Source organism: Lysinibacillus sp. G4S2, assembly GCF_030348505.1.
In the GTDB taxonomy this organism is placed as follows: Bacteria; Bacillota; Bacilli; order Bacillales_A; family Planococcaceae; genus Lysinibacillus.
Genome location: NZ_JAUCFJ010000002.1, coordinates 5,247,865 through 5,305,535 on the forward strand (window position 1 = coordinate 5,247,865; position 57,671 = coordinate 5,305,535).

At 38.6% G+C, this 57,671-nt stretch carries 62 protein-coding genes, 6 tRNA genes, 3 rRNA genes and 1 pseudogene (2 of these 72 only partly in view); 4 read left to right on the forward strand and 68 right to left on the reverse strand.

Translation table 11 applies throughout. The annotated features are described in order from the left end of the window. The 6 genes from QUF91_RS26750 to QUF91_RS26775 all read right to left on the reverse strand — a co-directional run. Positions 1-163: the start of a hypothetical protein gene (locus QUF91_RS26750; protein WP_289419915.1), read on the reverse strand. Its footprint begins 1,319 nt before the window's first position; only the first 163 of its 1,482 coding nucleotides appear in the window; the start codon lies at positions 161-163; its stop codon lies off the left edge, out of view. A gap of 13 nt (positions 164-176) precedes the next feature. Next, complete coding sequence (locus QUF91_RS26755; protein ID WP_289419916.1) at positions 177-1,805, reverse strand: hypothetical protein; 1,629 nt, start codon at positions 1,803-1,805, stop codon at positions 177-179. A 6-nt stretch (positions 1,806-1,811) separates the two neighbouring features. Then, positions 1,812-2,579: a hypothetical protein gene (locus QUF91_RS26760; RefSeq protein WP_289419917.1), complete on the reverse strand. Its 768-nt coding sequence runs from the start codon at positions 2,577-2,579 to the stop codon at positions 1,812-1,814. A gap of 208 nt (positions 2,580-2,787) precedes the next feature. Next, positions 2,788-4,320 (reverse strand): Tn7-like element transposition protein TnsE, encoded by a 1,533-nt coding sequence (locus QUF91_RS26765; RefSeq protein ID WP_289419918.1) that lies wholly within the window; start codon positions 4,318-4,320, stop codon positions 2,788-2,790. After that, a complete protein-coding gene (locus QUF91_RS26770) occupies positions 4,301-6,145 on the reverse strand; it encodes a TnsD family Tn7-like transposition protein (RefSeq protein ID WP_289419919.1) in 1,845 nt (614 codons plus the stop codon). The genes QUF91_RS26765 and QUF91_RS26770 overlap by 20 nt, the downstream gene beginning before the upstream one ends. 19 nt (positions 6,146-6,164) lie before the next feature. Then, positions 6,165-6,758, reverse strand: coding sequence for a helix-turn-helix domain-containing protein (locus QUF91_RS26775; RefSeq protein WP_289419920.1), 594 nt, complete (start codon positions 6,756-6,758; stop codon positions 6,165-6,167). Positions 6,759-6,919: 161 nt separating this feature from the next. Between QUF91_RS26775 and QUF91_RS26780 the strand changes: the two genes are divergently transcribed. Beyond that, on the forward strand, positions 6,920-8,212 hold the full coding sequence (locus QUF91_RS26780; RefSeq protein ID WP_289419921.1) for a putative sensor domain DACNV-containing protein: 1,293 nt from the start codon (positions 6,920-6,922) through the stop codon (positions 8,210-8,212). Positions 8,213-8,267: 55 nt separating this feature from the next. Here the strand turns inward: QUF91_RS26780 and QUF91_RS26785 are convergent, their stop codons facing one another. From QUF91_RS26785 to QUF91_RS26865, 17 genes are all read right to left on the reverse strand, one after another. Then, on the reverse strand, positions 8,268-9,956 hold the full coding sequence (locus QUF91_RS26785; RefSeq protein WP_483308100.1) for an ATP-binding protein: 1,689 nt from the start codon (positions 9,954-9,956) through the stop codon (positions 8,268-8,270). Beyond that, positions 9,931-12,093 carry a Mu transposase C-terminal domain-containing protein gene (locus QUF91_RS26790; protein ID WP_289419923.1) on the reverse strand — a complete coding sequence of 721 codons (2,163 nt, stop codon included), beginning with the start codon at positions 12,091-12,093 and terminating at the stop codon, positions 9,931-9,933. The genes QUF91_RS26785 and QUF91_RS26790 overlap by 26 nt, the downstream gene beginning before the upstream one ends. Beyond that, the gene (locus tag QUF91_RS26795) at positions 12,090-12,929 is read right to left on the reverse strand and encodes a TnsA endonuclease N-terminal domain-containing protein (protein ID WP_289419924.1); all 840 of its coding nucleotides are present in this window, start codon (positions 12,927-12,929) and stop codon (positions 12,090-12,092) included. The genes QUF91_RS26790 and QUF91_RS26795 overlap by 4 nt, the downstream gene beginning before the upstream one ends. Before the next feature lie 152 nt (positions 12,930-13,081). Next, complete coding sequence (glmS, locus tag QUF91_RS26800; RefSeq protein ID WP_285395800.1) at positions 13,082-14,884, reverse strand: glutamine--fructose-6-phosphate transaminase (isomerizing); 1,803 nt, start codon at positions 14,882-14,884, stop codon at positions 13,082-13,084. Between the two features lie 912 nt (positions 14,885-15,796). After that, positions 15,797-16,318 carry a type 1 glutamine amidotransferase domain-containing protein gene (locus QUF91_RS26805; protein ID WP_289419925.1) on the reverse strand — a complete coding sequence of 174 codons (522 nt, stop codon included), beginning with the start codon at positions 16,316-16,318 and terminating at the stop codon, positions 15,797-15,799. A gap of 353 nt (positions 16,319-16,671) precedes the next feature. Next, complete coding sequence (gene glmM, locus QUF91_RS26810) at positions 16,672-18,024, reverse strand: phosphoglucosamine mutase (protein ID WP_289419926.1); 1,353 nt, start codon at positions 18,022-18,024, stop codon at positions 16,672-16,674. A 322-nt stretch (positions 18,025-18,346) separates the two neighbouring features. Then, positions 18,347-19,480, reverse strand: coding sequence for a CdaR family protein (locus QUF91_RS26815; protein ID WP_289419927.1), 1,134 nt, complete (start codon positions 19,478-19,480; stop codon positions 18,347-18,349). After that, positions 19,473-20,309 (reverse strand): diadenylate cyclase CdaA, encoded by an 837-nt coding sequence (gene cdaA, locus QUF91_RS26820; RefSeq protein ID WP_285395796.1) that lies wholly within the window; start codon positions 20,307-20,309, stop codon positions 19,473-19,475. Before cdaA ends, QUF91_RS26815 begins: the two co-directional genes overlap by 8 nt. Before the next feature lie 149 nt (positions 20,310-20,458). Then, a complete protein-coding gene (locus QUF91_RS26825) occupies positions 20,459-21,085 on the reverse strand; it encodes an anti-sigma factor family protein (protein WP_289419928.1) in 627 nt (208 codons plus the stop codon). 13 nt (positions 21,086-21,098) lie between these two features. Next, complete coding sequence (gene sigW / locus QUF91_RS26830; protein WP_285395794.1) at positions 21,099-21,662, reverse strand: RNA polymerase sigma factor SigW; 564 nt, start codon at positions 21,660-21,662, stop codon at positions 21,099-21,101. A gap of 133 nt (positions 21,663-21,795) precedes the next feature. Further along, positions 21,796-22,701: an arginase gene (gene rocF, locus QUF91_RS26835; RefSeq protein ID WP_289419929.1), complete on the reverse strand. Its 906-nt coding sequence runs from the start codon at positions 22,699-22,701 to the stop codon at positions 21,796-21,798. 294 nt (positions 22,702-22,995) lie between these two features. Further along, positions 22,996-23,068: transfer RNA gene (locus QUF91_RS26840), tRNA-Lys, on the reverse strand. A 12-nt stretch (positions 23,069-23,080) separates the two neighbouring features. Further along, positions 23,081-23,155, reverse strand: a tRNA-Gln gene (locus QUF91_RS26845). A gap of 15 nt (positions 23,156-23,170) precedes the next feature. After that, a tRNA-Tyr gene (locus QUF91_RS26850) sits at positions 23,171-23,254 on the reverse strand. A gap of 14 nt (positions 23,255-23,268) precedes the next feature. Continuing rightward, positions 23,269-23,344: transfer RNA gene (locus QUF91_RS26855), tRNA-Val, on the reverse strand. A gap of 73 nt (positions 23,345-23,417) precedes the next feature. Beyond that, positions 23,418-23,492: transfer RNA gene (locus tag QUF91_RS26860), tRNA-Glu, on the reverse strand. Positions 23,493-23,607: 115 nt separating this feature from the next. After that, positions 23,608-23,684 (reverse strand) — tRNA-Asn (locus QUF91_RS26865). A 268-nt stretch (positions 23,685-23,952) separates the two neighbouring features. Here QUF91_RS26865 and mbcS point away from each other — a divergent pair. Then, complete coding sequence (gene mbcS, locus QUF91_RS26870) at positions 23,953-25,530, forward strand: acyl-CoA synthetase MbcS (RefSeq protein ID WP_289419930.1); 1,578 nt, start codon at positions 23,953-23,955, stop codon at positions 25,528-25,530. Between the two features lie 213 nt (positions 25,531-25,743). Here mbcS and rrf read toward each other — a convergent pair. The 3 genes from rrf to QUF91_RS26885 form a co-directional block, all read right to left on the reverse strand. Continuing rightward, positions 25,744-25,859, reverse strand: a 5S ribosomal RNA gene (rrf, locus tag QUF91_RS26875). Between the two features lie 188 nt (positions 25,860-26,047). Beyond that, a 23S ribosomal RNA gene (locus tag QUF91_RS26880) occupies positions 26,048-28,975 on the reverse strand. A gap of 181 nt (positions 28,976-29,156) precedes the next feature. Beyond that, positions 29,157-30,708 (reverse strand): 16S ribosomal RNA (locus QUF91_RS26885). Together the 16S, 23S and 5S rRNA genes form the textbook arrangement of a ribosomal RNA operon. Positions 30,709-30,990: 282 nt before the next feature. Here QUF91_RS26885 and QUF91_RS26890 point away from each other — a divergent pair. Then, entirely contained in the window at positions 30,991-31,647 is a 657-nt protein-coding gene (locus QUF91_RS26890; protein ID WP_289419931.1) for a hypothetical protein, read from the forward strand. Here the strand turns inward: QUF91_RS26890 and QUF91_RS26895 are convergent. Further along, positions 31,639-31,848 carry a hypothetical protein gene (locus QUF91_RS26895; RefSeq protein ID WP_289419932.1) on the reverse strand — a complete coding sequence of 70 codons (210 nt, stop codon included), beginning with the start codon at positions 31,846-31,848 and terminating at the stop codon, positions 31,639-31,641. The two genes, QUF91_RS26890 and QUF91_RS26895, sit on opposite strands and share 9 nt — an antisense overlap. Positions 31,849-32,065: 217 nt before the next feature. Then, positions 32,066-32,740, reverse strand: a complete 675-nt coding sequence (locus QUF91_RS26900) for a KinB-signaling pathway activation protein (protein WP_289419933.1) — start codon at positions 32,738-32,740, stop codon at positions 32,066-32,068. A gap of 153 nt (positions 32,741-32,893) precedes the next feature. Between QUF91_RS26900 and gerD the strand changes: the two genes are divergently transcribed. Then, the gene (gene gerD / locus QUF91_RS26905; RefSeq protein ID WP_285396378.1) at positions 32,894-33,502 is read left to right on the forward strand and encodes a spore germination lipoprotein GerD; all 609 of its coding nucleotides are present in this window, start codon (positions 32,894-32,896) and stop codon (positions 33,500-33,502) included. Between the two features lie 57 nt (positions 33,503-33,559). On the opposite strand, the gene QUF91_RS26910 is transcribed toward gerD, so the two are convergent. From QUF91_RS26910 to rplC, 40 genes and pseudogenes are all read right to left on the reverse strand, one after another. Further along, positions 33,560-34,615 carry a P-loop NTPase gene (locus QUF91_RS26910; protein WP_289419934.1) on the reverse strand — a complete coding sequence of 352 codons (1,056 nt, stop codon included), beginning with the start codon at positions 34,613-34,615 and terminating at the stop codon, positions 33,560-33,562. A gap of 72 nt (positions 34,616-34,687) precedes the next feature. Further along, entirely contained in the window at positions 34,688-35,401 is a 714-nt protein-coding gene (locus QUF91_RS26915; protein WP_285396380.1) for an N-acetylmuramoyl-L-alanine amidase, read from the reverse strand. Positions 35,402-35,579: 178 nt separating this feature from the next. Next, on the reverse strand, positions 35,580-36,497 hold the full coding sequence (locus QUF91_RS26920) for a DUF4822 domain-containing protein (protein ID WP_481817442.1): 918 nt from the start codon (positions 36,495-36,497) through the stop codon (positions 35,580-35,582). 292 nt (positions 36,498-36,789) lie between these two features. Beyond that, positions 36,790-37,557 (reverse strand): DUF6630 family protein, encoded by a 768-nt coding sequence (locus QUF91_RS26925; protein WP_289419935.1) that lies wholly within the window; start codon positions 37,555-37,557, stop codon positions 36,790-36,792. Positions 37,558-37,584: 27 nt separating this feature from the next. Beyond that, positions 37,585-38,202 (reverse strand): hypothetical protein, encoded by a 618-nt coding sequence (locus tag QUF91_RS26930; RefSeq protein WP_289419936.1) that lies wholly within the window; start codon positions 38,200-38,202, stop codon positions 37,585-37,587. A gap of 416 nt (positions 38,203-38,618) precedes the next feature. Further along, positions 38,619-39,011, reverse strand: a complete 393-nt coding sequence (rpsI, locus tag QUF91_RS26935) for a 30S ribosomal protein S9 (protein WP_004233744.1) — start codon at positions 39,009-39,011, stop codon at positions 38,619-38,621. A gap of 25 nt (positions 39,012-39,036) precedes the next feature. After that, the gene (gene rplM, locus QUF91_RS26940) at positions 39,037-39,474 is read right to left on the reverse strand and encodes a 50S ribosomal protein L13 (RefSeq protein WP_004233742.1); all 438 of its coding nucleotides are present in this window, start codon (positions 39,472-39,474) and stop codon (positions 39,037-39,039) included. 452 nt (positions 39,475-39,926) lie between these two features. Then, complete coding sequence (gene truA, locus QUF91_RS26945) at positions 39,927-40,667, reverse strand: tRNA pseudouridine(38-40) synthase TruA (RefSeq protein ID WP_289419937.1); 741 nt, start codon at positions 40,665-40,667, stop codon at positions 39,927-39,929. Between the two features lie 12 nt (positions 40,668-40,679). Then, positions 40,680-41,477 carry an energy-coupling factor transporter transmembrane component T family protein gene (locus tag QUF91_RS26950; protein ID WP_285396390.1) on the reverse strand — a complete coding sequence of 266 codons (798 nt, stop codon included), beginning with the start codon at positions 41,475-41,477 and terminating at the stop codon, positions 40,680-40,682. Continuing rightward, the gene (locus QUF91_RS26955) at positions 41,474-42,346 is read right to left on the reverse strand and encodes an energy-coupling factor ABC transporter ATP-binding protein (protein ID WP_285396392.1); all 873 of its coding nucleotides are present in this window, start codon (positions 42,344-42,346) and stop codon (positions 41,474-41,476) included. Before QUF91_RS26955 ends, QUF91_RS26950 begins: the two co-directional genes overlap by 4 nt. Further along, complete coding sequence (locus QUF91_RS26960; protein WP_285396394.1) at positions 42,322-43,167, reverse strand: energy-coupling factor ABC transporter ATP-binding protein; 846 nt, start codon at positions 43,165-43,167, stop codon at positions 42,322-42,324. Before QUF91_RS26960 ends, QUF91_RS26955 begins: the two co-directional genes overlap by 25 nt. A gap of 577 nt (positions 43,168-43,744) precedes the next feature. Beyond that, positions 43,745-44,125 (reverse strand): 50S ribosomal protein L17, encoded by a 381-nt coding sequence (rplQ, locus tag QUF91_RS26965; RefSeq protein ID WP_012296051.1) that lies wholly within the window; start codon positions 44,123-44,125, stop codon positions 43,745-43,747. 57 nt (positions 44,126-44,182) lie between these two features. Further along, entirely contained in the window at positions 44,183-45,127 is a 945-nt protein-coding gene (locus QUF91_RS26970) for a DNA-directed RNA polymerase subunit alpha (protein WP_004233733.1), read from the reverse strand. 139 nt (positions 45,128-45,266) lie between these two features. Continuing rightward, a complete protein-coding gene (gene rpsK / locus QUF91_RS26975; RefSeq protein ID WP_036151912.1) occupies positions 45,267-45,656 on the reverse strand; it encodes a 30S ribosomal protein S11 in 390 nt (129 codons plus the stop codon). A 25-nt stretch (positions 45,657-45,681) separates the two neighbouring features. Continuing rightward, on the reverse strand, positions 45,682-46,047 hold the full coding sequence (gene rpsM / locus QUF91_RS26980; protein ID WP_285396401.1) for a 30S ribosomal protein S13: 366 nt from the start codon (positions 46,045-46,047) through the stop codon (positions 45,682-45,684). 24 nt (positions 46,048-46,071) lie between these two features. Then, complete coding sequence (gene rpmJ, locus QUF91_RS26985; RefSeq protein ID WP_000868344.1) at positions 46,072-46,185, reverse strand: 50S ribosomal protein L36; 114 nt, start codon at positions 46,183-46,185, stop codon at positions 46,072-46,074. Positions 46,186-46,222: 37 nt separating this feature from the next. After that, the gene (gene infA, locus QUF91_RS26990; RefSeq protein ID WP_004233690.1) at positions 46,223-46,441 is read right to left on the reverse strand and encodes a translation initiation factor IF-1; all 219 of its coding nucleotides are present in this window, start codon (positions 46,439-46,441) and stop codon (positions 46,223-46,225) included. A gap of 86 nt (positions 46,442-46,527) precedes the next feature. Next, positions 46,528-46,605 (reverse strand): annotated as a pseudogene (locus QUF91_RS26995) (type I methionyl aminopeptidase); the annotation flags it as partial. Positions 46,606-46,854: 249 nt separating this feature from the next. Continuing rightward, a complete protein-coding gene (locus QUF91_RS27000) occupies positions 46,855-47,508 on the reverse strand; it encodes an adenylate kinase (RefSeq protein WP_285396406.1) in 654 nt (217 codons plus the stop codon). Positions 47,509-47,578: 70 nt separating this feature from the next. Further along, a complete protein-coding gene (secY, locus tag QUF91_RS27005; RefSeq protein WP_289419938.1) occupies positions 47,579-48,874 on the reverse strand; it encodes a preprotein translocase subunit SecY in 1,296 nt (431 codons plus the stop codon). Next, a complete protein-coding gene (gene rplO / locus QUF91_RS27010; protein ID WP_079562360.1) occupies positions 48,874-49,314 on the reverse strand; it encodes a 50S ribosomal protein L15 in 441 nt (146 codons plus the stop codon). Before rplO ends, secY begins: the two co-directional genes overlap by 1 nt. 34 nt (positions 49,315-49,348) lie before the next feature. Beyond that, positions 49,349-49,531: a 50S ribosomal protein L30 gene (rpmD, locus tag QUF91_RS27015; RefSeq protein WP_049662869.1), complete on the reverse strand. Its 183-nt coding sequence runs from the start codon at positions 49,529-49,531 to the stop codon at positions 49,349-49,351. A 13-nt stretch (positions 49,532-49,544) separates the two neighbouring features. Beyond that, positions 49,545-50,048 carry a 30S ribosomal protein S5 gene (gene rpsE / locus QUF91_RS27020; RefSeq protein WP_068986538.1) on the reverse strand — a complete coding sequence of 168 codons (504 nt, stop codon included), beginning with the start codon at positions 50,046-50,048 and terminating at the stop codon, positions 49,545-49,547. A 21-nt stretch (positions 50,049-50,069) separates the two neighbouring features. Next, a complete protein-coding gene (rplR, locus tag QUF91_RS27025) occupies positions 50,070-50,429 on the reverse strand; it encodes a 50S ribosomal protein L18 (protein ID WP_083227117.1) in 360 nt (119 codons plus the stop codon). A gap of 32 nt (positions 50,430-50,461) precedes the next feature. After that, positions 50,462-51,001: a 50S ribosomal protein L6 gene (rplF, locus tag QUF91_RS27030; RefSeq protein WP_249075421.1), complete on the reverse strand. Its 540-nt coding sequence runs from the start codon at positions 50,999-51,001 to the stop codon at positions 50,462-50,464. A 30-nt stretch (positions 51,002-51,031) separates the two neighbouring features. Continuing rightward, complete coding sequence (gene rpsH / locus QUF91_RS27035; RefSeq protein WP_008181717.1) at positions 51,032-51,430, reverse strand: 30S ribosomal protein S8; 399 nt, start codon at positions 51,428-51,430, stop codon at positions 51,032-51,034. A 29-nt stretch (positions 51,431-51,459) separates the two neighbouring features. Continuing rightward, positions 51,460-51,645 (reverse strand): type Z 30S ribosomal protein S14, encoded by a 186-nt coding sequence (locus tag QUF91_RS27040; RefSeq protein ID WP_004233656.1) that lies wholly within the window; start codon positions 51,643-51,645, stop codon positions 51,460-51,462. 21 nt (positions 51,646-51,666) lie between these two features. Then, positions 51,667-52,206: a 50S ribosomal protein L5 gene (gene rplE / locus QUF91_RS27045; protein WP_079562362.1), complete on the reverse strand. Its 540-nt coding sequence runs from the start codon at positions 52,204-52,206 to the stop codon at positions 51,667-51,669. Positions 52,207-52,234: 28 nt separating this feature from the next. Further along, a complete protein-coding gene (rplX, locus tag QUF91_RS27050; protein ID WP_053482809.1) occupies positions 52,235-52,543 on the reverse strand; it encodes a 50S ribosomal protein L24 in 309 nt (102 codons plus the stop codon). A gap of 35 nt (positions 52,544-52,578) precedes the next feature. Further along, positions 52,579-52,947, reverse strand: a complete 369-nt coding sequence (gene rplN, locus QUF91_RS27055) for a 50S ribosomal protein L14 (protein ID WP_004233650.1) — start codon at positions 52,945-52,947, stop codon at positions 52,579-52,581. A 43-nt stretch (positions 52,948-52,990) separates the two neighbouring features. Next, positions 52,991-53,254, reverse strand: coding sequence for a 30S ribosomal protein S17 (gene rpsQ / locus QUF91_RS27060; RefSeq protein ID WP_285396414.1), 264 nt, complete (start codon positions 53,252-53,254; stop codon positions 52,991-52,993). Between the two features lie 18 nt (positions 53,255-53,272). Continuing rightward, the gene (gene rpmC, locus QUF91_RS27065; protein ID WP_004233646.1) at positions 53,273-53,473 is read right to left on the reverse strand and encodes a 50S ribosomal protein L29; all 201 of its coding nucleotides are present in this window, start codon (positions 53,471-53,473) and stop codon (positions 53,273-53,275) included. Further along, entirely contained in the window at positions 53,463-53,897 is a 435-nt protein-coding gene (rplP, locus tag QUF91_RS27070; protein ID WP_054767906.1) for a 50S ribosomal protein L16, read from the reverse strand. The genes rpmC and rplP overlap by 11 nt, the downstream gene beginning before the upstream one ends. Before the next feature lies 1 nt (position 53,898). Then, positions 53,899-54,552 (reverse strand): 30S ribosomal protein S3, encoded by a 654-nt coding sequence (gene rpsC, locus QUF91_RS27075; RefSeq protein WP_025116438.1) that lies wholly within the window; start codon positions 54,550-54,552, stop codon positions 53,899-53,901. A 3-nt stretch (positions 54,553-54,555) separates the two neighbouring features. Continuing rightward, complete coding sequence (gene rplV / locus QUF91_RS27080) at positions 54,556-54,900, reverse strand: 50S ribosomal protein L22 (RefSeq protein WP_004233639.1); 345 nt, start codon at positions 54,898-54,900, stop codon at positions 54,556-54,558. Between the two features lie 22 nt (positions 54,901-54,922). After that, entirely contained in the window at positions 54,923-55,201 is a 279-nt protein-coding gene (rpsS, locus tag QUF91_RS27085; RefSeq protein WP_008181911.1) for a 30S ribosomal protein S19, read from the reverse strand. Between the two features lie 60 nt (positions 55,202-55,261). Next, a complete protein-coding gene (gene rplB, locus QUF91_RS27090) occupies positions 55,262-56,092 on the reverse strand; it encodes a 50S ribosomal protein L2 (protein WP_068986542.1) in 831 nt (276 codons plus the stop codon). Between the two features lie 48 nt (positions 56,093-56,140). Beyond that, positions 56,141-56,425: a 50S ribosomal protein L23 gene (gene rplW / locus QUF91_RS27095; protein ID WP_285396417.1), complete on the reverse strand. Its 285-nt coding sequence runs from the start codon at positions 56,423-56,425 to the stop codon at positions 56,141-56,143. Next, complete coding sequence (gene rplD, locus QUF91_RS27100; protein ID WP_012296062.1) at positions 56,425-57,048, reverse strand: 50S ribosomal protein L4; 624 nt, start codon at positions 57,046-57,048, stop codon at positions 56,425-56,427. The genes rplW and rplD overlap by 1 nt, the downstream gene beginning before the upstream one ends. Positions 57,049-57,074: 26 nt before the next feature. Then, positions 57,075-57,671 carry the 3' portion of a 50S ribosomal protein L3 gene (rplC, locus tag QUF91_RS27105; protein ID WP_068986544.1) on the reverse strand. Its footprint extends 33 nt past the window's final position, so the window shows 597 of its 630 coding nt (coding positions 34-630); the start codon falls outside the window, past its right edge; it ends in the stop codon at positions 57,075-57,077.

Consider the following 57,671-nt stretch of genomic DNA (forward strand, 5'->3'; position numbering starts at 1 on the left):
GTTCTGAGATGTTATTAGTACTATCTAAAATTATTATATTTTTGATGATATACTTATAGCTTATCTCCACTTTATTAAGAATTTTTTTTAACTCATTGAGTGGAATTTCAATATCTTCTAAAAAACTAAGTTTAATTTGAAGCCACTGAGTTTTTCTATCCATCACTACCACTCCTCTAAACTTCTAACTTATTTATAACACTATCTAAATTTATCATTAATTCCTCTGTTAAATTATGCTCTTTTGCACTTTTATAGGATAGTAGAGTGTATAATTCCATCTCAGTGATAGGTAACATATAAATATCTCTATTTAGATTTCCCATTTGAATAACAGATTCCGACTCTATTTTTTTCTCGTAAATAAAAATAGTTTTCAAATTCTCTCTCTCACTTAAAATATCCTTATATTTGATACATTTACTTAAATTATTCAACAATGCTTTACCATTCGTAGCAGTTGATATATACAATAGTCTTTTTTCTTTTTCTTTCTCTACATATAAAGTAGCACCAATTTCATTATCTATATTCACTCTCTCAAAATTAAACTCTAATAATAGCTCTTCAAAACCACTTTTCAAAAGGCCAGGCTTAGCATTGTGATGAGCGCTTTCCCATTGCTTTTTTGAATTCTGAATAAATTGTTCAAATTCCAATCTATCATCTTTGGAAACCCCTAAAGTCTGTTTATTCATCCTTAAATCATCCATAATCAAAAGCATAGTTTGAATGGCCTCTCTATAACTCATAGATTGAGAGGTTACTCCTCCTAATCTTTCAAAAAAACGTTTTCTCATTTCAGATTCATTATTAGTATTTATATTATAACTATATGCAACATTATACCTTTCAGCCAATTCTGTGAATAATTCACTGAATTCCTCTTGATTAGCTGGATTAAATTCACTAAGCGTATTAATATGATGTTTGATTCTTGTCCAAATAGCAGATTCTTCGCCATCCATTTTCTCCCGTAATAAGCCTTCTGATTGTTCTGTTACTGCCGTTAATAGAGCGACTTCGCCAGGATCAAACTGAACCGCTTTATCAATATATGCTTTATAACTAGTAAAGAAATTTCTTCTTGCTGCCGGCGTTAATGCTAAGTATGAATGTTCAAATTCATCTAATAAAATCAACAGAAAACCTTCTCTAGTCTTGTATTTAAGAAAGAACTCAATAACATTAATATAATCGCGGTCTGCTAAATTTCTAATCCCTAATTTTACAATTTCTGTTCGACCATGAGAAGCGCCTAAAATTCTAATTGCCGCATTTTTCTTTTTTGTGTTTTGCTGAATTTCAAATAATAATTTTGCCAAATCATTTGAAATGCTGTATTTAGTACATAACTTTCCTATCACTTCATCCTGTTCGCCAATAATTCCCTCTGAAAAATCTAATACTAAATGTTTTAGAGCTTCATTAAAATCCTCATAATAACTTTGAAATAATTTAGATACAATCATTTTTATAAAACTATATTTTACTACACTACTCTCTTGTACTTGAAAGCTAACCATATAAAAATTTTCATTTTCACCTATTCTTGATTCTAGCCAATTTAAGAAGTGCGTCTTTCCCCCACCAAATTTGGCTGTTAAAACAATTTGTTGAAATCCATGCCCATCTAAACAATCTAAAAACCTTTGTGTTATTCGTTGTTTTATTTCTTGTTGATTAACAATAAATGTTGGATTAGCTGGTGGTTGCGAATTTTTCATTCCATTAATTTCTTTAATTATTAATCTCTTTTCAGATGGTTTTTCATTTTTAAAAAGATTTTCTATAAATTCTTTCATTACAATTTACCTCCTCGAGTTTAAAGATTCTATAATTTTTAGGTAATAGAAATTACTATGATTAATTTTGATAAAGCCTTTTATTGCGAAAGCATTGCTTACAGATGAGAACGATGTTTTAGGTGAAAGTAAAGGATCCGAATATAATTTATTTAACATATCTTCAAAGCAGTTTTTTTCTTTAATATTTTCTTTCAGTTCCGCTAAAGTTACATTTACATTATATTTATTTTTTGTATGACTTAAGTATATTGTTTCTAATATATTTAAATAGCCCATATAGCGTTCATATTCTTCAAACGGATTATTCTCAGTAGACTCTTTACATATATTAACGAATCTTGTGATTCCATGTAATTTTTCTCTGTTAGTTGATAATTTCCCCTCTTCATATCCAAGTTCATACAAATGTGATAACAATTGGGGTTTAGATAAAGTATTTTGTGGATCTACTCTACATATATCCTTACAAATCCTAAATAAATCTATTTTTTTATAAGACAAATAAATCAGTAAATCAGATAATGGTTTTTTTAAATCTAAATACAATTGAGTTTCCCAACTTAATGTGATATATCTATCACCTTCAATTATTCCCAGTTTGCTTAATTCTTTAATAGTTATATTAGTTCTAGATGGACGTTTACCTAAAAGGGTACCTACAAATTTTTTTAACTCTAGCACAGAAATAGGTTGTGTTTCTTCTATATAAAATAAGATTTCTTCCAATACATTTGTATCAGGAGGGAACTCGTATAAAGGGAAAATATTCATTTAAAAACCTCCTAGATGTTTATCGATAAATCAATCTTATCGATAAACATGATTACCGTCAAATTCTTTTGTATCATATTATAATGTGCTCTTAAATCACGACCTATACTAACAAAATGAAATTATATAAGAAAAATCTCTATTCAAATATTATTTCTGAAATAACGGTTATTTCCCAACTATACTAAAAACATTTCCTCTTAAATTCTCATGTAAATATCTTGCGAAATATTTTATTTGCTCGATGCTCGATATTTCTCTTACCATGCCTCAATGTTAAAAAATTTATATTGTTAAAAAATAGTTGTTCTTTATTCCAAGTCCCATTATTCTCAATTAACCCATTTAAAATTTGTCGAAAGTAATAACTTTTATTTTTTTGATCCTTTAAAAAACAAATAAAAGTCGACAGGGCCCTATCTTCTCGCTCAACTTCAATAACGTTTACTATTGTATTTGGATATAACACAATTTCAGCACACACATATTTCCTCTCCGTCACGCTATCACTCAAATAAGCAAAACGTTTCATACTAGAAAACTCCTTTAAGCTCCCTCGAATAATATTAATGGATTGTACTTCATGGAAATCCTGCAATACTCTCATTACCTTAATAAACTCACCCAATTCACCGCCAATCTGAATATCCATCAATGACTGCTGCTCTAATCCTCTTGTAACTTGATTTCCACCCACATCAGCTGTTGAGCGTTTACCTTCGTCATTTATAAATTGCTTCTTTGTATTTTCATCTTCAAATTCACGCTTTTTATTAGCTCCTTTTCGAATCTTTGTTATTTTAGGAGGCTTAATATATTCATGTTGCTGATTATCCATTTCAATAATGTCAAAATCATCTGTTGTCCCTTCAACTACTTCATCTAACAATAAGTCATCTTGCTGACCATTTAGATTTTTCTTAGTATGTAATGTATATTTCTTAGGTTCATTGGATTTTTCAGATTGAACCACTTCAGGGTGTCCAAATGTAATTTCACTATAAGGAATACGCTTATTTTTCACACTTACTACTCTTATTACTGTGCCACCAGTTGAATTAGGTTTCACTATTGCTTTAATCGTAATTGGCTGTCTAAATGACCAACCAAAATTCAAAATACCAGTATTATTAAATGTATATGCTACATTTTCAAATCCGTTTCTTAAATCTTGATTTGTAAGCAGCCATACTAGCTGGTACAGAAAACTTGATTGTGTGTATTTTCGGTGATATTGCGATGTAAAATCTAAGTGGATTTTACTCTGTTCATAGTCCTCTATAAAATACAGAGGAAATGAATTCGCTTCAAAAAGTCTATATAGTAAAAAACGGTTCGGTGCTAAAATGCTGCGAACCACTTCAATTAATGGGAGGATATGGCTTCGGTTTCCTTGCTTAATGATAAAGTTTCTTGAAATATCCTTATCATCCGTCCCGTAAATTTCCCATTCCTTTTCATGAATATTGACCATATTAGGATAAATAGTAATGTCTACTTCATCTGTTCCTTGGGGCGGAACGCTTTTTCTAATATCACCATCCATATAGTAATGTTGGATTGCTAGCGCTGGGAGTGTACCCCAATCAACTAATAATTTTTCTGTTTTACCTTTTGTTCTAAAATAAGCATAAATCATTATTTTCTTGTCATAACGAAAAGGAGAGCTAATCCAAATTAATTGTGCTTGCTCTCCCTTTTTAAAAGGCCAGTTATCTAGTTTAACTTGTTGCTCGATCACTGTTTCTCACTTCCTGCTTCATTTCTATATATCTTTCTAATTGAGGTTTCATTTCATGAAAATGATGTTTTTTAATTGCTGCTATTCTTTGCACTTGCCACAACAATACCGGTACATTATTATCTAGCAAATCATCAATTACTTTATAGCAACGACGAAATTGAAATTCTTGTATAGATTCCGTTATTTCATTTAGCAATTGTTTGGTTTTCGGTAGCTTATCTAAATGTCTCTCTAAATTTGCAAGTATCCTTAACCTCTTGCCGATTTTTGAGACTGTTATGCGGACAGGCTTCTCTTCTTGTAGCAATTGCTGATGTAGTAAATTAATCTGCTGCATATATTGTTGATCTCGCTTCGACCAATCGACTGATGTCGTTGGTTTCTGCTTTCGTTGAATTACTGGCAAGGTTTCGTCTAACCACGCTTTGTCATGGCGGTATAAATACATATATTGCTTCTTAAATTTCTTCCGTAATGCTGTACGTGAGAGATCTGGAAATTGCTTTATTCCATTTAGTAATTCCTGTTGATATTGCATTAATTTCAATGCTACTGAATCAAGGCTTTCCTCTTGTTTTAATTCGACATTTCCAGTTAAATACCTTTTAATCGTTTTCGAATCTACACCTAATTCTCTAGCCATTACCCTAATGCTTAAATCCTCATTAGAAAGCTCATGTAACTTTTGCTGCCAAACCTCACCAAACACTTTCACTCGACCAATTTTGAACATATCTGTTGCCTGTTTTCTTGCATAAATAAACTCACATGAACACGTAAATGTACCAATCAATTTTTTCGTTTTAAAATCCCTTGTTACGTCTACATCTTGAATGACTAACTGCCTGTAGTGTGATGCAGCCTTATTTAAACAAGGAAATGGTCCAGCACCAAACGCACCTTGATCTGTTTTCAAATGCGTAAAATCAGCGATATTCTGTTGTAAAAAATGTAATAAAAACAAATGACGCAACGGATGTACATGTCGCTTCGAATTGCGTGTTAGCACTTTCAACCAATTGTACTCATCTACTTCATTTAGCTCACTCTCATATTGTTGAAGAAAACCTGGTGGAAAATAAGATGCTATAGCCTGATACAATTCCTTCTGACGTGCATAATTAGATGCTGTGATCAAATTACGCTTTCTCAATAAACTTCTATATTTTGAACTTACAGCTTCTCTTGAAAGTTCATGCAATGGCAATTGTAATAATCGATACGCCTCCTTCGCTATTTCAATAGCCAATTCTTTATACGGATCGGATTCATAAATAGGCGATAAATTCATATGTCTAATTTCAAAACGAACATAAGCTATCCGACTATCACTTTTAATGGAATATTGGCGCAATTGCACTTCATGATGCGGACAATAATTAATTCCCTGTAACTGATGTTCTCTATGAATGTAGGGCTCTCCATATTGTGCGTTATCTGCTTTTGAACATTCAACACAATAATATAAACCATCCTTTCGGCAAACACTGCCAGCTACAATTCCAAGTCTCGTATAAAGTGACTGCCCATCCTCTAACACATCCTGCAAAATTTCTTGCTGACGCTGCTTTGATAAAAATGAGGCATAGTACGGATAAATTGTATGGTTAGATAATAATGATTCCGCAGAATACTGCGGTCCTAGCTGCTCTGCCAACACAGAAAAATAGCTACCAATCTCCACACTCGATATCACAGAACGACTGCCAAACAACTCTTCCAACGTATCTTTACAATCAAGATTCCCACTATAAAAGTGATAACGCGCAATGGTCGAATACAACAATTCATCTGGATATGGATTTGTGAAGAAAGGTAGCAATGAATCTCCCTCCTATAAATTAATATTGAGTTAAATATTTCATAATATCTAGATTAGTTATATCTCTCAAATTAACTGCAACCATATTTACAATATTACTTGAATTAAATATATATTTGTTTGAATCTAAATTGTCATTAAATCCAACTAATATAATAATCAGCTTCAAATTTTGTTCTTCTACAAAAAACTTCCTTTTAAAAATCTTTTCTTGCTCTTCAAGACTAAAAGAATCAAAATGTTTACTATCAATACTAGAAACATTAATTAATACATTTGTTTCACCAATTATCACATAAAAATCTTGTGGATATGATAGTTTAAATTCATCATAAAACTCTATTTTACTTGAAAGATTGTGTTGACGATCTTCAAATAAATCCTGACTAATTGCTAATTTAGCTTGAAATTCTCCCCATCGCATACGATTTATCGGATTTTCATTAGTCATACCATTAATCATCTTTTGTACATCTTCTTCTTTTATACGTACAGAACCGTTGTTGCTATTTAATTTTACATACGGTAATCCTGTATTCATCCATCTCTCGACGGTTTTCCTAGAAATACTGTACTCTTCACAAATTTCATTAATCGTTTTTAAATTCCCCATTCTCTACTCATCCTTTCTTAAAAGCTTTTAAAATACGACATTTCACGACATTTAAAGTCATTTATATGTTTAATAATATACCTAAAATTTAAATTTAATCAACAATTAATATATGGTATATTTTTATAAGTATATAAGATAATAGGAATTCGGAGGTAATGATGAAAATTTATCCACCTGATTTATTACATAGATTACAAAGCATATGGATCGAAAATAGAAAAGAGCTAAAAACAGCACCCGATTTACTAACAGATGAATATTTACTCGAATTTTTAGAAGTAGCTTATCATGCATCTTTTCTTACGGAAGAAGATAGAAGAATTAAATTTCGTATTGCTTTTGCGAATATAAGCGAAAGCACTTTATTTAATGAACATAGTTATTTCGATATAATTCAATTCCAAGAAAAAAGAATCTTTAATGTAAAAGAAATTCTAAAATTAGCTCCTGCTACAGATCTTAACCAGACTATAATTGGTGTAAATTTAGAAAATAACAGATTGCTTATTTGGGGATTAATTCATATAGGTAACTCATGGAGTGAATACCATTTTAGTAGAAACAGGAGTGCCATTTTACCACCAAATTTATTAACAGTTTCCGTAAATGAACCTGGTAATATTGAGATTTCTAGATTTGGTAACACTTTATTAAAACTAACCAATGGGGATTTAGATTCGCCTATTTCAAATTGTTTTAATGAAGGCCCTATTTCGGATTTTTTTGATACACCTTTTAATAAAATGCTAATTGAATTTACGAATGATTTAAATTTAGAAATAGAAGCATTTCTCGCTGATGAAGATAATGAAACACCTGCATCAATATGGGGAGCATACACTGGTTTTATAAAGTGTATTTTAAACGAAATTAAAAAGAAAAAACATGGCGGTTCTCTTATCATTATTGATAGTGAAGATTCCGAAAAATATCTTAAATCTTTTAAAATAAAATATCCTTGTAATTTTAATTCCGCTTGGGATACGGTAAAAAAAAGTGAAATAAGTCTCTATAAGAGCTATGAATCCTTTTTTAACATTTTAGAAACGGATTCAGTATCTATTGAAGAATTTAAAGAATACAAAAATTATAACCAAGAGTTAAAAAAGTGGGACGAAAAATATATGGAGTTACACAAACTTTTCGCATCATTTTCTGAAGTAGATGGTGCCGTAATAATAGACAACAAGTTGAATCTATTGGGTTTTGGTGCTGAAATCATTGCTACTTCAAACCTTAAAGAAGTTCATATTTCTAGAGATACAGACGGAACAAGTACACAATCAATTCCAATGGAAATATACGGAACTAGACATAGATCTGTATTTAGATTTTGTTCAAAATATAAAGATTCTCTTGCATTTATTATTTCTCAAGATGGCGATATAAAAGCAGTCACTCAAGTAGAAGATAAATTAACTCTTTGGACATCTATTGATTTAGAAAATTAATTACTTGAAGAAAGCAACCTATCAAGTTTTCAAATTGATAGGCTGCCCTTTGTTTTTAATAAAATTCTTTCAATGGACTTTTAATAAAATTTTCTTTTTCTAATAATTCATAAATATGTTCATTATTATTACGCGTTTTATCAAGTAAATTTAATAATTTCAAATTTAGATGACTCTTACATAAGCTAGTCTTTTTATTTACCCTATTTTTCTTTAATTCAATTAATTTTTCAATTACTTGCAACTTAAGATCATTATAATCATTTTCTAAACTATTAGCCTGAATAACTTTTTTTACAATATCATAAATTACTTTTTGATCAAAATCTTGAAATGCCCCTAAATAACCGATGTCGACTATCAGATTTTCTTTTATATCACGTCTTCTAAAGGCTATAGTATTTTCGCGTTCTTTCATTGCTTTCTTAATTTGTCCTTCGTAAGCCGTATTTTGCTTGTGATTCTGCATCAACTCATCCAAATTAATCATAATATCCTCATACTTAAACATCGCAGCAAAATCATTATTACGAATAGCATTCAACATTGGCTGGATTATTTTCATATCCTTCTTCGCTGTTTGTTTCAACACTTTAGTCGTAATAATTTCATCTTCATTACTCTCATCAAATAACGCTCGTTCCTGTGCAAGAATGAATAAATTTACTGCTACTGAAGTGATTCCTTGGCATTCTTCGTAAAAAGCTTTCTTAACCTCGCCTGTTAGCTCAGAACGACTTTTAAGGCATTGCAACTCCCAAAGTGTTTCTAAAAAGAACTCCCATTCCTCACTATCTTCAGCCATACGATCCCATATAATTGCTCCATCACTTGCTGCACGGCGAGCTTGTCTAAAGTTACCTTTAAACAGCTGCTGTGCTTTGGACGTACCAATCAAAACAGTTGGAATACCTACTGTGTTGGATAAAGTTACAAAGAAATTCAGCATTTCCTCTTGGTCATTCTTTGCATGTAGTAAATGCTGAATTTCATCGATGACAAGTACACCAATACCGTACATACTCGCTAATGAAGTCATATGCAACAGCATTGTTGATGTAACACGATTTAAGTAACCAAATTTCTCTAAGTAACGTGTGCCTAGTAAGTCATCAATGGCTTTAAAAAAGCTTTTACATAGCGTTGAAAGACTACCGTCATATGGACAATCAATCTTAAGCCAAACAATTTGTGTACGATTAAATGGCTGCTGTTCGTATACCTCATGCTTTATCACTTGAGGATACATTAATAGCAAACGTTCAATTGCCGTTGTTTTACCAATGCCTGAGATGCCTATAATAGATAAACTATCTGCTGTTGAGCGAATGTGATTTAACCGCTCATCGATATATTTGTGAGCTTCTTCCTCATCTTCCCGTAATTCATGTAGAATTCGAATTTTTTCAAAATACGTTTTTTTTAAAGGATTTCTAGCTAAATAGCCACGACGAATCAATGTTGATAGCCGACGCTCTACTTCAAAATGAATCGGTAAGGGCTGAATAAAGTTTTTCACTCGCTTTAATACATGATAACGAATATTAGTTTCACTCTGCTTATCTTGCTCGCTAATGCGTGGTGTCACTATAAAACGGTCCAGAACATCATCTTCACTTAAAATCGGTGGAAGAGCTTCGATAAAAGGATTTTGAGCGTATTCGGTAAGCATTTGTGGCTTATAGTTAGCTTCTTCCATATCACCCTTTAAGACGACATTATTCATCTTTCCCAAATTCCTCATCTCGCTTTCTCTTCAATTTTTCCATAAGACGTGAAGACGATTTCTTTTCTGGTTGTTGTTCTGATGTTGCTCTCGATGCAAAATCTATAATTTCTGTTGGTTGCTCAGCTACAGTGAGTGTAGAAGATAAATCAAATTTCTCTTCTTCACGATTCGCTTGTTTTTCATTGGCTTTATTATCACGAATTGCTGCTAGCTTTTCTTTTTTACTTGTTGGTTGATGTAGTGCCTTTTTCTTCTTTTGCTCTGCTGCTTTAATAATTTGATCCATCATCGTATCAGTATTAATTCTTAGCTGCACTTGCTTAGAGCGTTCCTCTTCTTCTAATTCAGTTCTTAGTTGTTGCTGAAAAACAATTTCCTCTAAAAAGTCCATTTTGTATTGCTGGCTAGGCTCTAATAAAATGCACGTTTCATAATCCATTCCGTTATCATTCGGGATATAAATTTTTTCTAAATGGCGTGGATCATACACAATGTCGATGCTTTTATTTTTCAGCTTGGCATACCATTGTTCTTCGATTGCTCGCTTTGAGCCGTATAATAAATTTTTAAACTTGATTCCTGCTCGTGAAATTGTCGCTCTACCACGTGGCAACACATTTAAACGTAAAATATCCCTATCTATTGTACGAAGACGACCCTTCCGATTTTGAATACCCCAGTTCCATAAATTCGTAGGAGTTGGCACAATGCCATCTGTAATCATCGCTTTTTCCATTGGATATTTATCAATGATTTTATGGTTATGCTGCAGCATCATCGTAATGATTAATGCTGTAAACTCTTTTAAATTCAGCGTCGCGTCGAGCCTATAATCTCTATCTCCACGCTCTCGGTATTCTTTTTGAATAGCACCAGGTGCTTTTTGTTTTAATTTACCATTAATCGTACGGAATTTGCGCTCAACGATACCTTTTAAATCTCCTCGATAAGCTGTTGTATTTTCAATTTTGATATTTAGATTATTAATAAGACCAGCTACTGCATAACCTTCAAATTCGCCTCGATCTGCAATAATAATTTCGGGTAAATGGTAGGTCGGCCATTGTTCTTCTGTAATATCTATTCCGTATTGCTCACAAAATTCAACCTTATTAGCAACCATATTGTCTAAAGCCATCATTGCTCCTAGCCAAGACGGCCCTTCCAATCCTACATATATCCCTGTGACGATACGTGAATATACGTCAATAATTGCATAAACAACAGGTCGACCAATAATTCGATTTACATCAAAAGAGCTAACTAAATAAATATCTGCAATCGTTGCATCGACTTGAAAACGTGTTCCAGGTCCATTCGTTTCTATTTTGGAATTACTTAAAATTGGGCGGTGTTTTAACTCATATTCCTTTACACTTTTACGAAATTCTATGTCTTTCTTATTGTCTTCAAGCTTTTTGAACCAATAGTAAAATTGATGATATGACGGAATACGATTCGATTCCCAAATTCGATATTGAATCTCTCCATTTTCTTTGTAACGATCTGAATAAAAGTCTCGCAAAATAAAATGATACACATCTTTTAAAGAATAGTTATTAGCTTTGCGATAATATTTATTAATAGCGTGTTCAAACTGAGTCTTAATCTCATCTGTAATATTAATGCCACTTCGATATTCACCATTTATGGTTACTCTACGTGGACGACCAATTTTTTCATTAGTAAGCTTTTTAATTTTCCCACGACCACCTGAGTTTGCATAATCGGGTAACATAGCATTTTTGTTCATTCCACGCTGCCAATAGCGACTTAGCAATTTTTTTATCTTTGTTTTTCCTAGCCCACTCTCAACCGCAATCTCTAATATTTTTGCTTCACGTCCCTTTTTCTTTAACAGCTCTTTCATATTAGGGAGGATTAAATTTTCTACAGTTACCCAGTCCTCATCTCGTTTGCTAATTTGAACAGACGTTAATTCATCATCTGGGATTGCTTTTGCAAAAGGATCGCTTATTCTCAATAATTCACCTTGCTCAAGCTCTATCTCTAAATGGCTATATAGCTCTCTTTTAGGCATAGCGCTCGTTGTATCAATATTAACTACATAGGCGTATGATTCTTCAATTTCAATAATACGAATGCGTTGTGAATCTGCTGTATATTGAAGTACTTGATTAATATAAATCATCCGTATCTCACCTTCTTCAACATGCTTTCATCAATTGATTGAATAACAACTATTTGTTCCACGTTTAACGGCTCTAACATATCTACCCGAATGATTTTCTGTGCCAGTAAATGATAAAATAGCGTCATACCACTTCCTAAAGGCATATGTGTCTCTTTATCAAATAAATTTGTAACTTCTCTAAGGCTTTTGCTTTCACATAATATTCTCTGTAACAGTGCCATTGCTAAATCTTCAATATGTTGTCGGTTCACATTTTGAAAAGCATCATATTGTTGAATATCATAATAATCATGAATATAGCTAATATTCCGAGCCATTTCTTTAGGAATCTCCAACTCTGTTACAATGCCCCAAACAATTTGCCTTCGCTCCCAATAAACTCGTTCAATCTCAAACTTTTCAATAACTCGTTGTTTTAGTAGCTCATCTTTCATTTTTATTGTTCGTGCAAGCTCTACTAACCCATTTCCTTTTTCTACCGTTAATAAAAAATCCGTTGTCATTACAACTGGCTCATTCGTTTTAGGGTCTGTAGGATGTTTTAGACCTAATTCATCAGCAATGACAATTGTTTCTTCCAACGGCAATAAAGGAAATTGTTCTCGAATATCAACGACAAAATCCGAATATTCAATTAAATAAAAGTAGTTTCGTTCCAAATCTGATAAAAATTCGTGCTGCCTTTTCGTTTTAATACCTTTTAAACGAGTGGATCTTCCCAATGAGGAAACATCTTGAATATTTAACCACGGTTTATAATCGGCACCAATTCCCGAGCCACGACCTTCTTTAATCCACTTTTCAACTTTAGATGTTCTAGTTCTTTTAGACATAAAAAACACCCCTTTGGCTAAATAATAACCAAAGGGGTAAAGCTTCGCAACTTTTTTACAATCATCGCGACTTTATTTTAAACGTCGCATCTTTTTTATAAACATCGCGACTTTATTTCAATTCTACAATCTTTTTTATACATTCTCATCACTTACTCAACAGTCACTGATTTAGCCAAGTTACGTGGTTTATCTACATCACAGCGGCGGTGTAGTGCTGCGTAATAGCTGATTAATTGTAATGGCACTACAGATACAAGTGGTGTTAGTAATTCATGTACATGAGGGATTACTAAACGGTCACCGTCTTCGTCTACGCCAGCCATTGCGATAATGCATGGGTATGCTCCACGTGCAGCTACCTCTTTGACGTTACCACGGATGTTTAAGCCTACTGCTGCTTGTGTTACAAGAGCAAACACTGGTGTACCTTCTTCGATTAAGGCAATCGTACCGTGTTTTAATTCGCCCCCTGCAAAACCTTCTGCTTGGATGTAAGAGATTTCTTTTAGCTTTAAAGCACCTTCAAGGCTTACATAGAAGTCTATGTTACGGCCGATGAAGAATGCGTTGCGTGCGATTTTTAAGTAGTCCTCTGCGATATCCTCTAATACATCTTTTGAATCGATAATTGTTTGAATACCGTTTGCCGCAATCGCAAGCTCTTGTTTTAAATCGAATTCTAAGCCTTTGCCATTAGCTTTCGCAGTTACATATGCTGCTAGAGCAAGTACAGCTACCTGTGCTACATACGCTTTTGTTGAAGCTACTGCAATTTCTGGACCTGCATGTAATAAAAGCGTATGATCCGCTTCACGTGATAGTGTAGAGCCAGGTACATTTGTCACTGTTAACGTTGGGTAGCCAAGCTCTTTAATTTTTACAAGTACTTGACGGCTATCTGCTGTTTCACCTGATTGTGTAATAAAGATGAACAATGGTTTTTCTGATAGTAATGGCATATTGTAGCCGAATTCACTTGAAATATGAACTTCTACTGGGATACCGGCCATTTTTTCAAAATATTCCTTACCGATTAAGCCTGCATGATAGCTTGTGCCGGCTGCAATAATGTATAGGCGGTCTGCTGCTTGTAACGCTTCTAAAATATTAGCGTCGATTGTCAATTCGCCATTTTCGCCTTCGTATGCTTGAATAATTTTACGAATAACTGTTGGCTGTTCATCCATTTCTTTAAGCATATAGTGAGGGTAAGTACCTTTTTCAATATCGCTCATATCAAGCTCTGCTGTATATGGTGCACGCTCTACTACTGTACCGTCTATTTTCGTAATTTCAACTTTAGCTTTGTGTACGATTACGACCTCTTTATCGTGTAATTCCACATATTGATCTGTTACTTGTAGCATCGCCATCGCATCTGAAGCTACAACATTGAAGCCATCACCAACACCTACTAAAAGTGGTGATTTGTTTTTCGCAACGAAAATTGTGTCAGCCTCTTCTGCATCTAAAAGAGCTAATGCGTAAGAGCCGTGTAATAAAGATAAAGTTTTGCGGAACGCCTCAGCTGTGCTTAGACCTTCTTTCACAAATAGCTCTACTAATTGCACGATAACCTCTGTATCTGTATCAGATTTCATCGGAATGCCTTTTAAATAAGTTTTTTGTAATAAATGATAGTTTTCAATAACACCATTATGCACTAGCGTAAAACGTCCTGATGTACTTTGATGAGGGTGCGCATTTAAACGGTTTGGCACACCATGAGTTGCCCAACGTGTATGACCAATACCAATTTTAGCAGCAACGTCTTCGTCTACAGCTTCACGTAAATCTGCAATACGTCCTTTTTCTTTGAAGACTGTTACACCTTCTTCATTGCGTACTGCAATACCCGCTGAGTCATAGCCACGGTATTCTAGTTTCTCTAAACCTTTTAATAAAATTTCCTTTGCATCTGATTCACCAATATATCCTACAATTCCACACATAAATTTCTTATCCTCCGATATTGTCAATTTGACGCAATGACAAATTTGACCTCTACCTATCGAATTTTTTTATGAATGTAAAAGCCATGCTTAATTTTTTAATAAAATAAGCATACAAATACATGCACATTATCAACATTCAGCCGTCTGAATAGTTATCGTTCGATACGAGAGGTTTCTCTATTTATCTATTGCTTTAACTATACCTTCTCCATTTTCTGTACATTCAATCACTCAAATGCTTTCAAAATGAAAAGTGACAATCGGGTATGTCGATCGGGAGGCATCCGCCGAATTTTCGATAAACCTCCACCTCGTCTGCTGAAGATACTTTCGTCCAATTTCTTCAGCTCAGGCGCTATAATTGTTTTCCGCTTTTGCGCTTTCTTCCTTCCCTCCTTATGCGCTCGTTAAATGATAAGGTCGGACCTCATCTTCAACTTCACTATCATACTCAATCATATGCTATACGTCAAATTTTCGTTATAAAAAACACCTACTTATCCTCCTTTTTAGTGACAAAATGTAGACAAACATCTGCTATAAAACAACAATTGGAAATTCCTATTAAAAATATGATGCTAAGTCTCTGCGCTCTAGCAATCTTTTTCTCTTAGAAGGAAATAAAATTCGCCAGTAACTTTGAGGAATCTGAGGATTTAAATGATGCTTTCAGCAGTATTACGAAACTCGTAATCCCGCAGATTTTGAGGCGATTGGTGGATTCCTGTTTTTAGGATTAAGTATCGGGGGATTAATTGGCTTTCTAACAGGTGGTGGCTATGAAGCATTTACACTGTTATTGGACTTGGGCAAACTACCAATGCCATTATAGCGTTAAAAAGAAGTAGGGTTGTTGTAATAAAATTTAGTACTTAAAGGCACAGGTAAATTCGCTTGTGCCTTTTATGATTAATCTTCTTTACTTTCCAATAATTTTACGATTTCTCGATTAAATGCCGGCAGATCCTCCGGTGTACGACTCGTTACTAATTGTTTTTGGCAAACAAATACTTCCTCGTCATGGAATATCGCACCCGCATTTTCTAAATCTACTCGAATCGATTTGTAGCCCGTTGTGTCTCGACCATTTAATGTTTTTGCTGTAATGAGGAGTTGAGGTCCATGACAAATAGCAAAGGTCGGTTTCATATCATCCATAAATTCCTTTACAAATGCCACAATACGATCATCAACGCGTAATACATCCGGAGAAAAACCACCTGGGATGAACAAGGCATCGAATTCAGAAGCCGTTACCTCATCGATAGCTTTATCAATTTTTACCTTCTCTCCATGTTTACCCTCTACCTCAATGCCAGCTGTCGTATCAATCGTAATTAGTTCATGACCTGCCGCTTCTAATGCTCCCTTTGGACTCGTAAATTCAGCGTCCTCAAACATATTAGTAATCACTGTAGCAATTTTAGCCATTACAATACAACTCCTTGTTAATGTGACTCTATACTAATGTTCCCATTCTCTTCAAAAACATTCATTTCGTCGGCGAGCTTTCAATACTTCCAAGCACAAAGGCATTCTATCCGTCACTTTTGCTTTTCTATCCATCATTTCGATAGTTCTATCCACAACTTTCGCTTTTCTATCCATCACTTTCTTGTGCCTAATAAAAAAACCCGACTTCCTATTAAAGGAAATCGAGTTAATCAATATCGCCTTGGCGTAATTGTTGCTGTCGCTTCGCTTTCGCGCAGACAAACAATGTGTCCGGAGGCTTTATCTTCATTCAGTAGGCGTTTATCACCAACGGAATGAAGATAAACTGTTTATTCTGTTAAACCCATTTCAGCACGGACAACATCTGCAATTCGCTCTACGTAACGCTCGCAGTCTGCCTCTGTAGCCGCTTCCACCATTACTCGTACAAGTGGCTCTGTACCAGAAGGACGCACTAGAACGCGACCGTTACCAGCCATCTCTGCTTCTACCTCAGCAATCACTGCAGCAACCTTTTCATTCTCCGTCACGGCATGCTTGTCTGTTACACGTACGTTGACTAAACGTTGTGGGAAAATTTTCATTTCAGATGCAAGCTCTGACAGCTTTTTGCCTGTAGCTTTCATAATGTTGACAAGCTGAATACCTGTTAATAAGCCGTCACCAGTTGTATTAAAGTCTAGGAAAACAATATGACCTGATTGCTCGCCACCTAAATTATAATCATTAGCACGCATTTCTTCTACGACATAACGATCACCTACAGCTGTTTGTACACTATGCATATCATTATCTTCAACAGCTTTGTAGAAGCCCATATTACTCATAACAGTCGACACGATTGTTTGCTTTTTCAAACGACCAACTATATTCAAATGCTTCCCAATGATGAACATAATTTGGTCACCATCAACAATGGTACCTTTTTCATCTACTGCGATTAAACGGTCACCATCGCCATCGAATGCTAAGCCAACATGAGCACCCTTTTCTGTAACAAATTTAGCTAAGCCCTCTGGATGTGTTGAACCAACACCGTCATTAATATTTAAACCTGTTGGTGAGGCACCCATCGTTGAAATATCAGCTTCTAAATCTGCAAATAGATGTGTAGCTAGTGAAGACGTAGCACCATGTGCACAATCTAATGCTACATGGATACCATCAAATTCTTCATCCACTGTTTGTTTTAAGTATTGAATATATTTTTGTCCACCTTCGAAGTAGTCGCTTACAGATCCTAAATCTGCCCCGATTGGACGTGGCAATGTATCCTCTTGTGCATCTAGTATCGCTTCGATTTCAGCTTCTTGCGCATCTGTTAGCTTAAAGCCATCAGGACCGAAAAATTTAATACCATTGTCAGCAACTGGGTTATGTGAAGCTGAAATCATGACGCCTGCATCTGCGCTCATAATTCGAGTAAGGTAAGCCACACCTGGTGTAGAAATAACACCAAGACGCATCACCTCTACGCCGATTGATAAAAGACCAGCTACAAGTGCACCTTCAAGCATTTCGCCTGAAATACGTGTGTCACGACCGATTAAAACCTTTGGACGGTCAGTTGCATCCTTCGTTAAAACATAGCCACCTACGCGGCCAAGTTTAAATGCAAACTCCGGTGTTAATTCACTATTCGCGACGCCACGGACGCCATCTGTTCCAAAATATTTACCCATTTTGATTATTCTCTCCTTCAATGCAAGACGGAGGTCATGCTTGTCTACACTGACAACTAACTAGACCGCTCATCTGCTTACTTTTGGAAAAGTCTATTTTCGTTCATTTACTGGTAACTATTAATTATGCCCCTATGCAAATTTTATCCGGCTTGTAATGAGTTACACTTTCTAATCAGCACAGATTAATTTAGCATAGGGTATTTTGATTTTAGCCTGAGTACTTTGTTTTCGTTAGTGTTTCAAAACCGAAAATGAATACCCTTACCAAAAGAGAACGAAATCTCTACTGAATCAAAATAAAATTATAGTCAGTTATTGTTTAAGAATCAATATCTTCTGTTTTCTCAGTAGGCGTGTGATCCTCAGTAGGAGTGCTAGATTCCTCTGATGGAGGCGCCGGATTAGGATTAGGCTTAGGTTTAGTATCAGGTTTAGTATCTGGCTTAGTGTCAGGTGTTGGTGTAGGAGCAGGTGTTGTAGTCGTTGTTGTAGTCGTTGTTGTTTTTTCCTGCTCTACCTGCGAAATATCTGCTTTCACTTTAATTTTCGGATCAGATACTTTTGTCACACCTTTTGGTAATTTCACATCAAATTCATAAGTTTTTGATTCTGTAATTTTTGATAGATCCACCTCTATTGGTATTGCCGTTAAAGCATCTAAGATAGATTTTCTACCATACACTTTCACCATTGTAGGACTAAATGTTAATTTATTGACGGTAATACCATCCGCCGCTTTCCCTACTTCCTTAAGCACAACAGGCAACTCTCTACTGTATGCTCCAATATCTACTTGTACCTTCACCGTTTCTGGTTCAATCTTCACATCTAACTTATTTAAATCACGATCTAGTACTTTAACTGTCGCTTCCTGTGAGAACGGTTCTTTCAGGCCTTGCTCACCCGTTACAGTAGCTTTTACAGAGCTAATATTTTTAATAATACTTTTGGCACCTGTAACATACACCGTAGCTGGATTAGCAGTCATGCCCTTTAATATATAGCCTTCTTCAATTAAACGTTGATTCATCTCAGGGTCAACACGAAATTCCTGCGTGACCTTTTCCTCAATATTTACCTTTACAGTCGCTGGGTCTAATGTAACTTGCAACTTATCAGAAATATTCTCGTACTTCAGCTCTACGTTATGTTCACCAATTAGTAATTTACTTAAATCTGCGAATACGGAGAAATCCTTCGCTGTCTGTGCTTGTATAACAAGTGGCAACGGACCTTTTATCGTAACATCCACGGTCTTTGGTATGCCAGTAACAATGAGGTTCTGATCATCATAAAAAACATCTACTGGTACATCGCGAATTACCGCTGTTTGCTCATTTATTATTGTTTTATTTGAAGAAGACGATTCAGTACGTACGGAGAAAAATAGCAAAATAGCTAGAAATAATGCGATGATTCTTAACACCCGAGGGCTATCCATCATTTTATCCATTCTTTTTCCCCCTCCAAGTCAACTTAGAGGATGCATTTGATTCTTGCACTGCTCCGAACCACATTTTACGTAACAGTTCTTCGAATTCCTCTAGAGAAAGATTTCGATGTAGATTACCATTCAGTGAAATACTAATGGCGCCAGTTTCCTCTGATACGACAATAGTAATAGCATCTGTCACTTCACTTAAGCCAAGTGCGGCACGGTGGCGTGTCCCAAGCTCTTTGGAGATAAACGGGCTTTCAGAAAGCGGTAAATAACAAGCTGCTGCCGCTACTTTATCTTTCTGCATAATAACCGCTCCATCATGAAGTGGTGTATTAGGTATAAAGATGTTGATCAGTAACTCAGATGAGATATCAGCATCTAGACTTATACCTGTTTCGATATATTCATTTAGACCAGTTTCTTTCTCAATAGAAATTAACGCCCCAATACGACGTTTGGCCATATAACTAACAGATTTCTTCATGGCCTCAATAAGTCTCGTTTGCTCTTCCTCCTCTTGACTAGTTGAACGTTGGAATAGCTTTCCTCGACCAATTTGTTCAAGACCACGTCTTATCTCAGGTTGGAATATGATAATAATCGCCAAGAAACCGAACTCGATAACTTGCTTTAGCATCCAACCTAATGTTTGTAACCCTAAATAATCAGTAGCGATACGCGCAATAATAATTACGAAAATTCCTTTTAATAATTGGACAGCCTTCGTACCTTTAATGAGGGTTAAAATTTTGTAAACAACGTACCAAACAAGCAGTACATCTATGAAGTTAATAACAATATTCACGGGTGTTAAATCAGCGAATTGTTCGATAATTTGCATGTGGCATCCCCCACTTTTCATTGCGAATCCATACACATTTAAGTATAGCACATTCTTAACAAATGTAACTTTTTTCAAATAAAAAGTCTACTCAAAAGAGTAGACCTTTCAGCCTCTCACGTGCACTATCTTTTAGGACGTATAGAGTGTTATTTAGTTGCTTGTTTCTCATCGAATGTCATGGCATCCTTTACTGAATTTTTGATCGTATACCAGAGCCATTCGAATGCTTCGTCAATTTCCTCTATTTTACCTGAAACAACTGCTGAAGATGCCATATATTGTCCGTTAATAACTGTGACATTGCCATCCACTTCACCTTCAACAATTAAATCACCATTTTTAACAACAATGTCGCCTTTGACAACTTCCCCCTCCGGCACAATAACCGTCTGTCCTTCAACAACTAGGTTTGGTTGTTTAGTCACGGAGAAATGCTGGTCATCCATGAAAGTACCAAGTAAAGTTGCACTCATGAATAAACAAAAAACTGCTGCTGCCACAAAGAACGGATGCCGGCGAATCCATTTTTGCATGCCTACACGACTTTTGGGTTTCGGTAAACGAGCCATCACGGCTGCTTCAAAATGCGGAGGTGCTGTAATATGGGAAGCACTCTTCACAAAGGCGATTGTTTCACTCAATTCCTGCATCAATTGTTTACAATCACTGCATGTGTGCAAATGTTGTTTTAACTCTTGCTCATGCTCACGACTAATGTCACCATCTAAATAATCATGCATATAGTCTATTATATGCTCTGGACAAGTATTCATGACGCTTCCCCTCCTACAGATTGTTTAATTGCTTACGTAATGCTTCACGTCCGCGGTGAATTCTCGTTTTCACCGTTCCAAGAGGCATATCTAAAATCTCACTAATTTCCTGCAAAGATAATTCTTCAATATATTTCAATACTATAACCGAACGATATTTATCCGGCAAACATCCAATCTCATATTGAATTCGATCTTGTAGCTCCATTTGCTCTACCTGTTCCTCTGGTAGCTGGTCATCTGCTGCGATTTGCGAATACATATCAAGCCCCTCTGTACCAGCTACTTCCGCATCTAAATAGTAATCCGGCTTTTTCTTCCGAATACGGTCTATGCAGAGGTTTGTCGCTATGCGATAAAGCCACGTCGAAAATTTTCTTTTCTGATCAAAAGTATGCAAGTTCATATAGGCACGAACAAACGCTTCCTGTGCAATATCCTCAGATTCTTGCTTGTTCGATAACATCCTATAGCATACTTGGTACAGTTTGTGCTGATAGAGACTCACAATATCGGCAAATGCGTTTTGATCGCCTTTAAGCACTTGTTTTATTTTCTTGTTTACTAACGCATCCATTGTGTTGATTTCTCCACCTTTACAACTGTCTTATACTATACGACCCATTTATAAGAAAAGTTTCATTTTATTATTAATTATATCAAAAAATTTTTATACATTGTGGCAATAGGCAAATTTTTGTTAAATTTCTTTAAACTAGTGTTTCACCAAATAAAGAACCCATTAATGCAACGGCAACATCTGCTGTTCTATTCTTTTCATCTAAAATTGGATTAACCTCAACAAATTCTGCAGATGTTAGCATACCTGACTCCTGAATCATTTCCATCGCTAAATGACTTTCTCGATACGTAATACCACCAGGTACAGGTGTCCCCACCCCTGGAGTATACAGTGGATCTAACCCATCTAGATCGAGTGATAAATGCAGACCATCTACATTGCGCTCTCTTAAATAGGAAAGAGCATCTTCCATTACACGCGTCATACCAAGACGATCTACCTCGTGCATTGAGTACACCTTGATTCCTTGCTGACGAATCAATTCACGCTCACCTGGATCTACAGAACGTGCCCCAATAATAATGACGTTTTCAGGTTTAATTTTCGGTGCATAATTACGAATTTGCACTAAGCGTTCATGACCTAGTCCAATGCTAACAGCTAACGGCATCCCATGTATATTACCAGACGGTGTCGTTTCAGGTGTATTTAAGTCAGCATGCGCATCAAACCAAATAACGCCTAAGTTTTTGTAATGCTCCCCAAGCCCTGCAAGCGTTCCAATAGCAATACTATGATCACCACCAAATACAAGTGGAAACTTCTTCTGTTCCACCGCTTTATTTACATTATTTGCTAATAATGTACTTACATCAATTACTTCCTCTAAATTCAGTAGTTGTTTATCGACAATAGTGCCCTCTTGTTTCTGACTAACACGTATATCCCCTTGATCATGTACTTCATGACCAATTGCTCCCAAGCGTTCTACTACACCTGCATAGCGGATAGCACTTGGCCCCATATCGACTCCTCTACGTGTTTGTCCATAATCAGTTGGCACACCAATAATAGAAATATTTAGTTTATTCATTTTTTCATACCCCCTTTAAGTTGTAAGACTATTGTAAAGCCTATATCCACCTTGGCTCAACCTAACAACTTTCTGCATATTTATACAATTTAAATGGTATGAAGGTATATGAAGCTGCGGAACGCGAGTCCCCTGGTCGCATTCCGAGCAAAGCGGAGCGGAATGTGCAGTCAAGCACATATTTCGGTGAAGAGCCAGAAAAAAGACATAAAAAAATCTCCTGCTGTTTTCAGCAAGAGATTAGTATCTGTAGTTAATGTAACACTTTTGAATATGTATTATTTTATAAAAAAGTGAGCCATGAAGGACTCGAACCTTCGACCCTCTGATTAAAAGTCAGATGCTCTACCAACTGAGCTAATGGCTCATAAAAGAAAAATGGCTGGGGTACTAGGATTCGAACCTAGGCATGACGGAATCAAAATCCGTTGCCTTACCGCTTGGCTATACCCCAATCATTTATAAAAACTGGTGGAGGGGGACGGATTCGAACCGCCGAACCCTAAGGAGCGGATTTACAGTCCGCCGCGTTTAGCCACTTCGCTACCCCTCCGAAATAACACATTATGGTGGAGGATGACGGGCTCGAACCGCCGACCCTCTGCTTGTAAGGCAGATGCTCTCCCAGCTGAGCTAATCCTCCATAGAAACAGGTGTGTATTTCTTAACAGTTTATATTCTTTTTAAGCCTTTGCATTACTACAAAGTTTTTAAAATGGTGACCCCTACGGGATTCGAACCCGTGTTACCGCCGTGAAAGGGCGGTGTCTTAACCACTTGACCAAGGGGCCATCTATTAACGTCTCAAACAAGACAAGATTTATTGTAACACTATTTGCTTATTATTGCAACACTTTTTTGTAACTTTTTATATGTATAACTTCAACTTAAAAATGGGCAAAAAAATGGCTCCGAAGGCAGGACTCGAACCTGCGACAACCTGATTAACAGTCAGGTGCTACTACCAACTGAGCTACTTCGGAACAATAGTATTCAATTTGGTTTTTAAAACCTCTCAAGTACATTTATTATTATAGCAACCATTATAAATTATGCAATACTTTTCATGAAATTTTTTATATTTTTTGTCGAAGTTTTCCTATACATTAACTAATACGATAATAGTTCTCTATTTAATCTAATATTTCTGTCTTATGTACAAAATATTCTTGCTGTATATTATTGTAATTGTTAAAATAGAAATAGTTTTATGAATTTTCTATTAGATTTATTTGGGGGAGGAATGTTCACATGGTAACAAATGATTTAATTGCACCAGAATTTTATAATATTACAGAGGAATTGGAGAAATTTTCTCAAGATAGTAATCGTCAAGCAATACGATGGCTAAATACTCAACAAGAGCGCCGAACAATTTCCTATGTTGAGCTTGTACAAAAAATGAATCAATACGCGCATGCCTTTACGAAGAAGGGGCTTCAAAAAGGAGATCGCGTATTAGTTATTATTCCACGTCTGCCTGAGGCTTACTTTGTCTTCCTTGGCTGTCTAAAGGCTGGTATTGTTCCTATTTCATGTTCAGAAATGTTACGTGCAAGTGATTTAGAATATCGTATGGAGCACTCTTCTGCAAGAGCCGTAATTGCCTATGAAGCGTTCACTAGTGAAGTTGATCGTATTACTTCTTCAGTAGAGGCTTTAAATAATAAATTGATCATTGGTACTGCTACAGGCGATTGGACATCTTTAGATGAATTGGCTAGTACACAGCCAGATACATTTACAGCAGCTGCCACAAAACGAGATGATATGGCATTTCTTTCTTATACATCTGGCACGACTGGCAAACCAAAAGGAGCTGTTCATTCGCACGGTTGGGGATATGCACATATTAGAACAGCCGCTTCTAAATGGCTTTGTGTACGCGAAGGTGATTTAGTATGGGCTACAGCAGCTCCAGGGTGGCAAAAATGGATTTGGAGCCCATTCTTATCTACTATTATGTTGGGTGCAACTGCATTTGTCTATCACGGAGGATTCGATGCAAAAACATACCTTCAATTGATTCAAGATGAGAAGGTCAATGTATTATGCTGTACGCCAACTGAATATCGAATTATGGCGAAGATTGATAATTTAAAAGACTATAATCTATCATCTCTACGTAGTGCCGTTTCTGCTGGTGAACCATTAAATCGACCTGTCATCGAAACATTTAAGAACAACTTTGGTCTTAAAGTGCGCGATGGCTATGGCCAAACGGAAAATACTTTATTAATCGGCACACTTGAAAATATCGAATTACGTCCGGGATCAATGGGTGTTCCTACCCCAGGCAATATTGTGCGTATTATAGATCATGAAAGTAACGAGGTACCGATTGGAGAAGTCGGAGATATTGCTGTACACAAAACATCTCCTGCTCTATTTAAAGAGTACTACCGCGAACCTGAACGTACACAAGCTGCCTTCCGTGGCGATTGGTATATTACTGGTGACCAAGCAAAATGTGATGAAGACGGTTACTTCTGGTTTGAAGGTCGAGGAGATGACATTATTATTTCATCAGGCTATACAATTGGTCCATTTGAGGTAGAGGATGCTTTAAATAAACATGAAGCTGTACAAGAATGTGCTGTTGTTGCAGCACCAGATGAAATTAGAGGAAATATAGTTAAAGCCTTCGTCATCTTGCGAGAAAGCTTCAGAGATCGAGATGAAGACGAGTTAACAAAAGAGCTACAGGAGCACGTTAAAGCATTAACAGCACCTTATAAATATCCTCGTAGTATCGTCTTTATCGATGAACTACCAAAAACAACGTCTGGCAAGATTCGTCGTATAGACCTACGAGCAGCAACTGTATAAAATATAATAAAAAAAGACATTTCATCGATCATTACTCGGTTGAAATGTCTTTTATATATATTACTATTTACACTTTGCTATTCTTTAAAATAAGTTCCCCTATTGCTTTCGTTAAAAACATTTGTTGCAGTCGCTTAGCTTTCGCACAGAAAAGATTTGCTGAATGAAGACAAAAAAAAGCCACTACTGAGTTTATCAGCAGCGACTTTTTGCGCCTAGCGATGTCCTACTCTCACAGGGGGAAGCCCCCAACTACCATCGGCGCTAAAGAGCTTAACTTCCGTGTTCGGTATGGGAACGGGTGTGACCTCTTTGCCATCATCACTAGACTATTTTCGGCTTTCAATATACGTCGTATTTCTTCGTCAGCTTCTGTCGTTCAGTCAGTCACGTACTTGAGTACGCTCCTTCCCTCTCTCCATCTCTTCCTCGAACTACTCGTATCTTGAAACCCTTGATGAAAGAAGAATTATTCTTTCAAAACTGGATAAACGGTGCATTGAATGTTTCAAACATTGTGGTTAAGTCCTCGATCGATTAGTATTCGTCAGCTCCATGTGTCACCACACTTCCACCTCGAACCTATCTACCTCATCGTCTTTGAGGGATCTTACTTACTTGCGTAATGGGAAATCTCATCTTGAGGGGGGCTTCATGCTTAGATGCTTTCAGCACTTATCCCGTCCACACATAGCTACCCAGCGATGCCTTTGGCAAGACAACTGGTACACCAGCGGTGTGTCCATCCCGGTCCTCTCGTACTAAGGACAGCTCCTCTCAAATTTCCTACGCCCACGACGGATAGGGACCGAACTGTCTCACGACGTTCTGAACCCAGCTCGCGTACCGCTTTAATGGGCGAACAGCCCAACCCTTGGGACCGACTACAGCCCCAGGATGCGATGAGCCGACATCGAGGTGCCAAACCTCCCCGTCGATGTGGACTCTTGGGGGAGATAAGCCTGTTATCCCCGGGGTAGCTTTTATCCGTTGAGCGATGGCCCTTCCATGCGGAACCACCGGATCACTAAGCCCGTCTTTCGACCCTGCTCGACTTGTAGGTCTCGCAGTCAAGCTCCCTTGTGCCTTTACACTCTACGAATGATTTCCAACCATTCTGAGGGAACCTTTGGGCGCCTCCGTTACCTTTTAGGAGGCGACCGCCCCAGTCAAACTGTCCGCCTGACACTGTCTCCTACCCCGCTAAGGGGCATGGGTTAGAATTTCAATACAACCAGGGTAGTATCCCACCGACGCCTCCTTCGAAGCTGGCGCTCCGAGATCTCTGGCTCCTACCTATCCTGTACAAGTTGTACCAAAATTCAATATCAGGCTACAGTAAAGCTCCACGGGGTCTTTCCGTCCTGTCGCGGGTAACCTGCATCTTCACAGGTACTATAATTTCACCGAGTCTCTCGTTGAGACAGTGCCCAGATCGTTACGCCTTTCGTGCGGGTCGGAACTTACCCGACAAGGAATTTCGCTACCTTAGGACCGTTATAGTTACGGCCGCCGTTTACTGGGGCTTCAATTCGCAGCTTCGCTTGCGCTAACCACTCCTCTTAACCTTCCAGCACCGGGCAGGCGTCAGCCCCTATACGTCACCTTACGGTTTTGCAGAGACCTGTGTTTTTGCTAAACAGTCGCCTGGGCCTATTCACTGCGGCTCTCATGCGCTTGCACGCTCAAGAGCACCCCTTCTCCCGAAGTTACGGGGTCATTTTGCCGAGTTCCTTAACGAGAGTTCTCTCGCACACCTTAGGATTCTCTCCTCGACTACCTGTGTCGGTTTGCGGTACGGGCACCTCTCACCTCGATAGAGGCTTTTCTTGGCAGTGTGAAATCAGGAACTTCGTCCATACGGACTCGCCATCACAGCTCAACGTTACAGTGTGCGGATTTGCCTACACACACGCCTTACTGCTTGGACGCGCACAACCAACGGCGCGCTTACCCTATCCTACTGCGTCCCCCCATTTCTCAAACGGTGAGGAGGTGGTACAGGAATATCAACCTGTTGTCCATCGCCTACGCCTATCGGCCTCGGCTTAGGTCCCGACTAACCCTGAGCGGACGAGCCTTCCTCAGGAAACCTTAGTCATACGGTGGACGGGATTCTCACCCGTCTTTCGCTACTCATACCGGCATTCTCACTTCTAAGCGCTCCACCAGTCCTTCCGATCTGACTTCAACGCACTTAGAACGCTCTCCTACCACTGACATCATAGATGTCAATCCACAGCTTCGGTGAATCGTTTAGCCCCGATACATTTTCGGCGCAGCGTCACTCGACCAGTGAGCTATTACGCACTCTTTAAATGATGGCTGCTTCTAAGCCAACATCCTGGTTGTCTGTGCAACGCCACATCCTTTTCCACTTAACGATTACTTTGGGACCTTAGCTGGTGGTCTGGGCTGTTTCCCTTTTGACTACGGATCTTATCACTCGCAGTCTGACTCCCGTGTATAAATATCTGGCATTCGGAGTTTGTCTGAATTCGGTAAACCGGGATGGCCCCCTAGTCCAAACAGTGCTCTACCTCCAGTATTCTCATCACGAGGCTAGCCCTAAAGCTATTTCGGAGAGAACCAGCTATCTCCAAGTTCGATTGGAATTTCTCCGCTACCCACACCTCATCCCCGCACTTTTCAACGTGCGTGGGTTCGGGCCTCCAGTAAGTGTTACCTCACCTTCACCCTGGACATGGGTAGATCACCTGGTTTCGGGTCTACGACCACGTACTAATTCGCCCTATTCAGACTCGCTTTCGCTGCGGCTCCGCCTTCTAAAGCTTAACCTCGCACGTAATCGTAACTCGCCGGTTCATTCTACAAAAGGCACGCTATCACCCATTAACGGGCTCTAACTACTTGTAGGCACACGGTTTCAGGATCTCTTTCACTCCCCTTCCGGGGTGCTTTTCACCTTTCCCTCACGGTACTGGTTCACTATCGGTCACTAGGTAGTATTTAGCCTTGGGAGATGGTCCTCCCGGATTCCGACGGAATTTCACGTGTTCCGCCGTACTCAGGATCCACTCAGGAGAGAACGAACTTTCGACTACAGGGCTTTTACCTGCTCTGGCGGACCTTTCCAAGTCGCTTCATCTAACTCGCTCTTTTGTAACTCCGTATAGAGTGTCCTACAACCCCAAGAGGCAAGCCTCTTGGTTTGGGCTCTTCCCGTTTCGCTCGCCGCTACTCAGGGAATCGATTTTTCTTTCTCTTCCTCCAGGTACTTAGATGTTTCAGTTCCCTGGGTCTGCCTTCAAGACGCTATGAATTCACGTCAAGATACTACGCGATTAAACGTAGTGGGTTCCCCCATTCGGAAATCTCCGGATCAAAGCTCACTTACAGCTCCCCGAAGCATATCGGTGTTAGTGCCGTCCTTCTTCGGCTCCTAGTGCCAAGGCATTCGCCGTGCGCCCTTAATAACTTAACCAAGTTATTAAGCCTATAAAAAAACTTAAAAAATTAATGTGTTTGTTACAATTTCAATGTCGTTTTATCCAGTTTTCAAAGAACAAGTTTTGAAGTGTTTCATTCGTAAGAATGAACCTTCAAAACTGAACGCAAAACGTAATCTTACAAACCCTAGGTTTGTATTCCGAAAATATCCTTAGAAAGGAGGTGATCCAGCCGCACCTTCCGATACGGCTACCTTGTTACGACTTCACCCCAATCATCTATCCCACCTTCGGCGGCTGGCTCCAAAAGGTTACCCCACCGACTTCGGGTGTTACAAACTCTCGTGGTGTGACGGGCGGTGTGTACAAGGCCCGGGAACGTATTCACCGCGGCATGCTGATCCGCGATTACTAGCGATTCCGGCTTCATGTAGGCGAGTTGCAGCCTACAATCCGAACTGAGAACGACTTTATCGGATTAGCTCCCTCTCGCGAGTTGGCAACCGTTTGTATCGTCCATTGTAGCACGTGTGTAGCCCAGGTCATAAGGGGCATGATGATTTGACGTCATCCCCACCTTCCTCCGGTTTGTCACCGGCAGTCACCTTAGAGTGCCCAACTAAATGATGGCAACTAAGATCAAGGGTTGCGCTCGTTGCGGGACTTAACCCAACATCTCACGACACGAGCTGACGACAACCATGCACCACCTGTCACCGTTGTCCCCGAAGGGAAAACCATATCTCTACAGTGGTCAACGGGATGTCAAGACCTGGTAAGGTTCTTCGCGTTGCTTCGAATTAAACCACATGCTCCACCGCTTGTGCGGGCCCCCGTCAATTCCTTTGAGTTTCAGTCTTGCGACCGTACTCCCCAGGCGGAGTGCTTAATGCGTTAGCTGCAGCACTAAGGGGCGGAAACCCCCTAACACTTAGCACTCATCGTTTACGGCGTGGACTACCAGGGTATCTAATCCTGTTTGCTCCCCACGCTTTCGCGCCTCAGCGTCAGTTACAGACCAGAAAGTCGCCTTCGCCACTGGTGTTCCTCCAAATCTCTACGCATTTCACCGCTACACTTGGAATTCCACTTTCCTCTTCTGCACTCAAGTCCCCCAGTTTCCAATGACCCTCCACGGTTGAGCCGTGGGCTTTCACATCAGACTTAAAGGACCGCCTGCGCGCGCTTTACGCCCAATAATTCCGGACAACGCTTGCCACCTACGTATTACCGCGGCTGCTGGCACGTAGTTAGCCGTGGCTTTCTAATAAGGTACCGTCAAGGTACAGCCAGTTACTACTGTACTTGTTCTTCCCTTACAACAGAGTTTTACGATCCGAAAACCTTCTTCACTCACGCGGCGTTGCTCCATCAGGCTTTCGCCCATTGTGGAAGATTCCCTACTGCTGCCTCCCGTAGGAGTCTGGGCCGTGTCTCAGTCCCAGTGTGGCCGATCACCCTCTCAGGTCGGCTACGCATCGTCGCCTTGGTGAGCCGTTACCTCACCAACTAGCTAATGCGCCGCGGGCCCATCTTATAGCGACAGCCGAAACCGTCTTTCAGTATTTCACCATGAAGTAAAATAAATTATTCGGTATTAGCCCCGGTTTCCCGGAGTTATCCCAAACTATAAGGTAGGTTGCCCACGTGTTACTCACCCGTCCGCCGCTAACGTCAAAGGAGCAAGCTCCTTCTCTGTTCGCTCGACTTGCATGTATTAGGCACGCCGCCAGCGTTCGTCCTGAGCCAGGATCAAACTCTCCATAAAAAGAAATTTGATTAGCTCAAATTGTTTTGCTGGCATCATGTTTGATGTCCAAAATTTTGTTTCATTCACCAACTCAAGGTTAGTTACTAAAAACTTTATTGATTACGTTTTGCTTGTTCAGTTTTCAAGGTTCATTTTTTCATTTATTGCGTCACCTCTTGGCGACTTATACATAATAACATCGATTATTCATGAAAGTCAACACTTTATCATAAGTTTTTTTAAGAACTTTATTTTTGCATTGCTGAAAGAAGTTAAAAATATAGAAACGAGGTTGTTAGGATGTTTCGTAAAACGTTGATTTCACTGTTTTTCATCGTAATACTGTTTGTCTTTATAAAGCCGATAAATTCTACTATGATTTCTGTATTTAACATCGCTGATGCTCCAGCAGTTGTAACAAAAGGATATTATGGTACATCACTTATTGTCGAAATTTCTTTTTCTGATGAAACTCTGTTGGACTGGCTTAAAACTGTAAAAGAACCTTATCCGCTTCTATTGTTAGATGCCGCTTGGATTGAACGATCACCCGAACACATAAAAATTATTCAAGAGAGAAAACTACCTACAGGATTATTAGGACCTGAGGATTCAGTGGATAAACCGATTGGTCTTGCTGTCGTTCAAAAAGATATTACTATTTACAAAAAATACTTAAAAGAAACTCCGCTCTGGTTTGCAACTCAAAACCACCAATATTCTCAGGATTTACAAAAAAACTTATTTCAACAACAGATAAATATACTTTCTCCCTCTCTAATCTGGAATGGGGAAAAGTCACCTAAGTTACAAAAGGGAGATTTTGTTTTTATTCCTTTACACCAAAATAATCAAATTTCGTTTAAAGAGCTTAATACATTTCTACAACAAAATAAATTTATGTCGGTTGAAGAAAATATATTCGGCTATAAAGTTCAAACTAAAAAATCACCATAATAAAGGCTCATCACCATAACGTGTGGTTGATTTCCGTTCCGACTGGGTGCTTTGTTGTTGTTGCTGTCGCTTCGCTTTCGCACAGACAAAAACCGTGTTGCTGTCGCTTCGCTTTCGCACAGACAAAAACCGTGTTGCTGTCGCTTCGCTTTCGCACAGACAAAAACCGTGTTGCTGTCGCTTCGCTTTCGCACAGAGCAAAGCTTCCTAGGGACGTCCGATGAGCCGCTTCACTCGCGCTGCCCTCTCGAGGGTCTCATCTGTAACGCTAATCCCCAAGGAGTCAACTAGCCGGAACGCAGATCAACCTATATACATTACATACGTTTTAACAAATGTCATCCACAACTTTTGGTGATAGACCATAATAAAGAAGTTGCCTCCAACGATTTGTAGAGGCAACTTCTTCTTAAATTTATTATGCATTTTTAGCTTGTTCAAGCCGCGCTTTGCGGCGTGCTTCTAATTTTTGACGATCCTCATCGGATTTTGCATTATATTTTGGTAATATTAATAATTGATAAGCATTTACAGCGAGTAGTGGAAATAGTAATAATGCAACATACTCGTTAATATTTTCATCGCGACCCATTAACGCAATTGTCCATTCCAATGTTGTAACGACAATCATAAAAAATAAAGCTGAAATGAAAACATGTTTTTTCCCTGTTAATTTTACTTTTTGCATGGCTGTTGCTACAGCTCCGAATATTAATACAATTAACAAGCCAATATAAAATACCCAGCTTTGTCCATCCTTTATACCAGGTACAAAACGGAAGAATATAATATCAAAAATAGTAATAGCAATTAGCACCAGTTGAACCCAATTCCATAATGTAAGTGTTCTAAAAATATTAACTCCTACTTGATGGAGCGTTAAATAAGCAAAAAAGCCTGCCTGTGCAATAACACTCATTGTGAATCCTAAGAAGACCATCCATAAAAGTCCTGCCAAGAATTCACCCCATTGACCATTTGCTACATATGGTTGGAAGAAGTCCCATCGAATAAATAAACTGCAAATTCCGTTGACCGCGCCACCAACGAGCATTGCAAAGAAGAAAAACTTTGCCCAATTTCGTATCGTCACAACTAAATGTCCCCCAATTTCTCAATGTATATCTGTACTCATTTTAACAATGCATCGTTAAAAAAGCTATTTCTCATCTTAATCAATACATAAAGTCATCATAAATGTGAACAATAATTGAAAGAGTCTATCTATAGAAAGGACTGATTATTAATGCGAAAATTCACCTTATTTCTAATTCTAATACTTTTTCTTTCTGCCTGTTCACAAGAAAAAACCTCTACCATGTCCTATGATGAAATAAAAAAAATAATGATTGACTCTTTACAAACCGAGGAAGGTAAAAAGGCATTGCGACAGCTTTTAGAGGACCCTAGTTTCCGTGAATTATTGGTTTTAGAACATGAAGAAGTGAAGAAAGCTACCGAGGATACTTTGCTTTCCAAGAAAGCAGAAGACTTTTGGAAGAAAACATTTGAAGATCCAAAGTTTAAAGAAACGGTAGCTAAAAGTATGCAAAAGCAGCAGCAGGATATTATGAAGGAATTAATGAAAGACCCCACTTTCCAAAAGGATATGGAGGCATTCTTTGGGCAGCCAGATATGCAAAAGCAGTTAGAGACTATTCTAAAATCCTCCAACATGAGAAAACAAATGGAGGAAATTGTGAAAGAAACGATTGAAAGTCCTCTTATGCAGTCAAAATGGCAGGAGCTTATTCGGAAGAGCGCTGGCGAAACAGGTAAAACTGAAGGCGGTGGAAAAAAAGAAGCTGGTGGGGGCGGTGAAGGTACAACCAAGGAACAAAAGGGCTCTCAGTAACCCCTTATATCGAAAAACGGATTTCCTCCATTGTTTGAGGAAATCCGTTTTCATTAATTAATTACTTAATTTATTGATGATTTTCGTCGCGATGTCTAAATAAATTTGTCCTGTTGTATGTTTTTCAGCATAAACAGAAGGGGCAAAATCTTCGTCTGACCAGTCAGGTTGACCAAGAGGAATTTGTCCAAGTAGCTCTGTACGTAGTTCTTCTGCTAATTTTGGACCTCCACCTTGACCGAAAACGAATTCACGGTCACCTGATTTCGATTCATACCATGCCATATTTTCAACAACACCTAATATTTCATGGTCTGTTTGTAAAGCCATTGCACCTGCACGAGCTGCAACAAACGCTGCCGTCGGATGTGGTGTTGTTACGACAATTTCTTTTGACGAAGGGAGCATCTGGTGAATATCTAATGCAACGTCACCTGTACCAGGCGGTAAATCCAATAATAGATAATCTAACTCGCCCCATTCTACGTCACGGAAGAACTGATCTAACACTTTACCTAACATTGGTCCACGCCAAACAATCGGGGCGTTATTTTCAACAAAGAAGCCCATTGAAATCATTTTAACTCCAAGACGATCAACAGGGAAAATTCGATTGTCTATCACTTTTGGCATATCTGTAACACCCATCATATCAGGCACACTGAACCCATAAATATCAGCATCAATCAAGCCAACCTTCTTACCTAGACGAGCTAATGCAACAGCTAAGTTAACGGATACTGTAGATTTCCCTACGCCACCCTTACCAGAAGCAATTGAAATAACTTGTACTGTACTAAGCGGAGATAAAATATCTTGTGCTTCAGCCTCAGTTGCAACGCCACGGAAGCTCTGTAGTTTTTCTGCTGATAGCTCTTCGAAACGAATTCCAACTGTACCCGCACCCGCTTCTTTCAAAACGTCAACAATTTTCATTTGTAACTGTAATTGTTCAGGTGTATTTGTTTTAGCAATCGCAATTTTTACACTGACATGATTCTTCTCTTCTTTTACTGTTACGTTTGTAATACCGTCTGTTTCTGCGAATGATTTATGTAAAAATGGATCTTGTAGTTGTCCTAGTATTTCTCGTACTTGTTGTTCATTTATCACGACGAACACTCCCCTTATATTATCTCAATGTTAGTATATCATAAATGTTTTGATTTACGGTGTGTTGTTGCTCTATTCAATTTTAGCTAATAAATACGCTTCTATACCTTCAACAATTGCATCTCCCATTTTTTCTTGGTATTTCTTGTCAGTTAATAATGCACGTTCCTCATCATTACTTATAAATCCTGTTTCTACTAGAGCAGCAGGTACCTCAGCTTTTTTCAGTAAATATATTTGCTTTATAGACAACGCTTCTCGATCAGTATTTTTCAAGTTAGTGCGAATAGATTCTTGAATGCTCTTTGCTAATAATTCACTTTCAGCATGTCCTTCTTTATGATAAAACACCTGTGCGCCACGCCATTTTGTTTCAGGAATGGCATTTGCATGAATTGTAATAAAAACATCCGGTTTTTCTTTTCCTACTATGTCTTTTCTTAAAAAGATGTCCTGCTTTTTTCGCTCTCTCATTGTTCCAAATTTTTCCGATGACGCATGCTCATCGATAACGTCTCCATCTGTTGTACGAGTCATTACGACTGTTGCGCCTTTTTTCTTTAACTGCTTCTCCACATGCTGCGCAATCGCAAGTGTAATATCCTTTTCAATTACTTCGCCCTTTGAAGCCCCTCCATCCTGACCTCCGTGCCCCGCATCAATAACAATCTTCAGGCCACCAAGTGGGTCCGGTAAGAAGAAGTTGCGATCCGAAGCATTTGTTTCATATGCCACGACCACTATACTCATCAGCATAATTACTCCTAGTGCAAGCCAGCGCTTCACCCATATCCACCACCCTTTTACATTCAGTGTACGAAGTTAGTGATTGAACTATGCCAGAAAGTGAAAAAAACTCTCAAGTATTAAAATTGAGAGTTTGATTTGTTGTAGAAGATACTTTTTTAGTAATGAGACAACGGCATTATTCCATTTAAATACAAGGATTAATACCGTTGATTTATTATTTTAGTGTAAATTCTGGCTTAAGCTTACCTGTATAAGGTTCATGCTCAACAAATACTGTTATATCCTTACCGTCTTTGTCTTTACCAGTCCTTTTATACGTGAACTTCTTATTATTTAGCTCAGTAATTTCGAGTACTGCCCCATATTTATTGTCGCCAATTGAAACATGAGCTCGTAATTTATTTCCATCGATAACATTAAAGTAACCATAGTCACCAAGGCTTTTACCCGTGTCAGGATTGAAAAATTCATACTTATTCGTATTAGCATCATATTTCGCCAGGCTAATAAAATTTGTATTAAATTGTGTTACATCATTTTTGTTTACATCTAATACTACAGTGCCTTGCCAAAGGGTATCAGCTAAAATCTTATCTCCATCAATATCTTTTACTATAGTGCCTGTAGAAGTATTTAAAGTTTTATCTGGTGCAGTAAATGTAAGCTTTTTATCCTTATAAGGGGCATGCTCAACGAATACCTCTACATCTTTACCATTTGCATCTTTTCCCATTTGTTTATACGTAAACATATTATTTGTTAACTCAGTAATTTCAACAATTGCTTGGTAATTTTTCGTTTCTGAAATCAATATTCTATGTTTTCCATCATTCGTAATAAAGAAAGTACCTTTATCGTCGCGACTTCCACCTGTATTTGGATCGAAAAATTCATAACGTCCTGAATCAGCATCATATTTAGCAAGGCCAATTAGATTTGAATTTTCCGCTGTTAAATCTTTTTTATTTTTATCATAAACTTTTGTGCCCTGCCAGTTTGTGTCACTAAGAATTTTGGCATTTGCTTGACCTTTTGTTATTTCAACCTTCCTTGGATTTGCAGCATTCTCTGTTTTTACTTCTTCAGTTTTTTTGACGTCAGTTTTGTTCTGACATGCTGCAAGAAGCGCCATTGCTGCAAATGATATTATTAATAGCTTTTTCATATATTGACCTCCAATTTCAGAAATTAAAAACCTAAAAATAGTATCAGCCAATTCTATATAAAATACACATCACAATTGTTATTAATATTCAAGACAACAACTGTGCTTCAGGATATCTGAAAGTACTTGGACTTGTAAGTTTAAAGAGCCGAGTATAGAAAAAACCCCTCTCTCGAAAGTTCGAGAAAGGGCTTAAAAACGTTGATATAACAACGATATTAACGTTTTTTTAGTTAGATATAGTTTCAGCAAAATCATATTATTCACTGCATTCTTCCAGTAACATAATACAGTTAGCTTTTTCATACTCTAATTTTAGTTCTATTAATTCACGTTTTAAACCTATCCCTACACATATTGGAAGTGTTGATATAAAGTTTTTAATCTCTAATAAAGGTATGCCTAATTTTTTTCGCAGCAAATGCATAGCATCGGATCTTTTTTCGCTAATTTGCAAGATATGCAAACTCCAAATGATAGTATCTGTAACCTCGCAATCGGTCACTTCATTCTCCATGTTCATAAACAAATCCATCGGTACTAGAGCAATATTATATTCATCACAACCATTGTCAAAAATCGCTATTTTCAAACCAAGCTGCCTAACTTGTTTGTCATAACAATTCAATAATAACGGAATATATTCCCCTCTTTTAACTTGATTATGTTGCAATTTCCTTTTTACAGCTGTATCGTTTAATTTTATACCGGAATATCCATATTGTTTTAGTCGTGAATGCAAAAATCTTTTTATTTGACCAGGATATTCTTCACCGCTCCAATCCGTTGTTTCAATATACCTAATCATAAACAAATAGAAGATGAGTGTATCTATTTCCATATTTTCATTTTGGTTGTCAATATAAAACTCTTCTGTTTCGGTACGGTTGATAAATCTCCTTTGCTTCTTAATAAAATCATGAGTTTCAAGTTTTTGATAGTCAGATAAAAGTTGTTCCACTTCTTTCTTTTGTCCTTCGTTAAGTAACGGATAAATAGCTTCAAGTAATTTCATAATTCTTAGCATTCCTTTCCCTTCTAGACTACAATCTTTTTAAAGAACTTTCTTAATTTCTTTTCTCGCTGCATCTACATTTCTTTCAGGATTTAATGATTGAATTATTTCTTCAGATATTGGAATGCCTGAGAAAATTTCTTGAATAATTTCCATTGAAATCGGCATATCATAGTAATTTTTAGCCCATTCAACATAATCCTCTAAATCATGATAAATCGTTCCTAACAAAAATTCTGCTCCATCATCTTCTCCTTCTGGAATTACAACATCCCCCTTTTTCCATGTAGTATCGTCCGCCTCACGCCACATGCAAAAAGTCACCTCTTCTTTTTCCATTGCATCATTCTCTAATAATATTAATAAAGCATGTGGAGTGTTTTCATAAATTCCCGGATAGACTGCATATTCATCCCTTGCATGCGGACTTAGAAAGGACTCATGATCGAACCCTTTAATTATCACACCTTTTTCCGATAACAAAATATATACGTGATCACCTGCACCATTATCAATGGTTGCAAGTGAAAGATTTTTACCCCAATTTGAATCAAAGTGGTAAAAACGTAGCCAGTCTTCATCACAGAAGATTATGTCCAAAATTGCAAATAGCTTTAAATGCTTTTTTAATCGTTTAAGATCTCCTAATGTCTTCATTTATATCCCCTTCTTCTCATTCATTTGAATGTAAATACTGATGCCATATTTCACTTTCCGTTTCAGTCATTTCCCAAACATGGTCGAGAAATCTAATCTCTTTCTTATATCATTTTCGGTTGCGGGAGAATTCAAAAAAGGAGGGAATATTCTTCTCTAATTGTTCATCTAATTCTTTCAAAAGAAAGGAAATCATTTTTATTGCTCCTTTGCTGTAATATTAACTTAAAATTCTATTTTCTATTATATTACATGGAACAAACTGGATAAACTTTTTTGGTTGGTGGATTTAAATGAAGAGATTTTCGAAGATGTTATGAAGTTTTAATTTCTTATAGTTAATGTAAATTTTAAACGTAAAAAACCCTTTCCCATACAAATGGGAAAGGGCTTGAAACGTTGATATAACAACGATATTAACGTTTTGAGAACTGAGGTGCACGACGAGCGCCGCGTAGACCTGGTTTTTTACGTTCTTTCATGCGTGAATCACGAGTAAGTAATCCAGCAGATTTTAATGCAGCACGGAAATCTGGGTCTACTTGAAGTAGAGCACGAGCGATACCATGACGTACTGCTCCAGCTTGACCAGTGTATCCACCACCGTTAACGTTTACGTGGATATCATAGCTTCCTGTAGTTTCAGTAGCTACTAATGGTTGTTTAATTACTTCACGTAATGCAGCGAATGGTACGTATTCTTCGATTTCACGTTTGTTGATAACAATTTTACCTGTACCTGGTACTAAACGTACACGAGCTACAGAGCTTTTACGGCGACCAGTGCCGATGTATTGAACTTGTGCCAAAGTAATATCCTCCTCTTAATTTATATTATCCGCGAAGCTCGTATGCTTCTGGTTTTTGTGCAGCATGTGGATGCTCTGTTCCAGTATAAACGTTAAGTTTAGTGAACATTTTGCGACCTAAAGAGTTTTTAGGAAGCATTCCTTTAACTGCTAATTCGATCATTCTTGTTGGGTACTTGTCTAGCATTTCACCAGCAGTACGAGTTTTTAAACCACCCGCAAATTGAGTATGGTGACGGTAAAGTTTACCCTCTAATTTGTTACCAGTTAAATGGATTTTGTCAGCGTTGATGATGATTACGTGATCACCTGTGTCAACGTTTGGTGTGAATGTTGGTTTATGTTTACCACGTAAGATAGCAGCTACTTCAGAAGCTAAACGTCCAAGAGTTTGGCCTTCTGCATCAACTACTAGCCATTTACGGTCTACTTCGTGACCTTTAGCCATGAATGTTGTACGCATGTATATATCCTCCTAATCGATTCGATTACCGTTATTTTTCATTAAACTACACTATAAGTTTTCGGGGCTTATTTGTGGTGGTAATGAAAATACCATCTGTTATCATATAATGAATGACTTTTAAAGTCAAGCAATTTCAATAAACACCTGGAGAAGTTGTTCAGATTTATTGATTGGTTAAATTAGGGCTTTTATGAGCCTTCATTTTTAAAATATAATGTTATTTCGTGTCAAAAATTTTATAATATTATAATGGCTTCTCAACAAAACGAGTGGTTGATTTCCGTTCCGACTGGGCGCTTTCCTGGGGGCGTCCGATGAGCCGCTTCGCTTCGCTGCAGGGTCTCATCTGTGACGCTAATCCCCAAGGAGTCGCCCAGTCTCCACTACAATCAACTTATCCTCATGACATACGTTAAACAAAATGACAGCCCAACTTTGGATAAGCCATTTTAATAGAAGACTTTTTCAAGATATAGACCTTGTGGTGGTGCAGTTTTACCGGCTTGATCACGATTCATAGATTTAACGACTAGCTCCACGTTGTCAATGTCACGTCGTCCTACACCAACTTCCCAAAGTGTGCCTGCGATAATGCGTACCATATTATATAAGAAGCCGTTCCCTTCAATTACCATGTGTAGCTCCTCACCATGCCATTCAAATTGTAGTGTCGTCACCGTACGCACTTTATCTTTGACACTTGTATTGGCTGCACAAAAGCATGAAAAATCATGTGTACCGATAATAGCTTTTGCTGCCTCCTGCATTGCGTCAACATTTGGTTTCACACCATTTGTCTCTACAGTGTAATGTCTGCGGAATGGACTTTGTACAGGCTCACATGACCATATATATCGGTACCGCTTTCCTGTTACACTGTAGCGCGCATGAAAATCAACAGCAACTTCTTCAATCGACATTACTCGAATATCTCTTGGCAGTTGAACATTCAATGCCTTCATGTATTTATCTACTGGAATCGCGAGTGGTGAATCAAAATGCAATGTTTGGCCTGTTGCATGCACTCTTGCATCTGTACGTCCACTCGCTGTTACCTTTACCTTTTCCCCTTTATGCATAATGGCTAGAACACGTTCAAGCTCTGCCTGTACTGTCCGCTCCCCAGGCTGTACTTGATAGCCAGAAAATTGCGTTCCATCATAACTAATAATTGCTTTTAATCGTCGCATAAAGCTCTCCTTTTAACTTCTATAGAAGAATAGTAAAACGGCCATTGCTGCTAATAACACGAGTGCAAATGTATCACTCATATCCCACTTTAGCTTGCGATATCTTGTACGCCCTTCGCCTCCGCGGTAACCTCTTACTTCCATAGCTGTTGCTAAATCCTCGGCTCGTTTAAAAGCACTTACAAAGAGAGGCACAAGTAATGGTACAACCGCTTTGATTCGATCTTTTATCGGTCCAGAAGATAAATCCGAACCACGTGCCATTTGTGCTTTCATAATTTTATCTGTTTCATCCATTAACGTTGGAATAAAGCGCAATGATATAGACATCATCAGGGCTAACTCATGCACAGGCACTTTCACAGCTTTTAATGGATTTAGCAGTACTTCAATGCCATCCGTAATAGAAATCGGTGACGTAGTAAGCGTTAAAATAGATGTCATAAACACGAGAACTAGGAAACGTATCGAAATAAATATCCCTTGTCGAATACCTTCTTCATAAATCGTGATAAACTTCCATTCAAAAACTACAGCGCCTTCCCTCGTCATAAAAATATGAAGCAGGAAAGTAAAGGCCATTAAAAAGAGTACTGGCTTTAGACCATTAATTAAAAAATATAGGCGAATACGTGACACTAGCACAACGAGTAAGGTAAATGCCAATAGTAGGGCATATGTCACTGCGTTGTTTGCTAAAAAAACAATAATAATGAAAGCAAACACAAAGATAAGCTTTGATCGTGGATCGAGCTTATGAACGGGAGAATTTCCTGGTAGGAAGCGCCCAAATATCATTTTCTCCATCATGATTCTGCACGCTCCTCTCTTAACACTCGAGCAATTTCAGTTGCTAGCTCTTCTTCGGTTAAGCATATCTTTGAGAAGGGTGTATTTATCATTTTTTCGATTTTTTGTTGAAAGCGTACGATACGAGGTGGTTCTAAGCGAAGATTCTTTAATGTCTCCACATCTTTGAAAATTTCTTGTGGTATACCACGTAATACATTTTTCCCTTCATGCATAATGACGATATTATCTGCATAACGAGCTGCGTCCTCCATACTATGCGTAACGAGAATCGTCGTTAAACCACGTTCCTGATGTAGCTTATAAAACATATCCATAATCTCTTTCTGACCTCGTGGATCAAGCCCTGCAGTTGGTTCATCTAATACAATAACTTCAGGTTCCATCGCTAATACACCAGCAATGGCCACTCTGCGCATTTGTCCACCTGATAAATCAAAAGGTGATTTTTCAAGTACGTTCTCTGGTAAACCTACTAAGCCTACAAGTTCTCTTGCTCGCGCTTCGGCCTCTTTCTCCGATACACCAAAGTTCATCGGACCAAACATAATATCCTTTAATACCGTTTCTTCAAACAACTGATGCTCCGGGAATTGAAACACAATACCAACTTTTTGACGTACTGCCTTTAAATCCTTCGCCTTTTTCCCAGCTACAACAATGCGATCTCCAATATGCACTTCTCCTGAAGTTGGTTTTAGAAGTGCATTAAAATGTTGAAGAATGGTCGACTTACCGGAGCCAGTATGCCCAATTATCGCCTGATACGTATGTGAAGGAATTTCAAAATCTACATCGAATAATGCACGTTTTTCAAAAGGCGTACCCTGGGAATAGGCATAGCTTACTTGTTGAAGTTTGATGTCCATAAATCATTCACCAACTCTTCTTCTGTCATATGTTGTCCCATTAGCGGAACACCTTCCTTTTGCAATAGCTTTGATAACTTCATGGCAAATGGTAAGTCTAGCCCAAACTCAACTAGCTTGTCCCCAAGTGCAAAAATTTCAGCAGGTGTACCTTCAGCAAATTTTTTCCCATCATTCATAAAGAGAACACGATCTGCAAGCATGGCTTCCTCTAAATCATGTGTAATGGATATTACCGTTAACCCTGTTTCAGCACGTAAAGCTTGAACTGTTTGTAATACCTCTGCACGTCCCTGTGGATCTAGCATAGACGTTGCTTCATCTAGAATAAGGAGCTTTGGTTTCAGTGCAAGTGCACCTGCGATAGCTACACGCTGCTTTTGCCCACCTGATAAGTGATGTGGCTCATGATCTAAAAAATTGTCCATTTGTACTTGTTTGAGTGCTGCATGTACACGTTCTACCATCTCTTCATAGGGTACTCCGTTATTTTCAAGAGCAAACGCAACATCATCTTGCACTGTCGCTCCAACAAATTGATTGTCTGGATTTTGAAAAACCATGCCCATCTGTGAGCGGCTTTCCCATAAGTTTTCTTCATTTAATGGTTCACGTAATATACGTACATCACCCTGTTGTGGGTATAGCAAGCCATTCATAAGTTTTGCAATGGTGGATTTACCAGAGCCGTTATGGCCAACGATGGCAATCCATTCCCCTTCCTGTACCGCAAAACTTACATTTTCAACAGCATTGCGACTTTCTTTTTCTTCTGGTGTATATGAAAATGTCACATTATTTAATGATAAAATTTCTGGCATTTCTAAACTCCTCTCTACATGCTCAGCTCTACTAACTAACTTACACTTTTTTATGTATGAATTCTACTACAATCATTATGTCAATAAAAGAAAAGTGCTAAAATGACTTTCCTTTCTTTTGCTTGTTCACGTATAGCTCTATATATGTAAAGAGCCGTCTATGAACAAATACGTTAAAGCGCTCGATTACATCCGACAAGTGCTGGTGAGCCCGAGCGACCTCGAGGATGTAGCGCTTTAGCCTAAATGAAAACTATGCTCTAGGTTATCTACAATTCAAAATCTATACTTTCCTGAATATTAAAAAAAGCACCACTAATTGGCGCTATCATATACTTCCCTAATAAATAAAAAAGCGCGCACCTCATTCGATAGAAATGCGCTAGTCGTTACATTTTCAAGAAGCACGGGTGCTCAAGCCCTTGTTTCTTCTGAATGAGGTGCGGAGAGCTAAACGAGACGCCACACAACAGTGTCCGCTCATCATAACGCTCAGCTTAATTATTTGTCGTATAAATCGTTTATAAAGAAAGAGGGTGGTGATTCCACCCTCTTCACCACTTGTTTTCTCTTATGATTAAACTAATTCAATCACAACAACAGGTGCACCGTCTCCACGACGAGGACCTACTTTAAGAATACGAGTGTAACCACCTTGACGCTCTGCATAACGTGGTGCAACATCATCAAATAACTTTTGAAGTGCAAATGAAGTTGTTTCGTTACCTTCTGCATCAGTAGTTGTTACTAGTTCACGACGGATGAATGCAGCAGCTTGACGGCGTGCGTGTAAATCTCCGCGTTTACCTAAAGTAATCATTTTTTCAACAGCTTTACGTACTTCTTTAGCGCGAGCCTCAGTAGTTTCGATACGCTCGTTGATGATTAAATCAGTAGCTAAGTCACGTAACATCGCTTTACGTTGAGAACTTGTACGACCAAGTTTTCTGTAACCCATGGATGTTTCCCTCCTTTATAAAAAAATATCTGATCTTGTAAGTTTTGTTTAAATCGCTTAGTCTTCTTTGCGTAATCCTAAACCAAGCTCTTCTAACTTCGCTTTTACTTCTTCTAATGACTTACGTCCAAGGTTACGAACTTTCATCATATCGTCTTCTGACTTATTCGCAAGTTCTAGTACTGTATTAATACCAGCGCGTTTTAAGCAGTTATAAGAACGAACAGAAAGATCAAGTTCTTCGATAGTCATCTCTAAAACTTTTTCTTTTTGATCTTCTTCTTTTTCGACCATGATTTCAGCAGTTTGTGCCTCATCTGTCATGCCAACGAAGATGTTAAGGTGCTCGGTTAAAATTTTTGCTCCGAGCGAAATCGCCTCTTTCGGACCGATGCTACCATCTGTCCACACATCAAGAGAAAGTTTATCGTAGTCAGAAGACTGACCTACACGAGTATTTTCCACTTGGAAATTGACGCGTGATACTGGAGTGTAAATAGAGTCGATCGGGATCACGCCGATAGGAAGATCCTCACGTTTGTTTTGATCAGCAGGAGTGTAACCACGGCCGCGTTGTGCATACATACGCATACGTAAATGACCGTTTTTAGCGATTGTTGCAATATATAGATCCGGGTTTAAAATTTCCACATCACTGTCATGTGTAATGTCAGCAGCCGTAACTGTACCATCGCCTTTTACATCAATCTCAATAACTTTTTCTTCGTCAGAGTAGATTTTAAGAGCTAGTTTTTTCACGTTCAAAATAATTGAAGCTACATCTTCTACTACGCCTTCTACAGTTGAGAATTCGTGAAGAACACCGTCAATTTGGATTGAAGTGACAGCAGCTCCTGGTAATGAAGACAGAAGGATACGACGTAAAGAATTACCCAAAGTGTTTCCATATCCGCGTTCAAGCGGTTCTACAACAAACTTTCCATATTTGGAATCTTCGCTGATCTCCACCGTTTCAATCTTTGGTTTTTCAATTTCGATCATTTCATTTACCCTCCCTCAAAACATCGAATGTATAGGTTCTTTCCATCATAGATTCGATCGTCAATGACGTATCGTTAATTATCTGCACAAGACAGTCTGTACAAAAAATGATGTTCTCATACAATATGAGACGCACCCATTACACGCGACGACGTTTTGGCGGACGGCAACCATTATGAGGAACTGGAGTAACGTCTTTAATAGCAGTTACTTCTAAACCAGCAGCTTGAAGTGCACGAATTGCAGCTTCACGACCTGCACCAGGACCTTTAACAGTTACTTCCAACGTTTTCAGACCATGTTCAAGGGATGCTTTAGCAGCAGTTTCTGCAGCCATTTGAGCAGCGAATGGTGTAGATTTACGTGAACCACGGAAACCAAGAGCACCAGCACTTGACCAAGATACAGCGTTACCTTGCATATCTGTAATCGTTACGATTGTATTGTTAAATGTAGAACGAATGTGTGCGATACCAGATTCGATATTCTTTTTCACACGACGTTTACGAGTTTGTTGTTTACGAGCCATGTTAAGAAGGAACCTCCTTTACTTATTATTTTTTCTTGTTCGCTACAGTTTTACGAGGACCTTTACGCGTACGCGCATTGTTTTTCGTATTTTGACCACGAACAGGTAAACCACGACGGTGACGGATACCACGGAATGAACCGATTTCCATCAGACGTTTGATATTTAATGAAGTTTCGCGACGTAAGTCACCTTCAAGTTTGTATGAATCTAATTGTTCACGGATTTTGTTTAACTCATCTTCAGTTAAGTCGCGTACGCGTGTTTCTTCTGAAATACCTGCGTCAGCTAATACTTTCTGAGCTGTAGTTTTACCAATACCGTAAATGTAAGTTAATGAAATTACCACGCGTTTTTCGCGAGGAATATCAACACCAGCAATACGTGCCATGTACGTTGTGCACCTCCTTTAGAATTAACCTTGTTTTTGTTTGTGTTTAGGATTTTCACAGATTACCATTACTTTACCGCGTCGGCGAATTACTTTACATTTTTCGCAGATCGGTTTCACAGATGGTCTCACTTTCATCTAACCTAACCTCCTTAGTAGTCCGGAGCGCAAAAGATTATTTAAAACGGTATGTGATACGACCGCGAGTTAAATCATAAGGAGATAACTCGATAGTAACCTTATCTCCAGGTAGAATACGGATAAAGTGCATACGAATCTTACCAGAAACGTGTGCTAGAATCACATGTCCATTTTCTAATTCTACCTTAAACATCGCGTTTGGCAAAGTCTCAACAACTGTCCCTTCGACTTCAATTACATCATCTTTCGCCATCTACTCTGTCTCCTCTCTATATGCAAATTAAAGTTCTCATCGTTACATCAAACGGATATCTGCTGCAACCATAGAAGCAACCTCGTTTCAACATATGTTTGGATTGTATGAGAGATGTTTGAAAGACGCTCGTCTGGTTTCGCTTCACACAATCCACGGAATATACAGAACCAGTAAGGGCACTGAATCTCCCATGTTTACACGAATACCGGAATGTCTTTGATGAGATATTCATACCCGTTACACAGATGCTTCCACGAAACCCATTATACTCTTTCAAAAGTAATGTTGCACTTTTTAAAAGAAATATATACCGGGCACAATATGCTTTTGCAACTCTCAAAAAAATTATGTTTCGTTGTTGCTCCCGCATGCCTCCCGCGGAAGCAGTATTCTGCGCCCGGAGCCGGGTATCAGCTGCGGCTGCCCTGTAATAGAGCATCAAGATCAGCAAACACTTTATTAATATCTTGCTGTCCATCTATATTTGTTAACACATTCTTTACTTCATAGTAGTCAAGTAAAGGTTGTGCTTGTTTCATATTTACTTCCAGACGGTTCGCAACCGTTTCAGGATTATCATCCGCACGTGTATAAAGCTCGCCGCCATCTTTATCACATTTTCCTTCCTCAGCTGGAGGATTGAAAATTAGATGATAAGATGTGCCACAAGTTTTACAAATACGACGACCTGATAGACGAGCTACTAACTCATCTTTTTCAACTTGGATGTTAATAGTATGTTCAATAGCTTTGCCAAGATTAGCAAGAATGCTGTCTAAAGCTTCAGCTTGAGGAACAGTACGTGGGAATCCATCTAATAAGAAGCCCTTTTCACAATCAGGTTTAGCAAGTCGCTCACGAACAATACCAATCGTTACTTCATCAGGTACTAGTGCACCTTGATCAATAAACGATTTAGCCTGTAAGCCTAGTTCTGTGCCCTCTTTCATAGCAGCACGGAACATATCGCCTGTAGAAATATGAGGAATCGCGTACTTCTCAACAATTTTATCTGCCTGTGTACCTTTACCAGCACCTGGCAGACCCATTAAAATGATATTCATACGGAAATATTCCTCCCACAAAAGGTTTGCTGATTTCAGGAAACGATGGAACGTTCCCTAAAAACCAACATTATTTCATAAAGCCTTTGTAGTGACGTTTAACAAGTTGAGATTCTAGCTGTTTCATCGTTTCTAGCGCTACGCCGACCACGATAATTATACTAGTACCACCGATCTGCACTGAAGCAGGTAGATTCATAAATTTTACGAATATAACCGGCATTACAGAAATAACAGTTAAGAAAATCGCACCGACAAATGTTAGACGATATAACACGCTTGTTAAATACGTTTGTGTGCTTTCACCAGGACGAATACCTGGAATGTAAGCACCTTGCTTTTTCAAGTTATCTGCCACATTTTCCGGATTCACTTGTACGAATGCATAGAAATATGTGAACGCGACGATCAATGCAACGTAAATAATCATTCCAACAGGTTTTGTATTATCAAACATGCTTCCAATGAATATTGTTACATCATTCTCACCAAATAACGGAACTAACATACGGGGTACCGTAATAAACGCTGATGCAAAGATTACCGGAATAACCCCTGCAGCATTCACTTTTAACGGTAAATGCGTTTGTTGACCACCAGTTTGTTGGTTACGTCCAGTAACGCGTTTTGCATATTGAATTGGAATTTTACGTAGTGCTTGTTGCACATAGATAACCCCAACAACAACTGCAAGCATAACTAAAACAAGTAATCCAAGGATCACTAGGTTGATAAATAGTTTATCACCAGCACCTTCGATTTGCTGTGCATAAATTTGGTTGGCACTTGTCGGTAATGCCGCAACGATACCTCCGAAAATTATAACAGAAATACCATTCCCAACACCATGCGCAGTAATTTGTTCAGCAAGCCATACTAGGAATGCTGTACCCGCTGTTAATACAATGGAAATCGTAACGTAAGTTACAATTCCTTCTTCTTTAATCAAAGATCCACCATACATTTTATTAAAGCCAAATGACATCGCAAATGATTGGATAAAAGCAAGAACTATTGTAAAGTAACGAGTAAATTGTGCAAGTTTACGTCTTCCGACTTCACCTTGCTTTGCCCACTCAGCAAATTTCGGTACTACGTCCATTTGCAATAACTGAACAATGATTGAAGCAGTGATGTAAGGCATAATCCCCATCGCAAAGATGGAGAAGTTCTTTAAAGCACCACCGCCAAAAGTATTTAGGAAACCAACGAGGTTGTACTCATCAGTTGCCTTTAATACATTAGCGTCAACGTTCGGTACTGGTACAAACGTACCAATACGGAAAACGATTAACATTAAAAGAGTGAAAATGATTTTATTTCGTATATCTCGAACACGCATAAAGTTAGAGATTGTCTGAAACATTAAATCACCTCAGTAGTTCCGCCGGCATTTTCAATTGCTTCTTTAGCCGAAGCTGAGAATTTATGAGCTTTTACTGTAAGCTTTTTGTTAAGAGTTCCGTTTCCAAGAACTTTAATTCCAGCTTTTTCATTGCTCACTAAACCTGATTCAAGTAATAATGCAGTTGTTACTTCTGCACCATCTTCAAAACGGTTTAATGTGTCAAGATTAACGATCGCGTACTCTTTACGGTTAATGTTAGTAAAGCCGCGTTTCGGTAAACGACGGAATAAAGGGTTTTGACCACCTTCGAATCCTGGGCGTACACCGCCGCCAGAACGAGAGTTTTGACCTTTATGACCTCTACCTGCAGTTTTACCGTTACCAGAACCGATACCGCGACCTACGCGGTTACGTACTTTACGGGAACCTTCTGCTGGTTTTAACTCATGAAGTTTCATATTGGATGGCACCTCCTTGTTCGTTAATTAAAAATTAGTTTTCTTTTACAGTAACTAAGTGAGCTACTACATCAATCATACCGCGAGTAGCTGCATTATCAGCTTTCTCAACAGTTTGGTTTAATTTACGTAAACCTAGTGCTTCAATAGTTTTGCGTTGTGCTGGTTTAGAACCAATCACAGATTTTGTAAGGGTGATTTCTAATTTGTTAGCCATTATCTTTCCCCCCTTATCCTAATATTTCTTCCACTGATTTACCACGTAATTTAGCTACGTCCTCTACGCGTTTTAATTCAGTTAAACCTTGAATAGTTGCACGCACCATGTTAATTGGTGTGTTAGATCCAAGTGATTTTGAAAGAATATCAGTAATACCAGCAAGTTCTAGTACGGCACGTACTGGACCACCAGCGATAACCCCTGTACCAGGAGCAGCAGGTTTAATTAGGATTTCTCCTGCACCAAAGCGACCTTGCACTAAGTGTGGAGTTGTTCCACCTACGCGTGGCACTTCGATTAAGTTTTTCTTCGCATCTTCAACAGCTTTGCGGATAGCGTCTGGCACTTCTTGAGCTTTACCAGTACCGAAACCTACATGTCCGTTTTTATCGCCAACAACAACTAATGCTGTGAAGCGGAAGCGACGTCCACCTTTAACAACTTTAGCAACACGGTTAATAGTAACTACGCGTTCTTCAAGTTCTCCAAGTTTGTTTGCGTCAATTCGACTCATGAAATGTGTCCCTCCTTCTTATTAAAATTCTAAACCATTCTCACGTGCAGCTTCAGCTAAAGCTTTTACGCGTCCATGATATAAGTAACCACCACGGTCAAATACTACAGCAGTAATATTTTTTTCCGTAGCGCGTTTTGCGATTGTTTCACCGACTTTAGTTGCAGCATCAACATTGCTACCAGCACCTTCAAAACCATTTTCTTGAGAAGATGCGCTAACAAGTGTTACGCCTGCTACGTCATCGATAAGTTGCGCGTAAATGTTCTTGTTAGAACGGAATACGTTTAAGCGTGGACGCTCAGCAGTACCCGAAATTTTAGAACGTACACGTGCATGACGTTTTTTACGAACCTGATTTTTATCTTGTTTCGTAATCACAAGGGTCACTCCTTTCTAATGCTTAGGCAGCATTATTTACCTGTTTTACCTTCTTTACGACGAACGTATTCGCCTTCGTAACGGATCCCTTTACCTTTGTACGGCTCTGGTGGACGAACGTCACGGATGTTAGATGCAAGAGCGCCAACGCGTTCTTTGCTAATACCTTTAACGATGATTTTAGTGTTAGAAGGAACTTCTACTTCTAGACCATCTTCAGGTGTGAACTCAACTGGGTGAGAGTAACCTACGTTAAGAACAAGTTTTTTACCTTGTAATTGCGCACGGTAACCGACACCGATTAGTTCTAATGATTTTTCGAAACCTACAGAAACACCAGTAACCATGTTCGCTAAAAGCGCACGAGTTGTACCGTGGTTTGTGCGGTGTTCTTTTGAGTCAGAAGGACGAGATACAGAAATCACATTTCCTTCTTGCTCAATTTTCATATCTTGGTGGAAAGAACGAACAAGTTCGCCTTTAGGACCTTTAACAGTAACAGTGTTGTCAGCTGCAACAGTAACAGTTACGTTAGCTGGTACCTCGATAATTTTTTTACCTACACGAGACATTTAGTTGCACCTCCATTCATTTATTGCTAATTACCAAACGTATGCTAGAACTTCGCCGCCAACTTGTTTAGCGCGAGCTTCTTTATCTGTTAATAGACCTTGTGAAGTTGACACTAAAGCGATACCAAGACCGTTCAGTACTTTAGGCACTTCATTTGTTTTAGCATATACTCGTAGACCAGGTTTAGAAATACGTTTTAAGCCAGTGATAACACGCTCGTTATCTTTACCGTATTTTAAGAAGATACGGATAATACCTTGCTTGTTGTCTTCTACGTATTCTACGTCACGTACGAAACCTTCGCGCTTTAAAATTTCAGCGATTTCTTTTTTCACGTTGGAAGCTGGTACTTCTAACTTCTCGTGACGAACCATGTTCGCATTACGAATGCGAGTAAGCATATCTGCAATCGGATCAGTCATTGTCATTACATTTACCTCCTTCCCAAATTAGGGGATTACCAGCTGGCTTTTTTCACGCCAGGAATTTGTCCCTTATATGCAAGTTCTCGGAAACAAATACGGCAAAGTTTGAATTTGCGATACACAGAGTGTGGACGACCACAGCGTTCACAACGTGTATATTCTTGCACTTTAAACTTTTGCTTACGTTGTTGTTTAACGATCATAGATTTTTTAGCCACGTTTTCGCCCTCCTTGTTTAATTACTTTTGGAACGGCATACCGAATTGTGTCAATAACTCGCGAGCTTCTTCGTCAGAGTTCGCTGTCGTTACGATCACGATGTCCATACCGCGTACTTTTGAAACTTTATCGTAATCGATTTCTGGGAAAATTAATTGCTCTTTAACACCTAAAGTGTAGTTACCGCGACCATCGAATGCTTTTTTAGAAACACCACGGAAGTCACGTACACGAGGTAGTGAAATTGAGATTAATTTGTCCAAGAATTCATACATACGCTCACCGCGTAATGTAACTTTAGCACCGATAGGCATACCTTCACGTAGACGGAAACCTGCGATCGATTTTTTCGCTTTAGTTACAACTGGTTTTTGACCAGTGATAATTGTTAATTCTTCTACAGCTGCATCTAATGCTTTTGAGTTTTGAACTGCATCACCAACACCCATGTTGATAACGATTTTGTCAACTTTCGGCAATTGCATAACTGATTTATATCCAAATTTGCTCATAAGAGCAGTTGAAACTTCATTTAAATATTTTTCTTTTAGGCGGCTCATGTGTGTACCTCCCTTCTTTTTATACTAGTTAGTCGATTACTGCACCTGATTTTTTTGCAACACGAACTTTTTTACCGTTTTCGATTTTATAACCTACACGAGTCGGCTCGCCAGATTTAGGATCGATTAGCATTACGTTCGAAACGTGAATTGCAGCTTCTTGGCTAACAATTCCACCTTGTGGATTCAATTGGTTAGGTTTTACGTGTTTTTTCACGATGTTCACACCTTCAACAAGAACGCGATCTTGTTTAGGGTAAGCAGCAAGGATTACGCCTTCTTTGCCTTTGTCCTTACCAGTGATTACCTTAACCTTGTCACCTTTTTTTACATGCATGCTGTCGCACCTCCTTGATTGGCACTATCATGAAATTAAAGAACTTCTGGAGCTAGAGAAACGATTTTCATGAAGTTGCTGTCACGTAATTCACGTGCAACAGGTCCGAAAATACGAGTTCCGCGTGGTGATTTATCATCACGAATAATTACACAAGCATTTTCATCAAATTTGATGTACGTACCGTCTTTACGACGTACGCCTGATTTAGTACGAACGATAACAGCTTTAACAACGTCACCCTTCTTGACAACGCCACCTGGTGTTGCTTTCTTAACTGTACAAACAACGATATCACCGATGTTAGCAGTTTTACGGCCAGAGCCACCAAGCACCTTAATTGTAAGAACTTCGCGTGCACCTGAGTTGTCAGCAACTTTCATACGACTTTCTTGTTGGATCACTTAGGTTACCTCCCTTCGGAAATTGGTTGTTCCGAAATAGTTATTAAATAATAACCGCTTTTTCTACAACTTCAACTAGACGGAATCGTTTAGTAGCTGATAGCGGGCGAGTTTCCATGATACGTACGATATCACCGATTTTCGCTGTGTTTAACTCATCATGAGTTTTAAACTTTTTAGAGTATTTTACACGTTTACCATAAAGCTTGTGCTTTTTATGAGTTTCAACTAAAACAGTTATAGTTTTGTCCATTTTATCTGAAACAACGCGGCCCGTGTAAACTTTGCGTTGATTACGCTCAGTCATACTTGAAAACCTCCTTTATCAGTTATTTGCACTGATTTCTCTTTCACGAATAACAGTTTTCATACGCGCGATTGCTTTACGCACTTCACGAATACGAGCTGTGTTTTCTAATTGACCAGTCGCCAATTGGAAGCGAAGGTTGAAAAGCTCTTCTTTCAGTGATTTCACTTTTAATTCGATTTCAGAAGTGGCAAGGTCACGGATTTCATTAGCTTTCATTAGATTCACCACCAGTTTCTTGACGTTTTACGATCTTACATTTAACAGGAAGCTTATGTGATGCTAAACGAAGTGCTTCACGTGCTACCTCTTCAGATACACCAGCGATTTCGAACATTACTTTTCCTGGTTTTACTACTGCTACCCAGCCTTCAGGAGAACCTTTACCAGAACCCATGCGGACTTCTAGAGGTTTTTTAGTGTAAGGCTTGTGCGGGAAGATTTTAATCCAAACTTTACCGCCACGTTTCATGTAACGAGTCATCGCGATACGGGCAGATTCGATTTGACGGTTAGTAATCCAGCTAGCTGTTTGAGCTTGTAAGCCCCATTCGCCGAAAGATACTTCTTTGCCGCCTTTCGCTTCGCCACGCATGTTTCCGCGGTGTTCACGACGGTATTTTACGCGTTTAGGCAATAACATATTATTTGCCTCCTTCCACAGATTTCTTCGTAGGAAGAACTTCACCACGGTAGATCCATACTTTAACGCCTAATTTACCGTAAGTAGTGTCAGCTTCTGCGTGTGCATAGTCGATGTCAGCACGTAGAGTATGAAGTGGAACAGTTCCTTCACTATAGTGTTCAGCACGCGCGATATCAGCGCCACCTAAACGACCAGATACTTGTGTTTTAATTCCTTTTGCACCAGCACGAATTGTGCGTTGGATCGCTTGCTTTTGCGCACGACGGAATGATACACGGTTTTCTAATTGACGAGCGATGTTTTCAGCTACTAGACGAGCGTCAAGATCAGCACGTTTAATTTCGATAATATTGATGTGTACACGTTTACCAGTTAACTCGCTAAGGTATTTACGAAGATTTTCAACTTCAGTACCACCTTTACCGATTACCATACCTGGTTTCGCAGTGTGAATTGTGATGTTTACACGGTTTGCAGCACGTTCGATTTCTACTTTAGAAACAGAAGCGTCTTTAAGAGCCGTTTCAATATATTTACGCACTTTGATGTCTTCGTGAAGTAGAGTTGCATAGTCTTTTTCAGCGTACCATTTTGACTCCCAGTCACGAATAATACCAACGCGCAGTCCTATTGGATGTACTTTTTGACCCACGGATTAACCCTCCTTCTTCTCAGATACCACTAGAGTGATGTGGCTTGTGCGTTTGTTAATTGCGCTTGCACGTCCTTGTGCACGTGGACGGAAACGTTTTAATGTTGGACCTTCATCAACGAATACTTCAGAAACTACTAAAGAGTTGATGTCAAGATCGTAGTTGTGCTCAGCGTTAGCAACTGCAGATTTTAATACTTTTTCAACGACTGGAGACGCCGCTTTTGGAGTATGACGTAAAATTGCAACTGCCTCACCAACTTGCTTACCTCGGATTAAGTCTACAACTAGACGTACTTTACGAGGGGCAATGCGTACTGTGCGAGCGATAGCTTTAGCTTGTGTCATTAGGATTTACCTCCTCTCAAAATTAGCGTCTTGTTTTCTTGTCGTCTGCACCGTGACCTTTGTAAGTACGTGTAGGTGCGAACTCACCAAGTTTGTGGCCTACCATATCTTCTGTTACGTATACAGGAACATGTTTACGTCCATCATATACTGCAATCGTTAATCCGATGAAGTTCGGGAAGATTGTAGAACGGCGTGACCAAGTTTTAATAACTTGTTTTTTCTCAGAAGCCTCTTGCACTTCCACTTTTTTCATTAAATGGTCATCAACAAAAGGTCCTTTTTTCAAGCTGCGGCCCATGTAGGAACCTCCCTCCGTGATTCCACCACGGCTCTCACATAGAACCGTAGTTTAACCACTTTATTTTTTACGACTACGGATAATGAATTTATCCGATTTGTTTTTCTTCTTGCGAGTTTTGTAACCAAGTGCTGGTTTACCCCAAGGAGTCATTGGTGATTTACGTCCGATTGGAGAACGTCCTTCACCACCACCGTGTGGGTGATCGTTAGGGTTCATTACAGAACCACGAACTACTGGGCGTTTACCTAACCAACGGCTACGACCTGCTTTACCGATGTTTACAAGTTCGTGTTGTTCGTTACCAACTTGACCGATTGTAGCACGGCAAGTAGCTAAAACTAAACGTACTTCACCAGATTGAAGACGAACGATTACGTACTTATCTTCACGACCAAGTACTTGCGCAGAAGTACCAGCAGAACGTACTAATTGTCCACCTTTACCAGGTTTTAACTCGATGTTATGGATTGTAGTACCCATTGGAATGTTTGCTAATGGTAATGCATTACCTGCTTTAATATCAGCATCTGGACCAGATACGATTGTTTGACCAACCTCTAGACCTTTTGGTGCTAAGATGTAAGCTTTTGCTCCATCAGCGTAATTAATTAATGCGATATTCGCAGAACGGTTTGGATCATATTCAATAGTAGCAACTTTTGCCGGAATGCCATCTTTAACACGTTTGAAATCGATAACACGGTATTGCTTCTTATGACCACCACCATGATGACGAACAGTGATTTTACCTTGGTTGTTACGACCAGCTTTGCGTTTAGTAGGTTCAAGCAATGATTTCTCAGGCTTGTTAGTTGTAATTTCCGCAAAGTCTAATGACGTCATGTTACGACGACCATTAGAGGTAGGTTTATACTTTTTAATCGCCATTGTGTTTTCCCTCCTTCTTAAGTGTTCAAATCATAAATCCCTTAAGGATTACATTTCGAATAATTCAATTTCTTTGCTATCAGCAGTTAATTTAACAATCGCTTTACGACGTTTGTTAGTGTAACCACCGTAACGGCCAACGCGTTTGAATTTACCTTTGTAGTTAAGAACGTTTACTTTCTCAACTTGTACACCAAAGATTTCTTCTACAGCGTCTTTTACTTGAGTTTTGTTAGCGCGAGTGTCTACTTCGAAAGTATACTTTTTCTCTGCCATAAGTTCTGAAGAACGCTCAGTAATGACCGGACGTTTTAAAATATCACGTGCTTCCATTATCCAAGCACCTCCTCAACTTTTTCTACTGCAGACTTAGTGAATACAACTTTTTCGTGACCTAATAGATCAAGAACGTTGATTCCGTTTGCAGTTAAAACTGTTACACCAGGGATGTTACGAGCAGATAATGCTACGTTTTCATCTAGGTCAGCAGTAACGAATAAAGATTTTTTCTCTAAAGAAAGATCTTTAAGGATTTTTGTGAATTCTTTTGTTTTTGGTGCTGCTAGTGTAAGAGCATCAAGAACTAAGAAGTTTTGTTCTACCACTTTAGCTGATAAAGCAGATTTAAGAGCTAAGCGACGAACTTTTTTAGGTAATTTGTAAGAGTAGCTACGTGGAGTTGGACCGAATACGATACCACCGCCGCGCCATTGTGGAGAACGGATAGAACCTTGACGAGCACGACCAGTTCCTTTTTGACGCCATGGTTTACGACCACCACCAGCAACTTCAGAACGGTTTTTAACCTTGTGATTACCTTGACGAAGAGAAGCGCGTTGTGCTACTACAGCGTCGAATAATACTGCTTCATTTGGCTCGATTCCAAAAATCGCATCGTTTAATTCGATTTCACCAACTGAAGCACCTGTTTGACTAAGTACAGATACTTTTGTCATTCCTGTTTCCTCCTTTCCTTAGGTGATTACTTAGCTTTAATTGCAGTTTTAACTGTAACTAGAGCTTTTTTAGAACCAGGAACATTACCTTTAACAAGTAGTAAGTTACGTTCCGCATCAACTTTCACGATTTCTAAGTTTTGGATTGTAACTACAGTGCCACCCATTTGACCAGGTAATTTCTTTTGTTTGAATACGCGGTTCGGAGCAACTGGACCCATTGAACCAGGACGACGGTGGTAACGAGAACCGTGGGCCATAGGACCACGAGATTGACCATGGCGTTTAATTACACCTTGGAAACCTTTACCTTTAGTAACACCTGTTACATCAATTACATCGCCTTCTGCGAAAATTTCTACTTTGACTTCTTGACCAACTTCGTATTCTCCCACGTTCACGTTGCGGAATTCACGAATGAAGCGCTTAGGAGCAGTGTTCGCTTTTGCTACGTGACCTTGCTCTGGTTTGTTAGAAAGCTTAACGCGCTTGTCTTCAAAACCAACTTGGATAGCTTCGTAGCCGTCTGTATCAACAGTTTTCTTTTGAAGAACTACGTTTGGAGTAGCTTCGATAACTGTTACCGGGATTAAATCGCCGTTTTCAGCGAAAACTTGTGTCAT

Excerpts from the sequence above, each read along its gene's own strand:
- QUF91_RS26755 (WP_289419916.1), bottom strand. The coding sequence starts at position 1,805 with ATGAAAGAATTTATAGAAAATCTTTTTAAAAATGAAAAACCATCTGAA.
- QUF91_RS26760 (WP_289419917.1), bottom strand. The coding sequence starts at position 2,579 with ATGAATATTTTCCCTTTATACGAGTTCCCTCCTGATACAAATGTATTG.
- QUF91_RS26775 (WP_289419920.1), bottom strand. The coding sequence starts at position 6,758 with ATGGGGAATTTAAAAACGATTAATGAAATTTGTGAAGAGTACAGTATT.
- QUF91_RS26780 (WP_289419921.1), top strand. The coding sequence starts at position 6,920 with ATGAAAATTTATCCACCTGATTTATTACATAGATTACAAAGCATATGG.
- QUF91_RS26785 (WP_483308100.1), bottom strand. The coding sequence starts at position 9,956 with ATGAGGAATTTGGGAAAGATGAATAATGTCGTCTTAAAGGGTGATATG.
- QUF91_RS26790 (WP_289419923.1), bottom strand. The coding sequence starts at position 12,093 with ATGATTTATATTAATCAAGTACTTCAATATACAGCAGATTCACAACGC.
- QUF91_RS26795 (WP_289419924.1), bottom strand. The coding sequence starts at position 12,929 with ATGTCTAAAAGAACTAGAACATCTAAAGTTGAAAAGTGGATTAAAGAA.
- glmS (WP_285395800.1), bottom strand. The coding sequence starts at position 14,884 with ATGTGTGGAATTGTAGGATATATTGGTGAATCAGATGCAAAGGAAATT.
- QUF91_RS26805 (WP_289419925.1), bottom strand. The coding sequence starts at position 16,318 with ATGGCTAAAATTGCTACAGTGATTACTAATATGTTTGAGGACGCTGAA.
- glmM (WP_289419926.1), bottom strand. The coding sequence starts at position 18,024 with ATGGGTAAATATTTTGGAACAGATGGCGTCCGTGGCGTCGCGAATAGT.
- QUF91_RS26815 (WP_289419927.1), bottom strand. The coding sequence starts at position 19,480 with ATGGATAAAATGATGGATAGCCCTCGGGTGTTAAGAATCATCGCATTA.
- cdaA (WP_285395796.1), bottom strand. The coding sequence starts at position 20,309 with ATGCAAATTATCGAACAATTCGCTGATTTAACACCCGTGAATATTGTT.
- QUF91_RS26825 (WP_289419928.1), bottom strand. The coding sequence starts at position 21,085 with ATGAATACTTGTCCAGAGCATATAATAGACTATATGCATGATTATTTA.
- sigW (WP_285395794.1), bottom strand. The coding sequence starts at position 21,662 with ATGGATGCGTTAGTAAACAAGAAAATAAAACAAGTGCTTAAAGGCGAT.
- rocF (WP_289419929.1), bottom strand. The coding sequence starts at position 22,701 with ATGAATAAACTAAATATTTCTATTATTGGTGTGCCAACTGATTATGGA.
- mbcS (WP_289419930.1), top strand. The coding sequence starts at position 23,953 with ATGGTAACAAATGATTTAATTGCACCAGAATTTTATAATATTACAGAG.
- QUF91_RS26890 (WP_289419931.1), top strand. The coding sequence starts at position 30,991 with ATGTTTCGTAAAACGTTGATTTCACTGTTTTTCATCGTAATACTGTTT.
- gerD (WP_285396378.1), top strand. The coding sequence starts at position 32,894 with ATGCGAAAATTCACCTTATTTCTAATTCTAATACTTTTTCTTTCTGCC.
- QUF91_RS26920 (WP_481817442.1), bottom strand. The coding sequence starts at position 36,497 with ATGGCGCTTCTTGCAGCATGTCAGAACAAAACTGACGTCAAAAAAACT.
- QUF91_RS26925 (WP_289419935.1), bottom strand. The coding sequence starts at position 37,557 with ATGCTAAGAATTATGAAATTACTTGAAGCTATTTATCCGTTACTTAAC.
- QUF91_RS26930 (WP_289419936.1), bottom strand. The coding sequence starts at position 38,202 with ATGAAGACATTAGGAGATCTTAAACGATTAAAAAAGCATTTAAAGCTA.
- rplM (WP_004233742.1), bottom strand. The coding sequence starts at position 39,474 with ATGCGTACAACATTCATGGCTAAAGGTCACGAAGTAGACCGTAAATGG.
- truA (WP_289419937.1), bottom strand. The coding sequence starts at position 40,667 with ATGCGACGATTAAAAGCAATTATTAGTTATGATGGAACGCAATTTTCT.
- QUF91_RS26950 (WP_285396390.1), bottom strand. The coding sequence starts at position 41,477 with ATGATGGAGAAAATGATATTTGGGCGCTTCCTACCAGGAAATTCTCCC.
- QUF91_RS26955 (WP_285396392.1), bottom strand. The coding sequence starts at position 42,346 with ATGGACATCAAACTTCAACAAGTAAGCTATGCCTATTCCCAGGGTACG.
- QUF91_RS26960 (WP_285396394.1), bottom strand. The coding sequence starts at position 43,167 with ATGCCAGAAATTTTATCATTAAATAATGTGACATTTTCATATACACCA.
- rplQ (WP_012296051.1), bottom strand. The coding sequence starts at position 44,125 with ATGGGTTACAGAAAACTTGGTCGTACAAGTTCTCAACGTAAAGCGATG.
- QUF91_RS26970 (WP_004233733.1), bottom strand. The coding sequence starts at position 45,127 with ATGATCGAAATTGAAAAACCAAAGATTGAAACGGTGGAGATCAGCGAA.
- rpsK (WP_036151912.1), bottom strand. The coding sequence starts at position 45,656 with ATGGCTCGTAAACAACAAACTCGTAAACGTCGTGTGAAAAAGAATATC.
- rpsM (WP_285396401.1), bottom strand. The coding sequence starts at position 46,047 with ATGGCACGTATTGCTGGTGTTGATATTCCTCGCGAAAAACGCGTGGTA.
- rpmJ (WP_000868344.1), bottom strand. The coding sequence starts at position 46,185 with ATGAAAGTGAGACCATCTGTGAAACCGATCTGCGAAAAATGTAAAGTA.
- infA (WP_004233690.1), bottom strand. The coding sequence starts at position 46,441 with ATGGCGAAAGATGATGTAATTGAAGTCGAAGGGACAGTTGTTGAGACT.
- QUF91_RS27000 (WP_285396406.1), bottom strand. The coding sequence starts at position 47,508 with ATGAATATCATTTTAATGGGTCTGCCAGGTGCTGGTAAAGGTACACAG.
- secY (WP_289419938.1), bottom strand. The coding sequence starts at position 48,874 with ATGTTTCAGACAATCTCTAACTTTATGCGTGTTCGAGATATACGAAAT.
- rplO (WP_079562360.1), bottom strand. The coding sequence starts at position 49,314 with ATGAAACTTCATGAGTTAAAACCAGCAGAAGGTTCCCGTAAAGTACGT.
- rpmD (WP_049662869.1), bottom strand. The coding sequence starts at position 49,531 with ATGGCTAACAAATTAGAAATCACCCTTACAAAATCTGTGATTGGTTCT.
- rpsE (WP_068986538.1), bottom strand. The coding sequence starts at position 50,048 with ATGAGTCGAATTGACGCAAACAAACTTGGAGAACTTGAAGAACGCGTA.
- rplF (WP_249075421.1), bottom strand. The coding sequence starts at position 51,001 with ATGTCTCGTGTAGGTAAAAAAATTATCGAGGTACCAGCTAACGTAACT.
- rpsH (WP_008181717.1), bottom strand. The coding sequence starts at position 51,430 with ATGACAATGACTGATCCGATTGCAGATATGCTTACTCGCATTCGTAAT.
- rplE (WP_079562362.1), bottom strand. The coding sequence starts at position 52,206 with ATGAGCCGCCTAAAAGAAAAATATTTAAATGAAGTTTCAACTGCTCTT.
- rplX (WP_053482809.1), bottom strand. The coding sequence starts at position 52,543 with ATGCATGTAAAAAAAGGTGACAAGGTTAAGGTAATCACTGGTAAGGAC.
- rpsQ (WP_285396414.1), bottom strand. The coding sequence starts at position 53,254 with ATGACTGAGCGTAATCAACGCAAAGTTTACACGGGCCGCGTTGTTTCA.
- rpmC (WP_004233646.1), bottom strand. The coding sequence starts at position 53,473 with ATGAAAGCTAATGAAATCCGTGACCTTGCCACTTCTGAAATCGAATTA.
- rplP (WP_054767906.1), bottom strand. The coding sequence starts at position 53,897 with ATGTTATTGCCTAAACGCGTAAAATACCGTCGTGAACACCGCGGAAAC.
- rplV (WP_004233639.1), bottom strand. The coding sequence starts at position 54,900 with ATGACACAAGCTAAAGCTATCGCTCGCACAGTACGCATTGCCCCTCGT.
- rpsS (WP_008181911.1), bottom strand. The coding sequence starts at position 55,201 with ATGGGCCGCAGCTTGAAAAAAGGACCTTTTGTTGATGACCATTTAATG.
- rplB (WP_068986542.1), bottom strand. The coding sequence starts at position 56,092 with ATGGCGATTAAAAAGTATAAACCTACCTCTAATGGTCGTCGTAACATG.
- rplW (WP_285396417.1), bottom strand. The coding sequence starts at position 56,425 with ATGGAAGCACGTGATATTTTAAAACGTCCGGTCATTACTGAGCGTTCT.
- rplD (WP_012296062.1), bottom strand. The coding sequence starts at position 57,048 with ATGACAAAAGTATCTGTACTTAGTCAAACAGGTGCTTCAGTTGGTGAA.